The sequence below is a fragment of the Stutzerimonas sp. NM35 genome (assembly GCF_054604355.1).
In genome coordinates this window covers 1-56,630 of sequence record NZ_CM137728.1, presented here as the reverse complement: position 1 = coordinate 56,630, position 56,630 = coordinate 1, and the positions used below count along the sequence as shown (strand labels likewise).

Here is a 56,630-nt window from a genome sequence, read left to right as displayed (position 1 = left end):
GCGTTGGCGAGCATTCGACCCACGGCATAGGCCCGCACCAACTGCTGTGGATGCCCGATGGCGAAACCCTGGTGATCGCCAATGGCGGCATCCGTACCGAAGCCGACAGTCGCGAAATGATGAACCTCGACGCCATGGAACCGAGCCTGGTGCTGCTGCAGCGAGACGGCACCCTGGTCAGCAAGGAGCAACTGCCCGAGCGAATGAACAGCGTACGCCACCTCGCAGTCGCCGCCGATGGCACCGTGGTGTCCGGGCAACAATATGAAGGCGACCCTCTGGATCAGGTGCCGCTGCTGGCGATCAAGCGCCCTGGCCAGGCTTTCCAGCCCTTCCCGCTGGGCGAGGTACAGCGCCAGACGATGAACCAGTACACCGCCAGCCTGGCGATCAACGATGAGCTACGCCTGCTGGCAGTCACAGCGCCACGCGGCAATAAAGTCCTGCTCTGGGATCTGGACAATGCCGAGCTGCGTCAGGAGATCCACCTGCCCGATTGCGCAGGGGTCTCGGCGACGGAACAGGGCTTTGTGGTGAGCGCCGGTCAGGGACGCTGCAGACTGCTCGATTGCAGTGGCAAACGCGTTGTCAGTACGCCGCTTGAGCTGCCTGCGGGCCTCTGGGACAACCATCTGCGCCTGGTCTGAGAACCTGTTCAAAGTCTGCTGCGCGTCGGCACTGCTGCGTTAAAAACAGGCTCGGACTACTCATTTACAGCTGTAAACTCCGTGTCCTCACCTGTTTTTGCCTTGCATTGCTCTAGCTCGCGAGACTTTGAACAGGTTCTGAGGGGCGGCCCCCGCCGATTCGTCACGCCCGCCTCAGCCTCGTCCCACCAGGCTTTGCGACATCCCGTAGAGGAACAGCAGCAGATCCTGGTCGGGCCGCGTTTCAACCGCCGAAGCCTGGACCAGACGCGGTACCGGGCAGTAATCGGCTAACGCACTGCGCGCCACGACCTTGGCATTGGGCTCGCTCCAGGCTGCCGCACACAGCGAGGCGATACCCAGCGCGCCGATCAGAAACAGTCCTCGTGCCATTTCAAGCTTCATCGCGCAAGCCTTTGTTATTGGGTGAGTTGAGAGCTCACCTTAGTTCAAGGATTGCACAGTTGCCGAAAAAGTGACCGGCGGTCATCCCGCACACTGAAAAGCATCGGCCAGCCGCTCGCAGACCAGGTGAATGCGCATCACGCACGCATAAAAAAGTCTATGCACCCATTACGGGTTGTTCGCGGCTGCGCTCTGAAAGTCCGTAGGAGCGGGCCCTGCCCGCGAATATTCAGCGCAACAGCTTCGCGGGCATGGCCCGCTCCACGGGAGACGTCCATCCGCAACAACCTGCCAGACAAAAAAAAGCAGCCCGAAGACTAATGCCAGTCAGTTAAGCTGACTGGCATTTTTATTTCTGGTCGGATACTTGGACGGCTTGGGTTTGACCGCTCGCGGATAACTGCGATCCTCACGACGATGAGGTAGGACGTAGTGCATGGCTGAGGCCTGTAGTTCAGCCAGGTAGCGAGGGATGTTGCCTGGATGATTCAAAGAGACCCCGTTCAAGAAGCCCAGAATCGCCCAGGTGCAAGCGGTGAAACTCATTTCGCAGGGGTAGATGCCAGGGCAGTGGCGACTCATTTCCAGCATTTGATAACGCAGCAGGTTGTACCCCAGTAGTACGCCCCACAGTTCTTGTTCAATCATCTCCGGCGTTTTACTACGCAGTGTGTAGTGACCCGCGAGCATGCCTTGCTTCATTTCTCGATAGCCCAGTTCGATTTCCCAACGCTGGCTGTACAGATCCACGATTTCGTCTGGAGGGAAGCGCAGAGGATCGATCATTGAGGTCAGTACCTGCCGCACTTTGCCCTTGATGGTCTTGCTTAATAACCGAGCCTGTAGCGTGTCTGGCAGGTCGGGCCATTGTTTACGCGCCTGCGGCGAGGTCTTTAGTGAGACGATGGCATCGTGGCGCCCTAACTTACGCAGCACCTCGTATTGAGCATCCTTTCGCAGCGGCAGTAACCAATGGCGCTGAGTGCCTGTCTGTTGCCAGCGATGAAGTAACCCCAGTGAATAGAAGCCACGGTCGAACAAGGTCAGCGAGTGATCGGGTGTGCTGTCGATCAGTTGTTCGGCCAGTTTCATCTCGTTGCTGTGGTAGCCGGCAAAAGCACTATTCACCAGCATGTGGCTGGTCAGCTCCATCTGGCAGACCATGCGAACTTGGGGATAGCCGGTATCGCCATGCTGATTACTGGCGCTGCCATAGTGCTTGCGGTTGTCGGCCGTATCCGGTGTGCGCCAGACCACGCCATCGACACTGAGCAGGCGCAAACCGGCCCAAGTGGGGTGATTGGCGCTGGCATGCCAGCGTTGTTGAGTCAGGGAAAAGACCTCTCGCACCGCAGCGCTGCCCAAACGCTGGCGACCTTGCACGATTGCACTGGGTGCTACCAATGGCTTCTGCCCAGGCAGCATGATGCCCATACGGCTCGCGGCATCCCAGGCCGACATCCGGCGAAACAACGCCATGGCGATCACGCACCAGATCATGGCTTCAAGAGGGAGACGTCGCTTACGCAGGGTCGCCACTCCCGCCGTTTCCAGTGCGGTGCTAACTAGGTCTGGATCAAGCAGCGCCCCTAGTTCGTCAAGGGAGTAAGTAGCAGATGCCACTTCGTGAGTCAGTGCCAAAGCGCGGGAAAGTCGCATAAAAAATCCGATGCTCAAAACAAGCATCGGATTTTCGTTTCAGCGCGCAGAAGGTCAAGCTGTAGCGCTTAACTGACTGGCATTAGCCCGAAGACTGCTTTTTCTTGCAAGGGAAGCAGTCCTCAGGACAGCTTTTCCTTGATACGGGCTGCCTTGCCGGACAGCGCGCGGAGGTAGTACAGCTTGGCCTTGCGCACGTCGCCGCGGCGCTTGACGCTGAGGCTGTCGACCATCGGACTGAAGGTCTGGAAGGTACGCTCAACACCGACGCCGTTGGAGATCTTGCGCACGGTAAAGGCGCTGTTCAGTCCACGGTTGCGCTTGCCGATCACGACGCCTTCGAAAGCCTGCAGACGCTCACGGTCGCCTTCCTTTACCTTGACCTGAACGATCACGGTGTCGCCGGGGGCGAACGGAGGCAGTTGCTTGGTCATCTGCTCGGCTTCGAGCGCCTGGATAATCTTGTTGGTCATGCTGTGTGCTCCTGAGACAAGCCCTTCCGGCCTGCCATCGATACGTTAACTATCGTCCCGCTGATGGATGTATTCCTTCAGCAGCTTCTGTTCTTCCCCAGAAAGCGAGCGGCTATCCAGAAGATCGGCACGGCGTTCCCAGGTCCTTCCGAGGGATTGCTGCAAACGCCAGCGCCGGATGTGTTCGTGATTGCCGCTGAGCAGCACCTCAGGAACACGCTTATCCGCATACACTTCCGGTCGCGTGTAATGCGGGCAGTCGAGCAGGCCGTCGGTAAACGAATCCTCCTCGGCAGAATCAGCATGACCCAGTGCTCCGGGGAGCAGTCGGGTCACCGCATCGATCAGCACCATGGCCGGCAGTTCACCGCCGGACAACACGTAATCGCCAATCGACCATTCTTCATCGACATGCGCCTGAATGAAGCGCTCGTCGATGCCTTCGTAACGCCCGGCGATGAGGATCAAACTCTCTTCCTTCGCCAGCTCACGGACATCGGCCTGTTTCAGCTGACGCCCCTGTGGCGACAGGTAGATCACCTTCGCCTTCTCGCCAGCGGCCTGCCGGGCATCCGCCAGTGCAAGCTCCAGCGGCCTGATCTTCATCACCATGCCTGGACCGCCACCGAAGGGGCGATCATCCACCGTCTGGTGGCGATCTTCGGTATAGGCTCGCGGATTCCAGCATCGCAGCTGGAGCAGCCCCTGCTTCACCGCGCGACTGGTAATACCATAGTCACACACGGCAGCGAACATGTCCGGGAACAGACTGATGACTTCTACACGCAGACTGGACATATCGCTCAGAAGTCCGCGTCCCATTCGACCTGCATCTCGCCTGCCGCCAGATCGACCTTCAATACACAGGGGTCGGTATAGGGCAGCAGACGTTCACGATCATCCAGGCTGCCTTCGCACGGCTTGACCACCAGGACATCGTTGGCACCGGTTTCAAGCAGATGGTCGACCTTTCCGAGCGTTTGCCCGAGCTGGTTGATGACCGTCAAACCCTGAAGCTGATACCAGTAATACTCATCGCCGGCCAATGACGGCAGTTCGCTGCGGGGAATGCAGATCTCGAAGTCCGCGTAGGTACGCGCCTCTTCCCGATCACTTAGCCCCTTGAGCGTAGCCACCAGTATCTTGCCCTGGAGGCGCCCCTTGACCAGCTCGACCTGCTTGACCTCGCCACCTCGCCTGAGCGTCCAGTTGCGATAACCCAGCAGATTGTCGATGGGATCGGTAAAGGAATAGACCTTCACGTCACCCCGCACGCCATGCACCGAAACGATCTTGCCGATTACGATCAAATCCTCGACCGGGGCTGGCGTCGTGTTCATGCGGTTCAGGCAGCAGCCTTGGCAGCTTCCTTCAGCAGCTGAGCAACACGCTCAGACGGCTGTGCACCCTGGCTCAACCAGTAGGTGGCACGTTCCTGATTGACGGACAGCTTGACTTCAGCACCCGAAGCAACCGGATTGAAGAAGCCGATACGCTCAACGAAGCGGCCATCGCGCGGGTTGCGGCTGTTGGTCACGGTCAGGTGGTAGAAAGGGCGCTTCTTGGAGCCGCCACGGGCGAGACGAATAGTTACCATGTGAACATCGTTCCTGTAGTCGGTGCGAACTTTAGGCACACACTTAAAATGGGCCTATGGCCCGAAAGGCCGCGCATTTTACGAGTAAAAGGAAAAAGCTGCAAGCTGGAAGCCAGCGTAGGGTGGATGTCGCTTTTTACATCCACCGAGGCTCCGCTCGTCGGGTCGATGAAGCGTGACCCGACCTACAGCTGCAAGCGAATCAGTGTGGCGGCTGGCGCCGAAACAACCTCAAGCGCTTTCCCGCTTTTCCTTGAAGCTTATGGCTTGCAGCTTGCCGCTGCTTTTTAGAATTTCGGCATTCCGCCACCGGGGAACATGCCGCCCATGCCACGCATCATCTTGGCCATGCCGCCCTTGCCGGTGACCTTCTTCATCATCTTCTGCATCTGCTTGTGCTGCTTGATCAGCCGTCCGATGTCCTGCACCTGGGTGCCTGAACCCAGGGCGATGCGGCGCTTGCGCGAGCCGCTGATGATGTCCGGGTTGCGTCGCTCGACGGGCGTCATCGAGTTGATGATGGCCTCCATCTGCTTGAACTGCTTCTCGGCCACGCCTTGGGCGTTACCCATCTGGGACAGGTTCATGCCGCCGATCGAGGGCAGCTTGTCCATCAACCCGCCGAGACCACCCATGCTCTTCATCTGCTGAAGTTGATCGCGGAAGTCTTCGAGGTCGAAGCCCTTGCCCTTCTTCAGCTTCTTGGTGAGCTTCTCGGCCTTTTCCCGATCCAGCGTCTGTTCGGCCTGCTCGATCAGGCTGAGCACGTCGCCCATGCCGAGGATGCGCGAGGCGATACGGTCCGGATGGAAGGGTTCGAGCGCATCGCTCTTCTCGCCCATGCCGAGGAACTTGATCGGCTTGCCGGTAACCTGCCGCACCGAAAGCGCCGCACCACCACGCGCATCGCCGTCGACCTTGGTCAGCACCACGCCGGTCAGCGGCAGCGCCTCGCCGAAGGCCCTGGCGGTGCTGGCGGCATCCTGACCGGTCATGGCATCGACCACGAACAGAGTTTCAGCCGGGTTGATCGCCGCATGCACGGCCTGGATCTCGGCCATCATCTCGGCATCGATGGCCAGACGACCGGCGGTATCGACCAGCACCACGTCGATGAACTTCAGCCTGGCTTCACGGATCGCCGCCTGGGCGATCTCTACCGGTTTCTGGCTGATATCGGAGGGGAAGAAGGTCGCGCCGACTTCAGCCGCCAGCGTTTCCAGCTGCTTGATCGCCGCCGGACGATAGACATCCGCCGACACCACCAGCACGGACTTCTTCTTGCGCTCCTGCAGGAAGCGCGCGAGCTTGCCGACCGTGGTGGTCTTGCCCGCGCCCTGCAAACCGGCCATCAGCACCACCGCCGGCGGCACCACGCTCAGATCGAGGTCTTCGTTGGCCGCGCCCATCAACTCTTCCAGCTCGGCGCGGACGATCTTCACGAATGCCTGGCCTGGCGTCAGGCTCTTGGAAACCTCCGTCCCCACGGCCCGGTCCTTGACCCTGGCCACGAAATCCTTGACCACCGGCAACGCGACGTCCGCTTCGAGCAGCGCCATCCGCACTTCGCGCAGGGTGTCCTTGATATTGTCCTCAGTCAGCTTGGCCTTGCCGGTGACATGGCGAAGCGTTTGCGAGAGACGATCGGTTAGGTTTTCAAACATGAGCCATTTCCACGCTGAATGTGGTTAAGGGAAGCGATTATAGAAGCTGCAAGCCCTGTGCCGGTACCCCATCATCACCGCTATTGCCGCAGATAGCCAAACGACCCTCGACAGCCACGTCGAAGGCCGGCACACAGCCACCATCCCCATGAAACCGCCTTCGCCCGGCACAGCGACCACTCGCCCCCGCTCCCATGCTTTTGCACGCCAGGGGTTTGTGCCACACTCAGCAACTTTCGAGCCCGTTGAAAGACTATGCACCCTTTGCTACCGAGCCTGGCTGCCGCCTGTCTCTACGCTGGCGTAACCGGATATCAAGGCCTGCGCCTGGCACAACGCTCCGCGCCGGACAAGCGCTTGCTGGCTGTTCTGGGCGTGCTGGCACTGATCGCCCACAGCGCGAGCCTCTTTATCCAGCTGCTCTCGCCCAGCGGCCTGCATCTGGATTTCTTCACTGCTTCGAGCCTGATCGCCGCAGCGGTAACGCTGCTGATCCTGCTCGCCCTGTATCACATGCCGGTCGAGAACCTGCTGCTGCTGCTATTCCCGCTGAGCTGCCTAACAGTGCTTTTCGCCCAGTTCGCACCCTCCGGCACGGCACCCGCGATCAGCGAAGAGCCAGGCATTCTCGCGCATATCCTGTTTTCCATCCTGGCCTACGGCATGCTGACCATCGCCGTCTTCCAGTCCTTGCTGCTGCTCCTGCAGGATCACCATCTCAGGCACAAGCATCCATCAGGCGTGATCAGGAATTTCCCACCGCTGCAAACCATGGAAAGCCTGCTGTTCGGCTTTCTGCTGGCCGGCTGGCTGCTGCTGTCGGCTTCACTGATCACCGGCTGGCTGTTTCTAGACAATCTGTTCGCGCAGCATCTGGTGCACAAGACACTGCTGTCGGTCATCGCCTGGGTTGTCTTCGGTCTGCTGTTGTGGGGGCGCCACCGACTCGGCTGGCGCGGCTACAAAGCCATTCGCTGGACGCTCGCCGGCTTCTGTCTGCTGATGCTGGCCTACTTCGGCAGCAAGCTGGTCCGCGAATTCATCCTGCATATCTGAAGGCAGTCTTGTGGATAGTCTACACCCCGGCTTTTTGGTCGGCTTACTGATCTTCCTGCTTCTGTGCTCTGCATTTTTTTCCAGCTCGGAAACCGGAATGCTCAGCCTCAACCGCTATCGCCTCCGGCATCAGGCCAGAGAGGGCCATCGCGGAGCCAGACGCGCCATCGACCTGTTGTCCAGGCCGGACCGCCTGCTCGGCACCATTCTGGTGGGCAACAACTTCGTCAACATCCTCGCTTCCTCGATTGCAACGGTGCTGGCGATGCAGCTCTGGGGCGAAGCCGGGATCGCCATTGCGACCATCGGCCTGACTATCATTCTTCTGATCTTTGGCGAAATCACGCCCAAGACGCTGGCAGCGCTGCGTCCCGAAGCCATCGCCTATCCGGTCAGCCTGCCGCTGCTGATGCTGCAGAAAGTGCTGTATCCGCTGGTAGCACTGCTTGGCTGGATCAGCAACGGCCTGCTCAGACTGCTTGGCGTGGACCCCTCCAAGAAAGGCACCGACAGCCTGTCAACCGAAGAGCTGCGCAGTGTGGTGCGCGAGTCCGGCAGTGATCTGCCGATGAATCGCCAGAGCATGCTGCTCGGCATCCTCGATCTGGAGCGCGTCACCGTCGACGACATCATGATTCCGCGCAACGAGGTCACCGGCATCGATCTCGAAGACGACCTTGAAACCATTGTCGGCCAGCTGCGCACCACACCGCACACACGCCTGCCGGTGTTCCACAAGGACATCAACCAGGTCCAGGGCATCGTCCACATGCGGCAGATCGCCCGCCTGCTCAGCCACGACCAGCTGACCAAGGACAATCTGCTCGAAGCCTGCACCGACCCCTACTTCATACCCGAGAACACTCCGCTCTCGACCCAGCTGCTCAACTTCCAGAAGCAGAAAAGGCGCATCGGCATCGTCGTCGACGAGTACGGCGACGTACTGGGCATCGTCACCCTGGAAGACATCCTCGAAGAGATCGTTGGCGAATTCAGTAACCAGGACGCCCTGCGCAGCCCCGACATCCACCCGCAGGATGACGGCACACTGGTCATCGATGGTGCCGCCTACCTGCGCGAAATCAACCGCGCCCTCGGCTGGCAATTGCCCTGCGACGGCCCCAAGACACTCAACGGCCTGATCACCGAAGCCCTCGAACAGATTCCCGACAGCGGCATCTGCCTGCAGATCGGGTCATATCGGCTGGAAATCCTCCAGGCCGCCGACAATCGGGTGAAAAGCGTGCGGGCCTGGGTCGCCGGAGACGCCACAGCGGCATCCGACGACACCGAACAGCTATAGCAGCTGCGTATCGATTGCCGTTGCGACCTGCAACGCCTTCGCCCGTGCCGCCTCGATGGATTCATCCCGCGCCAGGGCCACACCCATTCGCCGCTGACCGTTGACCTCCGGCTTGCCGAACAGGCGCAGCGCGGTATCCGGCTCGGCCAGTGCGGCGGCCAGATTGCCGAAGCTGACCTGTTCGCTCTCGCCCTCCACCAGCACCACGGCAGACGCCGACGGACCGAACTGGCGAATGGTCGGGATCGGCAGACCGAGAATGGCCCGCGCATGCAGGGCGAATTCGGACAGATCCTGGGAAACCAGCGTCACCAGCCCGGTATCGTGAGGCCGTGGCGAAATCTCGCAGAACCAGACCTGATCGCCCTTGACGAACAATTCCACACCAAACACGCCACGCCCACCAAGCGCTTCGGTGACTGCCAACGCGATGCGTTCGGCCTCGGCCATGGCAGCCGCACTCATCGATTGCGGCTGCCAGGATTCCTGGTAATCGCCCCTTTCCTGGCGGTGCCCCACCGGCTGACAGAATGTGGTCCCGCCGACATGGCGCACCGTCAGCAGGGTGATTTCGTAATCGAAATCGATAAAGCCCTCGACGATCACCCGGCCCTTGCCGGCGCGCCCGCCCGCCTGGGCGTAGTCCCAGGCGGGGTCGATATCCGCTTCACTGCGCAGCACTGACTGTCCTTTGCCGGAGGAGCTCATGACCGGCTTGATCAGGCATGGAAAGCCGATGGCCAGCGCGGCGCTGCGGCAGTCTTCCAGTGAGTCGGCAAAGCGATACGGCGAAGTCGGCAGCTCCAACTCTTCGGCGGCCAGGCGGCGAATGCCCTCGCGGTTCATGGTCAGCTGCGCAGCCCGCGCGGTAGGAATCACCGTAAAGCCTTCGGCTTCCAGCTCGACCAGTGTCGCAGTGGCGATGGCCTCGATCTCGGGGACGATATAGTGCGGTTTTTCCTGCTCGATGATCGCTCGCAGCGCTGCGCCGTCGAGCATATCGACGACATGATGACGGTGCGCGACCTGCATGGCCGGCGCGTTGGCGTAGCGATCCACGGCGATGACTTCGACGCCCAGACGCTGCAGCTCGATCACCAGCTCCTTGCCCAGCTCGCCGGAACCACACAGCAGGACGCGAACAGCGCTGGCAGACAGCGGAGTGCCGATTCGTGGCATGATTTTCCTCATTTACGGATGTGAATGGTTACAACAGCTGACCGCGCTCGCGGGCCCGCTCATGGCAACGCAGCAGCACTTCACGCCGCTCGCTGTTATTCAGCCGACTCCAGCGAATGATCTCGTCGACGTGGCGCTGGCAACCGATACAGACATCCGTCTCATCCAGCGCGCAGATGCTTACACAGGGCGAAGCGACCGGTTTCTCGACGGGGGACGACATCAATCGCCCTGCTCTACCAGATCGCGCGCATAGCGCTGGGCATTCTGCACGTAATGCGCGGCGCTGGCTTCGAGCATTTTCTTCTGCTCTTCAGTCAGCTCGCGCACCACCTTGCCGGGCGAGCCAACCACCAGCGAGCCATCGGGAATGACCTTGCCTTCGGGAATCAGGGTGTTGGCGCCGATAATGCAGTACTTGCCGATCCGTGCCCCGTTGAGGATCACCGCATTGATGCCGATCAGGCTGTAATCGCCGACGCTGCAGCCATGCAGCATGGCGTTGTGGCCCACGGTGACGCCAGTACCCAGCGTCAGCGGATGGCCCATGTCGGTATGCAGCACACTGCCGTCCTGAACGTTGCTGTTCTCGCCGATATGGATCAGCTCGTTGTCGCCACGCAGCACCGCGCCGAACCAGACGCTGGCGCCGGCATCCAGGCGAATCTTGCCGATCAGCGTGGCGCCTGGCGCCGCCCAGCTTTGCGGATGCGTTTCAACACGGGACTCGCCCAGACGATATTTCACAGCCATCACCTCTTCTTGTTGGTCAGGTCGATATAGGAAGCCGGCGCCCGACGCATCTCGATCCCGGCGTCGTACACCAGGTTGACCAGCTCGACGACCATGATCGCCGTCAGCCCCCAGATTTGATATTCGCCATAACGGTAAGACGGGATATACCAGGCGCTGCCCTGGTAATCGATACGATGAGTGACCTCACGCGGGTCCTGGCAGAAAAAATCCAGGGGCACGGAAAACACCGAGGCGATTTCGGCATCATTGGCGCGGTACTCGACATAGTCCGGCACGATGCCGACATAGGGAGTGACATGGATGCCATGCAGCGAAATCAGGCTACTGAGCGGCCCGACGATCTCCACCATGCCTGGCGCCAGCCCCACTTCCTCCTCGGCCTCGCGCAACGCGGTATGCGCCAGATCATGGTCTTCGGGATCGCGGCGACCGCCGGGGAACGCCACTTCACCTCCGTGGGTGGACAGCCCGCTGGCACGCAACGTGAGCACCAGTTCGGGCGATTCACTGCGGGTAACCGGCATCAGCACTGCTGCTTCGGGCAGCCGGCCTTCCGGCTCCAGAAGGTGCGGAGAGTAGTCGCGCACTCGTCGGAGAATAGTGTCCAGCATGAAAAATCTCTTTGCGTATTTGACCGGCATCATGGCATGGATCACCGAGGCGCCCAAGACAGGAAAAGCCAAAATACACAGCGGCAGCAACCGCTTGCCGAAAGCAGACAGGCCTTGTCTAGTTCAGCACAACGCGGCTCGCAGCAAAGCGGGAAAAGCCCCTAGAATACGCCCTAGTCGACCGGCTGCAGCCGTCCTGCCCGCGTCGGACAAAGGCCTGATGCAATACCAATACCGGGGAAAATACCGAATGCGCTGGCTGTTAGCGATTTCCTGCCTCACCTTTGCCGTGCTGTCACATGCGACAGCTGTACCGGCTCTGGACGGCGCCTTCATCGACAAGGTCCTGGTGGTCAAATCGGAACGCCAGCTGCATCTGATCAGCCGTGGCGTCACGCTGAAAAGCTATCGCGTCTCGCTGGGCAAGCAACCCGGTCCCAAGCAACGCGAAGGCGATCAGCGCACCCCTGAGGGACTCTACTGGATCGACTGGCGCAAGACCTCGGACAAGTTCAACCTGGCGATGCACATCTCCTACCCGAACGCCAAAGACCTGGCCCGCGCCCGCGCCGAAGGCGCATCGCCAGGCAGCATGATCATGCTCCACGGCACGCCACTGGATGAGGAATATCCCGAGTGGTTCTTCCATACCCTCGACTGGACCGAAGGCTGCATCGCCTTGAAGAACGATGATATGCGTGAGGTGTGGAACCTGGTGAAAGACGGCACGCTGATCGAAATCAGACCGTAGGGCTGAATTCATTCGGCCAGGCATTGGTAAACGACCGAACAGGTTCGGCCCTCCAGAGCCAGGCCGTACGAGCCGAAGGCGCAATCCGGCAATCGATGCACGGAAGGGCCAAACGGAGTGGGCGCTGCGCCTAAAAGACCATATCCGACAAACGCCAGACATCGAATGCCGGCGTTTCATAGGGGTGCGCCTGCTTGAGCGCCTTGACGCAGTCATGGATCAGTTCGTCGGCGACCACCAGCTCCACCCTCCATTCCGAAACCAACTGCACCTGGTCCTCCTGGCCAAGAAACGGCTGGCTGCCTTCCAGAGGCCGATACTGGCCACGCCCGAGCACCTGCCAGCTGCAGCGATCATAGTCGCCAATACGCCCGCCACCCGCGGCGAACACTGCATCCTTGACCTCTTCCAGATGGCTCTCCGGCACGTAGAAACAGAGCTTGTACATCAGTATCTCCACAAGAAACTTCGACGAGACGAAGCAGGCAGATCGCTCAAAAAAGCGCAAGTGTCCCAAAAGCAGACCCGGCATTTTCTGCCGGGGGTCAATGTTCGACGCTGCCGCAATCGCCGGGTTCAGCAACTGCAAGCTACCCGCTCGCAACCATGAAAAAGCCCGGAGCGCTTGCACGCTGCCGGGCTTTGTTTTCAGCGGGCGTCGATGTCAGTCCACCCAGACCCGCGCATTGCGGAACATGCGCATCCAGCCGCCGTCCTCCTGCCACTCATCAGGGCGCCAGGAGTTGGTCACGGCGCGGAATACCCGCTCCGGGTGCGGCATCATGATGGTCACGCGACCGTCACGGTTGGTCAGACCGGTAATCCCCAGCGGCGAGCCATTGGGGTTGGCCGGATAACGCTCGGTGACCTTGCCGTGGTTATCCACGTAGCGCAGGGCCACGGTGCCGGAGCGATCAGCGGCCTGCAGCGCCACGGCGCTGGAGAACTCGGCATGCCCTTCGCCATGGGCGATGGCGATCGGCAGGCGCGAACCGGCCATGCCCTGGAGGAAGATCGACGGCGATTCCTGCACCTGGACCATCGCCACACGCGCCTCGAACTGCTCCGAGCGGTTGCGCACGAAGTGCGGCCAGGAGTCGCTGCCGGGCACCAGCTCGTGCAGGTTGCTCATCATCTGGCAGCCGTTGCACACGCCGAGGGCGAAGCTGTCGCTGCGCTCGAAGAATGCCTGGAAGCCATCCCGCGCACGGGTATTGAACAGGATCGACTTGGCCCAGCCCTCACCGGCACCGAGCACGTCGCCGTAGGAGAAACCGCCGCAGGCCACCAGGCCCTTGAAGTCTTCCAGGTTGATGCGTCCGGAGAGGATGTCGCTCATGTGTACGTCCACGGCAGCGAAGCCGGCGCGGTCGAACGCCGCCGCCATTTCCACCTGACCATTGACGCCCTGCTCGCGCAGCACCGCCACCTGCGGGCGCACGCCACGCTTGATGTAGGGCGCGGCGATGTCCTGGTTGACGTCGAAGCTGAGCTTCGCGCCGAGACCGGGATTGTCCTCTTCCAGCAGGGCATCGAACTCCTGGTCGGCACAGTCGACGTTGTCGCGCAGACGCTGGATGCGGTAGCTGGTTTCGCTCCACTGCTGCTGCAGCAGGCGGCGGTCGCCACTGAAGACCTCGTTGCCGGCGAGCCGGATCGAGATGTAGCCGTTGTTGACCGGCTGGCCGATCACCGCGACACAATCGCCAAGGCCGGCGGCGCTGAACTGCGCGAGGACGATTTCGGTGTCGTCCTGACGCACCTGGATCACCGCGCCCAGCTCTTCGTTGAACAGCACGGCGGGCACTTCATCAGCATCGTCCAGCAGACCGTCGAGATTCAGGTTCAGCCCGCAGTGGCCGGCAAAAGCCATTTCCAGCACGGTGGTCAGCAGACCGCCGTCGGAGCGGTCGTGGTAGGCCTGCAGCAGGCCATCGGCGTTCAAGCCCTGGATCACCGCGAAGAACGCCTGCAGGTCTTCGGCATCGTCGACGTCCGGCGCCTGCCGCCCGAGCTTGCCGTACACCTGGGCCAGGATCGAGCCGCCCATGCGGTTCTGGCCGCGGCCCAGGTCGATCAGGATCAGGTCGGTGGCGCCCTTGTCCAGGCGCAGCTGCGGGGTCAGGGTCTGGCGCACGTCGAGCACCGGCGCGAAGCCGGAGACGACCAGCGACATCGGCGAGGTGACGCTCTTCTCGGCGCCCCCCTCGTCCCAGCGAGTCTTCATCGACATCGAGTCCTTGCCCACCGGAATGGTCAGGCCCAGCTGCGGGCAGAGCTCCATGCCGACGGCTCTGACCGTGTCGTACAGCCGCGCATCTTCGCCCGGGTGGCCGGCGGCGGCCATCCAGTTGGCGGACAGTTTGATGTCGGAGAGTTTTTCGATACGTGCGGCGGCAAGGTTGGTCAGCGTCTCGCCGATGGCCATGCGCCCGGAGGCCGGGGCATCGAGCAGCGCCAGCGGTGTGCGCTCGCCCATGGCCATGGCTTCGCCGGTGTTGACGTCGTAGCTGGTGGTGGTCACGGCGCAGTCGGCCACCGGCACCTGCCAGGGGCCGACCATCTGGTCACGCGCCACCATGCCGGTGATGCTGCGGTCGCCGATGGTGATCAGGAAGCTCTTGCTGGCCACCGCCGGATGGCGCAGCACGCGGCCAACGGCCTCGTCGAGGTAGACCGCCGCGGCATTGAAATCATCGCCCAGCTCGGTTTCGCGGCTGGCGCTGCGGTGCATGCGCGGCGTCTTGCCGAGCAGCACGTTGAGCGGCATGTCCACCGGCGTGTTGCCGAAATGGCTGTCGGCGACGGTCAGATGCAACTCTTCGGTGGCCTCACCAACCACCGCGAACGGGCAGCGCTCGCGCTCGCAGATGGCCTTGAAACGTTCGAAATCGCCGGCGTCCACCGAGAGCACGTAGCGCTCCTGGGACTCGTTGCACCAGATCTCGTGCGGCGCCATGCCGGGTTCGTCGTTGGGAATGTTGCGCAAATCGAAGCGACCACCGCGACCGCCGTCGTTGACCAGTTCCGGGAAGGCGTTGGAAAGGCCGCCGGCTCCGACGTCATGGATGAACTTGATCGGGTTCTGTTCGCCCAGCTGCCAGCAGCGGTCGATGACTTCCTGGCAACGACGCTCCATTTCCGGGTTGTCGCGCTGCACCGAGGCGAAATCCAGGTCCGCCGAGCTGGCGCCGGTGGCCATGGAGGACGCCGCGCCGCCACCCAGGCCGATCAGCATGGCCGGGCCGCCGAGTACGATCAGCTTGGCACCGACGCTGATCTCGCCTTTCTGCACGTGATCTTCGCGGATGTTGCCCATGCCACCGGCGAGCATGATCGGCTTGTGGTAGCCCCGCACTTCCTCGCCGCGCGGAGTTTCGACGCGCTGTTCGAAAGTCCGGAAATAGCCGGCCAGCGCTGGACGACCGAATTCGTTGTTGAACGCCGCGCCGCCCAGCGGGCCTTCGATCATGATGTCCAGCGGGGTGACGATGCGCTCGGGCTTGCCGTAGGGCTTTTCCCAGGGCTGCACGAAATCCGGAATGTTCAGGTTGGAGACGGTGAAACCGGTCAGCCCGGCCTTAGGCTTGGAGCCGCGACCGGTGGCACCTTCGTCGCGGATCTCGCCGCCCGAACCAGTGGCCGCGCCGGGGAACGGCGCGATGGCGGTCGGATGGTTGTGGGTTTCCACCTTCATCAGGATGTGTACCGGCTGGCGGGTCGCCGCGTACTCGCCGGTCTCGGGATTGGGGTAGAAGCGCCCGGCCTCGTGGCCGACGATCACCGAGGCGTTGTCCTTGTAGGCCGAGAGCACGCCTTCGGAGTGCATCTGGTAGGTGTTCTTGATCATGCCGAACAGGGACTTGTCCTGGCTCTCGCCGTCTATGTCCCAGCTGGCGTTGAAAATCTTGTGCCGGCAATGCTCGGAGTTGGCCTGGGCGAACATCATCAGTTCGATGTCGTGGGGGTTGCGCCCCAGGCCGGTGAAGCTGGTCACCAGATAGTCGATCTCGTCATCGGCCAGCGCCAGGCCCAGCTCGATGTTGGCCTGCTCCAGCGCGGCGCGGCCGCCGCCCAGTACGTCCACCGCGGTCAGCGGCTTGGGCTGGGCGTGGCTGAACAGGTTGGCGGCGTCTTCGAAGCGTTCGAGCACCAGTTGGGTCATGCGGTCATGCAGCGCGGCGGCGATCAGTTGCGCATCGCCTTCGGACAGTTCGCCCTGCACGTAGAAGGCGATGCCGCGCTCCAGGCGCTGGATCTTGTCCAGACCGCAGTTATGGGCGATATCGCTGGCCTTGCTCGACCAGGGCGAGATGGTGCCGAAACGCGGCACCACCAGGAACAGCCGGCCCATCGGCTCCTGCACGGGTACGCTCGGGCCGTATTTCAGCAATCGGTCAAGAACCTGCTGCTCATCTGCGTCCAGCGTGTCGGTTACTTCGGCGAAATGGGCAAACTCGGCATACAACCCGCTCACGGCGGAGACCTTCTCGGTCAGTTGTGCCAGGAGCTTGCCGTGACGGAAGGCGGAAAGAGCGGGAGCGCCGCGCAGAATCAACATCGTCGGAACAGCCTCGAAGAGGGGAGCAGTCGGGGCGCGTATTCTAGCCCATGACGGCGGTCAAGGGGCAGCCAGCGAGTTGCCGCCCACCTCAATGCAATATCTGGCTCAAGAACAGTTTCGTCCGCTCATTGACCGGATTGCTGAAGAACACGTGCGGGTCGGCCTGCTCGACGATCTCGCCCTTGTCCATGAAGATCACCCGGTCGGCGACGGTGCGGGCAAAACCCATCTCGTGGGTTACGCAGAGCATGGTCATGCCGCTTTCGGCCAGTCGGATCATGGTATCCAGCACCTCCTTGACCATTTCCGGGTCGAGCGCCGAGGTGGGCTCGTCGAACAGCATGATCTTCGGCTTCATGCACAGCGCACGGGCGATGGCCACGCGCTGCTGCTGGCCGCCGGACAGTTGCCCTGGAAACTTGTCGGCCTGCTCGGGAATACGCACCTTCGCCAGGTAATCCATGGCAATTTCCTCGGCCTGCCGCCTGGGCAGCTTGCGCACCCACATGGGCGCCAGCGTGCAGTTCTGCAGCACGGTGAGATGCGGAAACAGGTTGAAGTGCTGGAAAACCATGCCGACTTCGCTGCGAACCGCCTCGATGTGCTTGAGATCGTTGGTCAGCTCCACACCGTTGATCACGATGCGACCCTTCTGATGTTCCTCAAGACGGTTGAGGCAGCGAATGGTGGTCGATTTGCCCGAGCCCGAGGGACCGCAGAGCACGATGCGCTCACCCTGGCTGACGTTCAGGTCGATGTCCTTGAGTACATGGAACTGGCCGAACCATTTGTTCACGCCCTGCATCTGAATGACCGGTTCAGCGGCCTGTTCCTGCCGAGATATATCGCTCATGTACTTCTCCTAATGCCGATGGCCGGTGTCGAGCTTGCGCTCCAGATGCATGGAATAGCGCGACATGCCGAAACAGAACATCCAGTAGACCAGTGCTGCGAACACATAGCCTTCCGTGGACATGCCAAGCCAGGCCGGGTCGGCGGTAGCGCGCTTGATGCTGTTGAGGAAGTCGAACAGGCCGATGATGATCACCAGGCTGGTGTCCTTGAACAGCGCGATGAAGGTGTTGACGATGCCGGGAATGACCATCTTCAGCGCCTGCGGCAGGATCACCAGGATCATGCTCCGCCAGTAGCCCAGCCCCATCGCCGCAGCCGCTTCGTACTGACCCCTGGGTATCGCCTGCAGGCCACCGCGCACCACTTCGGCGATATAGGCGGCCTCGAAGAAGATCACCATCAGCATGGCCCGCATCAGCTTGTCGAGGTTCATCTGCTCGGGCAGGAACAGCGGCAGCATCACCGAGGACATGAACAGCACGGTGATCAGCGGCACGCCACGCCAGAACTCGATGAAGGTGACGCACAGCACGCGGATCGCCGGCATGTCCGAACGTCGCCCCAGCGCCAGCAGGATGCCCAGTGGCAAGGCACCGGCTATGCCCACGGCGGCGATCACGATGGTCAGCATCAGTCCGCCCCAGCGGGAGGTCGGCACCGTTTCCAGACCGAGGAAGCCGCCGTGCAGCAACCAGTAGGCCACGAGCGGATAGAGCAGCAGGTAGACGATGCCGTAACGCACCTTGTGCGGCATCCGCCGGAAGAACAGCGGCGCTGCGCCGAGTACCGCCAGCCAGGCGGCGGCGTCCACGCGCCAGCGCAATTCAGTCGGGTAAAAGCCGTACATGAACTGGCTGAAGCGCGTCTGCACGAACACCCAGCATGCGCCCTCCCGGCTGCAATCGGCCCGCGTTTCGCCGGTCCAGTCGGCCTTGATGATGGCCCAGTCGATGATCGGCGGCACGATCAGCCAGATCAGGTAGAGCCCCAGCAGAGTGAGCAGCGTGTTGAACCAGCTGGAGAACAGATTGCTGCGCAGCCAGCCGACCACGCCGATATTGCGTGACGGTGCCGGCAGGTCCGGTTTGAAGGTATGAGTCGTCATGCGTTCGCCCTCACCGTTCGATCAGCGCGATGCGCTTGTTGTACCCGTTCATCAGCAGCGAAATGCTGATGCTGATGGCCAGGTACACGCTCATGGTGATGGCCATGGTTTCGATCGCCTGGCCGGTCTGGTTGAGTACCGTGCCGGCGAACAGCGAGACCATGTCCGGGTAGCCGATGGCAGCGGCCAGCGAAGAGTTCTTCGCCAGATTGAGGTACTGGCTGGTCAGTGGCGGAATGATCACGCGCAGCGCCTGCGGCACGATCACCAGCCGCAGCACCCGTCCCGGTCGCAACCCCAGGGATGCCGCCGCCTCGGTCTGGCCATGGCTTACCGACTGGATGCCGGCGCGTACGGTTTCGCCGATAAAGGCCGCCGTATAGATGGAAAGCGCCAGCACGATGGACACCAGCTCGGGAATCACCACCCAGCCGCCGCGAATATTGAAGCGCTGCAGTTCGGGAACCTCCCAGAGGAACGGCCCGCCGAACAGCAGCGAACCCAGCCAGGGAAGCCCGATAAACAGAGCGAGGCTGATCCAGAACACCGGAAAGGGCTGCCCGGTGGCATGCCGTCGGGCGCGCGCCCAGCGGTTGAGCAGGACGATGGCCGCCAGCGCCAGGAACAGCGCCATCCAGAACGGCCAGAAGCCCTCGCCCGCACTGGGCGCGGGCATCTGCACGCCGCGATTGTTGATGAAAATGACGTCCCACAGGCTCAGGCTGTTGCGCGGGCCGGGCAAGGGGCTGAGCACGGCGAAGTAGACGAAGAAGATCAGCAGCAGCGGCGGGATGTTGCGGAAGATCTCGATATAGACGGTGGCGATCTGACGGATCAGCCAGTTCGGCGACAGCCGTGCCACCCCCAGGGTGAAGCCGATAAGGGTCGCCAGGATGATGCCGATCACGCTGACCAGCAGCGTATTGAGCAGGCCGACCCAGAACACCCGACCGTACGTGTCGCTTTCGCTGTAGTCGATCAGGTGCTGCGGAATGCCGAAGCCGGCGGCATTATTGAGAAAGCCGAAGCCCGAATTGATGCCCCGGTGGGCCAGATTGGCCTGGGTGTTGTGGAACAGGAACCAGCCGATTGCGACGACGGTAATGACGGCGATGACCTGGAACAGCCAGGCACGCGCCTGCGGGTCCCTGAGCAGCGAACCACGCGCTGCTCCCGATTTGGCGATGGTTCGCATCAGGAAACCTCATACGGAGACGCCGGCACACACTTACCGGCGTCGCTCGTCCTTGAAACAGGGCCGACTGCATACCGGCCCTGCTCGATCAACGCACCGGCGGTGCGTACTGCAAACCTCCGTTGTTCCAGAGTGCATTCAACCCGCGTTCGATTTTCAGCTCGCTGCCGGCACCGACGTTGCGCTCGAAGATCTCTCCATAGTTGCCGACCTGCTTGACGATCTGCACCGCCCAGTCCTTCGGCAGCTTCAGATCCTTACCGTATTCGCCCTCAGCGCCGAGCAGGCGCGCGACATCCGGGTTCTTGGTGTTTTTCGCGGTTTCCTCGACGTTCGCCGACGTCACGCCAAGTTCCTCGGCGTTGATCATGGCGAACAGCGACCAGCGCACGATATCGAACCACTCCTCGTCGCCCTGGCGCACCGCCGGGCCGAGCGGCTCCTTGGAGATGACTTCCGGCAGCACCACGTAGTCGTCCGGCTTGGCCAGCTTGATGCGCTGGGCGTAGAGCTGGGACTGGTCGGAGGTGAGCACGTCGCAACGACCGGACTCCAGCGACTTGGCGCTCTCGTCCGAGGTGTCGTAGGTGATGGGCGTGTACTTGAGGCTGTTGCTGCGGAAGTAGTCGGAAAGATTCAGCTCGGTGGTGGTACCGGCCTGGATGCAGACAGTGGCGCCATCGAGCTCCTTGGCACTGGACACGCCAAGCTCCTTGTTCACCAAAAAACCCTGGCCGTCGTAGTAGGTCACGCCGGTGAAATTGAGTCCCATCGCTGCGTCACGCGAGCTGGTCCAGGTGGTGTTGCGCGACAGCACATCGATCTCGCCGGACTGCAGCGCGGTAAAGCGCTCCTTGGCGGTCAGGGGACTGAACCTGACCTTGTCGGCATCACCGAATACCGCAGCCGCAACCGCGCGGCAGACGTCCACGTCGATTCCCTTGTACTGCCCCTTGGCATCGGCGTAGGAAAAGCCCGGTAGCCCGTCGCTGATGCCGCACTGCACGAAACCCTTGCTCTTCACCGCATCCAGAGTCGCCCCAGCCTGCGCCTGACCGCCAACACTCAACAGCATCGCGGCGCCCAGCACGGTCAGTGTGGATTTAGCCCTGATCATCGAAACCTCCAGTTTGTTTTTATTCTGCGGGGTCGGGTCTTCCGGGGTGTCAGTCAACTGAGTGACAGAAGAGCCTGACCTGAGTCTAGTCGCCGATGGCTGATCGGCAACCCTCCCGATACGCAAGTTCGCAGACGTGCGGTGGTATCGGCGCAGCAGCCGGAAAGGCATGAAGCAAGCGGCGTACCAGCCATGCCAAACACCCGGAATGCGGGCGCAGACTTCAGGGAAAGGCCAACAAGGGGTAATCTCGCCGCCTGCCACTGCAACCTCTTATTGCAACCTGCGAGCAACTTTTCCCACCGTTCGCACCAGGCCGGTGCAGGCCATCAGACGGAGCCCCACATGAGCGACCCCTTGATCATCGAACCGGCACAGGCTGCCGACGCCTGCGTTATCTGGCTGCACGGCCTGGGCGCCGACCGCTATGACTTCCTGCCGGTGGCCGAAGCCCTGCAGCAGCGCCTGCTGCGCACGTGCTTCGTGCTGCCCCAGGCGCCGACCCGCGCGGTGACCATCAATGGCGGCTGGGCCATGCCGAGCTGGTACGACATCCAGGCCATGAGCCCCGCGCGCGCCATCGACCAGGCACAGCTGGAGCAGTCGGCGCAGAGCGTCATCGAGCTGATCGAGGCGCAGCGTGACAGCGGTATCGATCCCCGGCGCATCTTCCTCGCCGGCTTCTCCCAGGGCGGCGCCGTGGTCTATCACACCGCCTTCCTGCGCTGGGCCGGGCCGCTGGGCGGCGTACTGGCGCTGTCCACCTATGCGCCCACGTTCAGCGACGACCTCAGGCTCTCGCCCCTGCAGGCGGACCTGCCCGTGCTCTGCCTGCACGGCAGCCGGGATGACGTGGTGCCTCCCTTCATGGGCCGTGCCGCTTATGAATGCCTGCTGCAGAACCGCGTGCAGGCGCAGTGGAAGGAATACCCGATGGCCCATGAAGTGCTGCCGGGCGAGATCCACGATATCGGCGACTGGCTGGCCGCCCGGCTGGGCTGAAGCCCTTCGACAAGTGCCGCTTCACGCAATAAGTGCCGCTTCACGCAATAATTCCCGCTGCTCGGCTATCCGAACAGCGGATTGCGGCTACGCTTGAAACGGGGAGTAGAAAAAACTCGATGCGCCTGCCCGGACAGCGCTCATCGCGGCCAGAAGAAGCCGGCCCATCTGCCGTTACCAGGCGTGCGAGATAGCCATGGCGAAAATCTCATCCAGACGCATGTGGTCGTCATGATAACCGCCGAGTGGCGGGCCGAATGGAAGCACCTGCAGCAGGTGCGCCTGTTCGATCATCTCGACGATTGCTGCCTGCTCATGCTGCAGGAGACTTGCGAGCCCTGCCTGGCCGAAGCGGGCGAGGTGCTGCTGTCGCCACTCAAACCCAACCACTATCTTTATCTGCTGCTGGACGGCGAACTGGCGGTTCATCTGGATTCGCTCGACAGTCAGCCAGTGCGGGTCATCGGCCCCGGCGACTGCGCCGGCGAAATCAGTTTCATCGACAACCTGCCGCCCTCCGCCTGGGTCATCAGCCTTGAGTCTTCATTGATGCTGCGCCTGCACAGTCGTTCGATGTCCCTGCTGTCGCGTTCGCCACAACTGATGCAGAATCTGGTCGAACTCTTCTGCCAGCGTGTTCGGCTGAGCGACCGACTGATCATCAACAGCGAGCAGAACGCCAACATCGACACCCTCACCGGGGCCTTCAACCGGCGCCGGCTGGAACATATCTACAACCGCGAAAGCACCCGCTGCGCCTTCAACGACCGCCCCCTGTCGCTCATCATGCTCGATGTCGACCATTTCAAGGATTACAACGATCTGTATGGCCATCTGGCCGGCGACCATGCGCTCTGTCTTGTCGTCGATACACTGGGCAAACTGCTGCGCCCGGCTGACAGCCTGGTGCGCTATGGCGGCGAAGAATTCGTGATCCTGCTTCCCGGCATGCCCCTGCCACAGGCCCGCAAGGTAGGGGAGCGATTGCGCCTGAGCCTGGCGCGACGCGCCTCGTTCCGCTCGCCGCTGGGCACGCTGCCGGGCGTGACGATTTCCCTCGGCATTGCCCTCATGCAGCCCCAGGACAACCTGGAAGCCCTTATCGACAGGGCCGATCAGGCGCTTTATCAGGCCAAGCAGAGCGGACGAAACCGTGTTTGCGGCTGATTCCAGCGGCCTGCCGCCAGCAAACCCCGTGCAACCGCACGAACCGTTGCGCCCGACAGGCGCAGCTCTTCGCCCTGCCTGCTTCTTGCATTACACTGGCGGGCGAACCTTGACAACCAGACGAGAAGACCGTGCTCAAAGCACTCAAGAAAATATTTGGTAAAAGCCCGGCTGAACTGTCCGCCGCGCAACCTGCCAGCGACACCCGGAATGATGCCGCCCCCCGTTACAGTGAGCCGCGCGAAACACCAACGGTCGAACACGCCGAGAAGCCGGTGACAGTCACCAAGCCACGCCGCGACCGCACACGCAAACCCGCCGCGCCACCCGCTCCGGCCTGGAAGCTGGAAGACTTCGTGGTCGAGCCTGCGGAAGGCAAGACCCGTTTCCATGACTTCAAGCTTTCCCCCGAACTGATGCATGCGATACAGGATCTGGGCTTCCCCTACTGCACCCCGATCCAGGCGCAGGTGCTGGGCTTCACCCTCAAGGGTCGCGACGCCATCGGTCGCGCACAGACCGGCACCGGCAAGACCGCCGCCTTCCTGATTTCCACCATTACCCAGCTGCTGGAAACGCCACCGCCGAAGGAACGCTACATGGGCGAGCCGCGCGCGCTGATCATCGCGCCGACCCGCGAACTGGTAGTGCAGATCGCCAACGATGCGCTGGACCTGACCAAGTACACCGGCCTGAACGTGATGAGTTTCGTCGGCGGCATGGACTTCGACAAGCAGCTCAAGGCGCTGGAATCACGCTATTGCGACATCCTGGTGGCAACGCCGGGACGCCTGCTGGACTTCAACCAGCGCGGCGAGGCGCATCTGGACATGGTCGAGGTGCTGGTGCTCGACGAGGCGGATCGCATGCTCGACATGGGTTTCATTCCGCAGGTCCGGCAGATCATCCGCCAGACCCCGCCCAAGAGCGAACGCCAGACCCTGCTGTTCTCCGCGACCTTCACCGAGGACGTGATGAACCTGGCCAAGCAGTGGACCACCGACCCGGCCATCGTCGAGATCGAGGCGGTCAACGTCGCCAGCGAAACCGTCGAGCAGCACGTCTATGCCGTGGCGGGAAGCGACAAGTACAAGCTGCTCTACAACCTCATCACCCAGAACGACTGGAGCCGGGTGATGGTCTTCGCCAACCGCAAGGACGAAGTGCGGCGCATCGAGGAACGCCTGACCCGCGACGGTATCAGCGCCGTGCAGATGTCCGGCGACGTGCCGCAGCACAAGCGCATCCGCGCGCTGGAAGGCTTCCGCGAAGGCAAGATTCGCGTGATGGTGGCCACCGATGTGGCCGGTCGCGGCATCCACGTCGATGGCATCAGCCACGTGATCAACTTCACTCTGCCGGAAGTACCGGACGATTATGTACACCGTATCGGGCGTACCGGTCGCGCGGGCGCCAGCGGCACCTCCATCAGCTTCGCCGGTGAGGACGACGCCTTCGCCCTGCCCGCCATCGAGGCGCTGCTCGGACGCAAGATCAGTTGCGAAATGCCACCCGCCGAACTTCTGACTCCTGTCCCCCGCTCTCGCTGACGACACAAATGCAGGAATGCGCATTCGCCTTCCTGCATCCATCCGCCTGGCCGGCTTCACGCTGACAGAGGTCATCACTTCGAAAGCCAAAAGCCTTACATTCGGCACATCCTAGGAAGAAACGGAGTTTGCCCATGCAACATATCGACTGGCTGATCATCCTGATCGGAACGGGCTTCGCTCTGTTGGGCCTCGGCTACAACTACCGTGACAAGAACTGGGGCATCGCTCTGCTGGCCGTTGGCGTGCTGCTGATGTTCTCCACCATCAGCTTCAAGCTGTACATCACGCTCAATTATTGATCGGCCCGAACGGGTACTCAGCTGTCCCAGCGGCGGGCGGCACTCTTGTCGCTTTCACGGCCTTCGACCCAGCGCGGGCCTTGCGCCGTGGCTTCCTTTTTCCAGAACGGCGCTCGCGTCTTCAGGTAGTCCATGACGAAGCGGCAGGCATCGAACGCGGCCTCGCGATGGGCACTGGCGGCGCCGACGAAGACGATGGGTTCGCCCGGTTCCAGCGCCCCGACCCGGTGCAACACGTCCAGCCGCAGCAGCGGCCAGCGCTGTTCGGCCTCTTCGACGATCTTCGCCAGGGCCTTCTCGGTCATGCCCGGCGCATGTTCGAGGAACATCCCGGCGACCTCCTGCCCGTCGTTGAAATCCCTTACGTAGCCGACGAACCCGGCCACCGCGCCGATACCCAGGTTGGCCGCATGCAGGGCATTGAGTTCGGCGCCAGGATCGAAGGCTGCCTGCTGAACACGAACACCCATGCTCAACCTCCGGTCACGGTCGGGAAGAAGGCCACCTCATCGCCGTCGCTCACGGGCTCGTCGAGGCCGCACAGCTCCTGGTTGCGGGCGCACATCAGGCTCTGCTCGCCGAGCACGGCCCAATCATCCCCACGCGCCAGCAGATGCCGGCGCACGTCATCCACACTGGCAAAAGTCGTATCCCACGGCAGACGCTCGCCATCGGTGCCAAGTGTTTCCCGATAACGGGCGTAATACTGGATCGAAATCATGCCTGCACCTGCCAATCACCACTCTTGCCGCCGCGCTTTTCCAGCAGCCGTACAGCTTCGATAATCATGCCCTTGTCCACCGCCTTGCACATGTCGTAGATGGTCAGCGCAGCCACGCTGGCGGCGGTCAGCGCCTCCATTTCCACCCCCGTCTGCCCGGCCAACTTGCAGGTGGCGCGAATCAGGACAGCGTCTGTGCCGTCCGCCTGCAACTCGACCTTGATGCTGGTCAGCAGCAGCGGATGGCAGAGCGGAATCAGTTCATGGGTCTTCTTCGCCGCCTGGATGCCGGCAATGCGCGCCACGGCGAACACATCGCCCTTGGGATGGCCACCCTGTTCGATCATCTGCAAGGTCTGCGGCAGCATCCGCACCCGCGCCTGCGCCACCGCCTCCCGTGCGGTAACAGCCTTGTCGGTAACGTCGACCATACTGGCACGACCTTGGGAATCGAGATGGGTGAGCATGGTCACTCCTGCGTTTTTACGAAGGCCCGCAGTGTAGCTCAGCTGCAAGCCAGCGTAGGGTGGATGTCGCTTTTTACATCCACCGAGGCTCCGCTCGTCGGGTCGATGAAGCGTGACCCGACCTACAGCCGCAAGCGAATCAGTGTGGCGGCTGGCGCCGAAACAACGTCAAGCGCTTTTCCGCTTTCACTTGAAGCTTATGGCTTGCAGCTTGAAGCTGCTTCCTTACATATTCGCCTCCGCATATTCGGCCAGCACCGAACGCGGTACGCCCTGCAACGTCACGTGAACGCCGTGAGGGAAATCCTTGAAGCGCTCGGTGAGATAGGTCAGCCCGGAACTGGTGGCTGAAAGGTAGGGCGTATCGATCTGCGCCAGGTTGCCCAGGCAGACCACCTTGGAACCGGCGCCGGCGCGGGTGATGATGGTTTTCATCTGGTGCGGCGTGAGGTTCTGGCATTCGTCGATCAGGATCAGGCTCTGCTGGAAGCTGCGCCCGCGGATGTAGTTGAGCGATTTGAACTGCAGCGGCACCTTCTGCAGGATGTAGTCGACGCTGCCGTGGGTGTTCTCGTCGTCCATGTGCAGGGCTTCGAGGTTATCGGTGATCGCGCCGAGCCAAGGCTCCATCTTTTCTGCCTCGGTGCCCGGCAGGAAGCCGATGTCCTCGTCCAGCCCCTGTACGCTGCGCGTGGCGATGATGCGCCGGTAGCGCTTGCTGACCACCGTCTGTTCGATGGCCGCGGCCAGCGCCAGGATAGTCTTGCCGGAACCCGCGGCGCCGGACAGATTGACCAGATGAATGTCCGGGTCGAGCAGGGCGAACAACGCCAGCGCCTGGTGGATGTCGCGCGGGCGCAGGCCCCAGGCTTCCTGATGCAGCAGGGGTTCCTGATGCATGTCCAGCAACAGCAGCTCGTCGGACTTGATGCCCTTGATCCAGCCGACGAAGCCCTGCTCGTCGAGAATGAATTCGTTGAGATGAACCGCAGGCAGGTTGTCGATCAGCTGCACCCGGTGCCAGGTCCGACCATGATCCTGCTGGGTTTCCACCTTGCTGACGCGATCCCAGAAGGAGCCGCTCAGGCTGTGATAACCGCGTGACAACTGGCCGACGTCATCAACCAGCTTGTCGGTGTGGTAATCCTCGGATGCCACACCGCAGGCGCGTGCCTTCAGGCGCATGTTGATATCGTTGGTCACCAGCACCACCGGCACGCCGGCATTGCGCTGCTGCAGCTCCACCACCTGGTTGATGATCTTGTTGTCGTTGAGATCTTCGGGCAGCCCTTTGGCGTCGGCGCTCCTGCTCATCAGTATCGAGAGGCTGCCGCAGTAGTCGCCCGTCGTATCGCGATGGATGGGCACGCCGAGTTCAACCTGCTCTGGCGTCGCCTTACCCAGTACCTTGTCGATCAGCCGGATGACCTGCCGGCATTCGGCGGCCACGCTGTGCTTGCCGCTCTTGAGCTTGTCCAGCTCTTCCAGCACGGTCATGGGGATGGCGACCTGGTGTTCTTCGAAGTTCAGCAGCGCGTTGGGGTCGTGGAGCAGGACGTTGGTGTCCAGAACGTAGAGGGTGGGCTGAGTAGCGCGGGGTCTGCCGTAATCATCCATTCGCAGTCACCTTTTCCGTAGAGCCGGTCGACGGAGCGTCTAAGCGCACCGCCACTAGGGACCACCGATTGCGAGGTCAGCAGACGTGGGCAGCAGGGGCCTGGGGCCACCCATCGGCCGCCACCTGTGTTGCAGGGCTCGGCGGTCTGTTACAGCTAATACCGCAAAAAAGATGACAAGAAAAAGTCTTTTCCGATTTGCGGAGGTTTTTTTGTCAACCGGACGGACAGCGCTTGGCGACCGATTCAGGGCGAGCTAGGCTCACGAATCAACCCCGTGCGCTTTTGCCGCAGTGATTGGCCTCCTTAGTCACCCAGGCCGCTCAGCACTACGATCCAAGCCCGTCATTGCGTACCGCGTCAGCGTTCGATAGTCATGGGTTGGTTGCAGCGTGCAGGATATCAATCGGGGCCATAGCTGGAGCCTTGACTGGGATAGCGCCTAGAATCGTCCCATATCAAAGGAGACCTCCAGATGCTGATGGTGATTTCACCGGCCAAGACCCTCGACTACGACACCCCGCCGACAACCGCACGCTTCACTCAACCCCAACACCTCGACCAGGCACAACTGCTGATAGGGATTCTGCGCGACTTCTCGCCCCAGCAGATCAGCCAGCTGATGCACCTGTCGGATAAGCTCGCAGCCCTGAACGTGGCCCGCTATGGCAGCTGGACGCCCAGCTTCACCCCGGAGAATGCCAAGCAGGCGCTGCTTGCTTTCAAGGGCGACGTCTACACGGGATTGAACGCCGAGGACTTTTCCGAAGAAGACTTCGACTTCGCCCAGCGCCACCTGCGCATGCTATCCGGGCTCTACGGCCTGCTGCGCCCCCTCGACCTGATGCAACCCTACCGCCTGGAAATGGGCACGAAACTGCAGAACCCGCGCGGCAAGGACCTTTATGCCTTCTGGGACGAACGCATCAGCCACTGGCTCAACGAAGCCCTGGCCGAACAAGGCGATGATGTGCTGCTCAACCTGGCTTCGAACGAATATTTCGGCGCGGTCAAACGCAAGGCGCTGAACGCACGGGTCATCAATGTAGATTTCAAGGACCTGAAGAACGGCCAGTACAAGATCATCAGTTTCTACGCCAAGAAAGCGCGCGGGCTGATGGCACGCCACGTGATCCGCGAACGCATCGACAATCCCGAACAGCTGAAGGCCTTCGACTGCGAAGGCTACCGCTACAGCCCCGACGACTCATCGATCGATCATCTGGTATTTCTACGCGACACACCGGCCTGACCGCGGCCTTCACAGCTGAAGCCGCTTCCACAGAAAGCGCACACCGAACCCATGGGCACGGCTTCAGCCGCGGAGCTTTCAGCCACCCGCCCCTCCTCCCCAAGCCACCGCAATAGCCCTCCGATCAGCGGCTGTCCGTCGGGGAACTAACCCGAGCCCCCCACAATCATAAGCCCGTGCCGGCAATGCCAGACGCACCTCGGCAGGCAGTCGCGCGTCCACATGGAACAAGAAGAACCCACCCTTCTCAACGATTCAGGAGATACACCATGATTCCGGTCATCCTCTCTGGCGGCAGCGGCTCTCGGCTCTGGCCACTTTCACGCAAGCTGTTTCCCAAGCAGTTTCTTGCCCTGACCAGTGAGCAGACCCTGTTCCAGCAGACCATTGAGCGACTGGCCTTCGAAGGCATGCAACCGCCGCTGCTGGTATGCAACAAGGAACACCGCTTTATCGTCAAGGAGCAACTGGCCGCCCGCAAGCTGAGCATCCAGAGCCTTCTCCTCGAGCCCTTCGGTCGCAACACCGCACCGGCCATTGCCCTCGCGGCGATGAAGCTGGTCGAGGATGGTCGTGACGAACTGCTGCTGGTCCTGCCGGCGGACCATGTCATCAAGGACCAGAAAGCCTTTCAGCGCTCCCTTGCGCTGGCCACCAACGCGGCGGAGAACGGCGAAATGGTGCTGTTCGGCATCCCGGCGACCAGCCCGGAAACCGGCTACGGCTACATCAAGTGTGACCTTGCCGAGCGCAACGGGCTGCCCGAAGGCATCAGCCGCGTCACCCGTTTCGTGGAAAAGCCGGACGAAACCAGCGCACAGCAATATGTCGATTCGGGCGATTACTACTGGAACAGCGGCATGTTTCTGTTCCGCGCCAGCGTTTTCCTCGAAGAGCTGAAAAAGCACGATCCGGACATCTATGACACTTGCAAGCTCGCGCTCGAACGTAGCGTCCATGACGGTGACGAAGTACTGATCGACTCTGCGACCTTCGCCTGCTGCCCGGACAATTCCATCGACTACGCCGTGATGGAGAAAACCGAACTGGCCTGCGTGGTGCCCATGTCCGCCGAGTGGAGCGATGTCGGCTCATGGTCCTCGATCTGGGAGGTTCTGGAGAAAGATGCCAACGGCAACGTCATCAAGGGCGACGTGATTGCCGAGGACAGCCGCAACTGCCTGGTGCATGGCAACGGCAAGCTGGTGACCGTGCTGGGCCTGGACGACATCGTCGTGGTGGAGACCAAGGACGCCATGATGGTCGCCCACAAGGACAAGGTACAGGACGTCAAGAAACTGGTCTCCAAACTGGACGGGCAAAACCGCACCGAGACCCGCAACCACTGCGCCGTCTACCGGCCTTGGGGCTGGTACGACTCCGTCGACATGGGAGGCCGCTTCCAGGTCAAGCGCATCTGCGTCAACCCCGGCGCCGCGCTGTCGCTGCAAATGCATCACCACCGTGCCGAACACTGGATCGTGGTATCCGGCACCGCCCAGGTAACCTGCAACGACAAGACCTTCCTGCTCACCGAGAACCAGTCGACCTACATTCCGGTGACCTCCATTCACCGCCTCGCCAATCCGGGCAAGATTCCGCTGGAAATCATCGAGGTACAGTCGGGAAGCTATCTGGGCGAAGACGACATCGAGCGGCTGGAAGATGTCTATGGCCGCGCTCAGGAAGACAAGGCAAAACAGTCCGTGCGCTGATGGCGCAACCCCCTGAAAAAGAACCGCGCCTGAAGGTGCGGTTTTTCATTTGGGCGAGGCAAGGAAAGCCATTACACGACGCAACACAATTATTGGCATTTTTTTCAGGCAGTTGGCTTGCAATAGCGGCGATCACCCTCATTAAATAGAAGGCATCTGAAAAGCAGCCTGCCCTCGAATGCAGGCGCAAAGCAGCTGTTTTTATCTACTTGCACTGCCGCAACATCACCGGGAAAAATCATTACGTGACAAAAGAGCAACTACGCGCCGAACTGGAACGCCAGGCTAGCCGCTTCCAGAACATATATGGCGGAGAAATAACCACTTACGCAGCCCAACCCGATCCCGAACGCAAACCCTGGCGCAAGAAGCCGACCGTTCACGATCAGGTATTCGAAGCGGAGCTGCAGAAGATGGAAAAGGAACTGTCTCAACAGACATCCCAGAACGATTGAGTTGACCGCTAGCGTTTACCGCCCAGCAACGACCCCATCAAGCCACGCGCCAACTGCCTGCCGAGCTGACTCGCAGCCTGGCGTATGGCGCTCTTGAATGCCCGACTGGCCAGATCACCGAGCATATCGCTCTCTTTGCTGCTCGCCTTCGGCGTCTTCGCCGCTTCGGACTCGGCCGCCAGCCTGGCGCGCTCCAGCAGAATCTCGTAGGCCGACTCGCGGTCGATGGCCTTGTCGTAACGTCCCCGCAACGCGGAACGGACGATCAGCTCACGCCGAGCCTGCTCATCAATCGGGCCCACTTGCGATTGCGGCGGCGCTATCGCCACACGCTGCACCATGGCCGGCGTGCCGTTGTCTTCCAGGCCACCCACCAGCGCCTCGCCGATACCCAGATCAACCAGGGTTTCCAACGTGGGGAAGTCAGGATTGGCCCGAAAACCCTCCGCCACCGCACGCAGCGCCTTCTGCTCCCTGACCGTATAGGCCCGCAGGCCATGCTGAATCCGCAACCCCAGCTGGGCCAGGACTTCGTCCGGCAGATCCGAGGGTGACTGGGTGACGAAATAGACGCCAACGCCCTTGGAACGAATCAGCCGCACAACCTGTATCAGCCGCTCCTGCAAGGCGCGCGGCGTACCGCGAAACAGCAGATGAGCTTCGTCGAAAAACAGCGCCAGCAGCGGACGATCCGCATCACCACGCTCGGGCAGTTGCTCGAACAGCTCGGCCAGCAACCAGAGCAGGAAGGTCGCATAGACCTTGGGCGCCTGATGCACCAGTTGACTGGCATCGAGCAGGTGAATCTGCCCGCGCTCGCCATGTTTCTGCAGTAGGTCCTCGATGGCCAGTGCCGGCTCGCCGAACAGGGCTTCGGCACCCTGTTGCTCCAGCGTCGCCAACCGCCGCAACAGCGCCTGGGCCGACGCACCGGTCAGCAACGCGGCATCCTCACCCAGCACTTCGGGATTCTGCCGCAGGTGATTGAGCAGCGCCTTCAGGTCCTTGATGTCCAGCAGCAGGAGCGCATCGCGATCGGCAATCTTGAACGCCGCATAGAGCGCCGCCTGCTGGCTGTCGGTCAATTCCAGCAGGTTGCCCAGCAGCAGCGGCCCCATTTCGGTCAATGTCGTGCGCAAGGGGTGCCCGCTCTGCCCCTGCACATCCCATAGCGTCAGCGGGCAGGCCCGCGGCTGATAGTCGAGCCAGGGCATGCTGGCGATACGCTCGGCAATCTTGCCCTTCGGCGCGGCTGGAGCGCCCAGACCGCACAGGTCGCCCTTGATATCCACGGCGAACACCGCAACGCCGGCATCGCTGAATTGCTCGGCAAGGCGCTGCAAGGTAACCGTCTTGCCCGTGCCTGTAGCACCGGCAATCAGCCCATGGCGATTGGCCAGGCGCAATGAGTGAGTATTGGCGGCGCCCGTAGCGTCCGCACCCAACACCAGGCAATCGCTGTATGACATTCGGCCTCCGATATGGCAGCGGCGAATCGGCTGGCAGGCCAACCGGTTTTACCAATGGATCTACCCTACCTCGTCCGTGCGCGGCTCAGTTGAAAACCATCGTCTTGTTGCTGTGAACCAGCACACGGTCCTGCAAGTGATAGCGCAGACCGCGAGAGAGCACCATTTTTTCCACATCCTTGCCCAGACGCACCATGTCTTCGATGCTGTCACGGTGGCTGACGCGCACCACGTCCTGCTCGATGATGGGACCGGCATCGAGCTCTTCGGTGACGTAGTGGCAGGTCGCGCCAATCAGCTTCACGCCCCGCATCGACGCCTGATGATAGGGCTTGGCGCCGACGAATGACGGCAGGAAGCTGTGATGGATATTGATCACCCGCTGGGCAAACTCTTCGCAGAGCTCGGACGGCAGAATCTGCATATAACGCGCCAGCACGATGACATCGGCACGGTGCTCGCGAACCAGGCGCGATACCTCGGCAAAGGCCTCATCCTTGCGGCCCGGCTCGACCGGCACATGGAAATAGGGAATGCCATGCCATTCGACCATGCTGCGCAGGTCGTCGTGATTGGAGATCACGCAGGGAATATCGCAATCCAGCTCGCCACTGTGCCAGCGGTGCAGCAGATCGGCCAGGCAGTGAGACTCCCGGCTGGCCATCAACACCACGCGCTTGCGCTCCTGCGAGTCGGTGATGCGCCACTCCATGGAGAACTGTCGGGCAATGGGCGCGAACGCCTGACGAAAGCCCTCCAGATCGAAGGGCAGCGAATCCGCGCGGATTTCATGGCGCATGAAGAACCAACCACTCTGATGATCGGAGTGGTGATTGGCTTCGGTGATCCAGCCATTGTAGGTCGCCAGAAAATTACTGACCTTGGCAACGATACCGACACCATCGGGGCAGGCAATGACCAGCCTGAATGTGCGCATTGAAGATAACTCCGGCTTGCAAAAAAGACGCGGCATTCTATCCCAGCGGATAAAAGCACAACCAGTTGATTGAAAGAACGAGCTGCCCATTCGAGGCAGCGCAAGCATGCCTGCGGGCAGACAGCACGCCGGCCTATCCCCTGCAGCGCCTGAACTGCAACAGCCTCATGCAAGCGGCCAGGCGAAGAGTGCCGGAGGCGCCGATCATCATGCCGCGGCTTTATTGCCCCTGCCTGACAAGATGCGCATGCGTGCCGATGAAAAACTGAGGGAGTTATCCGGATCACAAACAGCGGCAATTAATAAAAAATGCTCATTCTTTCAATCCCTACTATATTTACTTGTGCATTGCAGCTGTCTATGATTGCCAACACTTGCGTTCAAACCTATACCAAGGAAGTGACATGTCGCTGATCAATGAATACCGCGCCACCGAAGAAGCCATCAAGGAACTTCAGGAACGCCTGAAGTCTCTTTCCGCAGACGACAAGCTGAAAAAGGAGCTGGAGTTCGAAGGCAAACTGCGCGAACTCATGGGCGAATATCAGAAGTCGCTGCGAGACATTATCGCCCTGCTTGATCCGGATGCTCGTAACATCAAGACACAACGCATGAGCCGCGCACCGGCAACGGCCAAGCGTGCTCGTCGCGTCAAGCAATACAAGAATCCGCACAATGGTGATGTGATTGAAACCAAAGGCGGCAATCACAAGACACTGAAAGAATGGAAAGCAAAATGGGGCTCTGCGGAAGTTGAAGGCTGGGCCACTCTGCTCGACTGATTCTTCCCGCATCACCCAAAGCCATCTGGCGCAGCACTTGGCGCCAGATGGCTTTTTTTTGTTTCCGCTTTTGTGGGTTTCAGTCCATCAGGGTGCTGAAAACGCAGGCGATGGCAACGCAAGGATTTTTCAGCGGCTTGGCATATAGCACTCACGCAACCCTTGCGCATGCTCCGCCCACTGGCGCAGCAACTTGGCCTGGGCGGGGCTTGCCGTCGCCATTATTTCCTGCAGGCTTCTGTCGAACTGCTCCAGCGTATTGGGAGCCCCGTATTGAGGATCGCTCAGACGTTGCCTGCAAAACGTCTGCCACTGCTCTTTTTCCGCTACCGACAGGCACTCAGGAAAATTGCGCGCGCGATATCGGGAATAGAGTTCCGGCAGGCGCTCATCATCAAAGGCAAACATCTCCTGCGAAGACGCCAGGTTTCGAACCTGATCACAGAGCCTGCGATCCCGTTCGCCGAGAAAGCCATCATAAAGTTGCTGCTCCGGATCTGTCGTTTCCTCAAACGCTTCCTGCTGATAGATGACAGCCAGCTTTTCACGCCACTGCGCCTGTTGCCCCTGAAGTTCGCTGGCTCTGGACTGGCAAGACTGCATATCCAGCCCCAGTCGTTCGATATCCGCTGCACGCAAGACCTTCATCGGTGCAAGTACCGGGCAGCGATTGACCTGCACAAGTTTCAGCGGAACCGGAAGTTTTCCATCCAGATCTTCCCGGCGCGTATATAGCCGCTCACGCAACTCCTCGGCAGATGCTTGCAACAGGGGCGAGCAGTCGGCATTCAAATCGCACACGATCAGTGCATTACGATTGCGCGGATGCCAGGTCAGCGGCAATACCACCGACAGATAATGACGGGCCGCCGAGAAGCGCCCGGAAACATGTACCAGCGGTTTCAGCAATTCGATCTGCTCGATTACCGCGTTCTTGCGACGCAACCGGTAGAGATAGTCATAGAGCTTGGGTTGTCGCTCGCGTATCAACCGGGCCAGAGCGATGGTGGCCCGCACATCGGACAAGGCATCGTGCGCCTGCAGGTGCTCCAGCCCATTAGCCTGACTCAGGCACTCCAGTTTGAGGGTCACGCGCCCTTCTTCCTGCGGCCAGACCAACCCCTCCGGGCGCAGCGCATAGGCGGTGCGCACCAGATCGATCAGGTCCCAACGGCTGTTGCCGCCCTGCCATTCCCGCGCATAGGGATCATGGAAGTTGCGGTACAAGCTATGCCGCAGCACTTCATCATCGAAACGCAGGCTGTTGTAGCCAGCTCCACAGGTGCCCGGCTGTGCCAGTTCGCGGTGCAGTCGCTCGATGAACTCCGCCTCGCACAGTCCCTTCTCGGCCAGGATCGCCGGTGTGATGCCGGTGACCAGGCAGGCCGCCGGATGCGGCAGAATGTCGTCGGCGGGTCGGCAATAGATGTTCAACGGTTCGCCGATTTCCTCCAGCGCCTCGTTGGTGCGAATACCCGCGACCTGCAAGGGCCGGTCTCGGCGCGTCGAGATGCCGGTTGTTTCGAAGTCGTACCAGAAGATGCTGGATGTCACGGCAGATTCCTTCAGAGAGCAAGTGCGGCGCATGTATGTCCGTCGCCGCATCGCGGCATTGTGCCCAAAAATGCCTGCAGGTTCTGGTCGAACGCCGCATTCAATGCTTACATGCGCGCTTGCGAACCGGAACGGGCCCGCATCACGCCATTAGTTCGACGGACACAGTCATTGTCTTCTGCTTCGAATCGCACAGCGCTGCTGGACAACACTCACCGGGTCGAGACGCCGGAAGGCATCGACCTGCTGCTGCGCCCGGCGGGGCTGGTGCCGCGCGCGCTGGCATTCGCGCTGGACCTGCTGATTCGCGGTGCACTGCTGGTGGTGCTGGGGCTTGGCCTGAAGCTGCTGGGCCAGTTCGGATTGGGTACCGGCGCGCTGCTGCTGTTTCTCGTGCAGTGGTGGTACATGGTGCTGTTCGAGGTGTTCAACCAGGGACGGACGCCCGGCAAGCGCTGGCTGGGGCTGAAGGTCGTGCATGACGACGGCACCCCGGTTGACTGGGCCTCCTCGCTGACGCGCAACCTGCTGCGCTTCGTCGATATCCTGCCGTTCGGTTATTTTCTCGGTGCGCTGTGCTGCCTGTGGAATCCCTCGTTCAAGCGCCTGGGCGATCTTGCCGGCGGTACCCTGGTGATCTACGACACGCGAGGCTTTCAGCAGCCGCAGTTGCCGGAAGCCGAGCCGCAGCCAGCACCCTTCGCGCTGGATCTGGAGGAGCAGCGCGCGCTGATCGCCTTTGCCGAACGCCAGACCACCCTCTCGCCTGAGCGCCGCCAGGAGCTGGCCGCGATCCTCGCGGAGCCGCTGAAGGTCACACCCGAACAGGCGCAGGCGCGTCTCAACGGCATTGCCCGCAGCCTGGTGGGCTCGGCATGAAGCAGAGCCACTTCGAAGCTCGCCATCAGGCCGAGTGGCATGCCTTCGGCGACACCCTCGACGCCCTCGAAAAAGGACGGAAAGGCCCACCCGCCACCATCAGCGACTTTCCGGCAGCCTACCGGCGCCTCTGCCAGCACCTCGCCCTGGCCCGCTCGCGCGGCTACAGCAGCCATTCGGTCGATTACCTGCAGCAACTGGCCCAGCGCGGACATCAGCAACTGTACCGCCACCGCAGCCCGCTGGGCGGTCGCCTGCTGGGCTTCATGCTGGGCGGCTTTCCCCGGCTGGTGCGCGAAGAATGGCGCCATGTACTGGCCGCCAGCCTGTTCTTTTACCTGAGCCTGCTGGGCATGGCCGCGCTGGTTCTGGCCTTCCCCGAACTGGTATACAGCCTCGTCAGCTCCGACCAGGTCGCGCAGATGGAAGCCATGTATGACCCCGCAGCTCGCCGCCTGGGCGAATTCGGCACCCGTGGTTCTGGCGAAGACTGGGTGATGTTCGGCTATTACGTGATGAATAACATCGGCATCGCCTTCCAGACTTTCGCCGGCGGCCTGCTGTTCGGGCTTGGCACCCTGTTCTACCTGCTGTTCAACGGTTTGATGATTGGCGCAATCGCCGGCCACCTCACCGGCATTGGCTACCACCAGCCGTTCTGGTCGTTCGTCATCGGCCATGGCGCCTTCGAGCTGACCGCCATCACCCTGGCCGGCGCCGCCGGGCTGAAGCTGGGCGCGGCGCTCATTGCGCCTGGCCACCTGGGTCATGGCGAGGCACTGCGGCTGGCGGCGGCCCGCGCGGTGCGGCTGATCGCCGGGGCCACGCTGATGTTGCTGATCGCCGCCTTCATCGAGGCCTACTGGTCCTCGATGACCTTCACTTCGGCGCCGGTCAAATATGCCGTGGGAGCGCTGTTGTGGCTGCTGGTTGGCCTGTATTTCACCCTGGGTGGCAGGAGCCGGTATGCATCTGAATGATGCCAGCGTAGCCATCCGCCCACGCAGTGCCTGGGAAGCACTGGATCTCGGCATCCTGCTGGCGCGCCGCCATGCCGGCCTGCTGATGCTCTCCTGGGCGCTGCTGACGTTGCCGGTTTTCGTCCTGCTGAGCCTGATGCTCTGGCAGCACCCGAGTCTCGCCGTATTGCTGTTCTGGTGGCTCAAGCCGCTCTACGAACGCCTGCCGCTGTTTATTCTGTCGTGCGCCCTGTTCGGCAACACGCCCTCGCTGGGCGAAAGCTTCCGCGCATTACCCGGCCTGCTGCGCTCGCAATGGCTGGCCAGCCTGACCTGGCGCCGGCTGAGCCTGACCCGCAGTTTCGACCTGCCGGTGCTACAGCTTGAACAATTGTCCGGTTCCGTCCGCCGCCAACGCCTGATCGTGCTGGGGCAGCGCGATACCGGCGTCGCAACCTGGCTGACCATCGTCGGCATGCATCTGGAGCTTGCCTTGTGGCTGGGCGCGCTGGCGCTGCTCTACCTGCTGATTCCCGCCGAGTTGCTCAGCGACTGGAAATGGCAGGATCTGCTGCACGCCAGCGACGACCTGCTCTGGCTCGAACACCTGTCCAACCTGCTCTATGTGCTGGTGCTGATGGTCTGGGAGCCGATCTACGTGGCCAGCGGCTTCAGCCTCTATCTGAACCGCCGCACCCAGCTGGAAGCCTGGGATCTGGAGCTGAGTTTCCGGCGCCTGGGCGAACGCTTGAAAAGCCTGCTGCCGGTCATGCTGATCGGTGCCGGACTGCTGTTCGCCACGCCACCAGAGGCGGTTTGGGCGGACACACCCGAGCCAGCACCTGAGCACGAGCGATTACTCAACCAGCCCCTGACCAGCCAGGACGCCAGCACAGCGATTGCCGAACTGCTGGCCCAGCCGCCATTCAGGAACGACGAAACGGTGACGCGCTGGCGCTTTGGCGAAGAACAGAAGGACGATGAGCCCGGCTGGCTGGCGCGTTTGCTTGAAAGCCTGTCAGGGTTCGACAGCCTCCGCCGCATACTGGACAACCTCGCCAGCGCGCTTGAAATCCTGCTCTGGGCCGGCCTGTTCGGACTGATCGGCCTGGCGCTGTGGCGTTACCGGGAATGGATCAGGCTGCATGTGGGGCGCTTGCGCAATCCGCGAATCACCCGCCGACCAGCCCCGGACCTGCTGTTCGGCCTCGACGTGGTGCCGGAAAGCCTGCCGGCGGACATCACCGGCGAAGTGGCACGGCTCTGGGACGCAGAACCGCGCGCGGCGCTGGGGCTGCTCTACCGGGCATTCCTCAGCCGGCTGCTGCATCAGCACGGATTGCCGCTGACAGGCGCCCATACCGAAGGTGAAATTCTGCACCTGGTACGCGCAACGACCCAGGCGGACCTCACCCGCTATGCCGAAAGTCTGACCGAACACTGGCTCAATCTCGCCTATGGCCATCGCCTGCCACCGGATGCCGCACGGGACGAACTCTGCAGCCAGTGGCACGTGCTGTTCGAGCCACAGGTGAGCGCATGAACCGGCGTCATGCGGTCTATCTGGCAGCGGCGCTGCTGCTCGGCGCCCTGCTGCTGTTCGCCGCCAGCAGGCTGCAGCCTTATGAAGAGGTGATCGAGCACGGTCCAGCCCCCGAAGTGCAGCGCAATTCCTATCTGGCGGCCAGACTGTTTCTCTCCGCTCAGGGCCGGGCGATCAGCCACGACGAAGGCCTTGTCGACCTGTTCAATACGCAACCTCAGAATCAGGTTCTGCTGTTTCTGGGCCAACGCGAGTCGATGACGCCACAGCAGGTCCAGCGCCTGCTGGCCTGGACCGCAAAAGGCGCACATCTAGTCTTCGTTGCCGAACGGCTCTGGGATGAGCAGGCCAGGGCCAGCGGCGATCTGCTGCTCGATGCGCTGAATCTGCAACAGTACGAGGCCAGCGAAGATGACAAAGCGGTCACGGCGGTTGCCAATGGAGAAAAGCAGCCGCAACTGACCCGCCTGTATCTGGAAAACGAAGAAGCACCAGCCTATCTGGCCTTCGATACGCGCTTTCATCTCTACGATGCCGACAGCAAGGCCCACGCCTGGGCTAACAGCCCCGGCGCCACACATATGCTGCAACTGCGCCACGGCGACGGCCTGATCACGGCGCTCACCGACAGCTGGATCTGGCAGAACGACAACATCGACCAATACGACCATGCCTGGCTGCTCTGGTATCTCACCCAGGATCGCGACGTGACCCTGGTCTACAACGCCCGGCACGACAACCTGCTGCAACTGTTGCTGCGCCATTTCCCCGAGGCACTGGCCGCCCTGCTGCTGACCCTGCTACTGGCGACCTGGCATCTGGCCCAACGCCACGGGCCGCGACAGCAGCCGGCGGCGCCCGGCCAGCGCCAACTGCAGGAACATCTGCGTGGCAGCGCGGACTTCCTCTACCGGCATGCGGGTCAGCAGCACCTGCTGACCCGTCTGCAACACGATATCCGGCGGCAAGCCCGTCGACGGCATGGTACGTTTGACTGCCTGTCGCATACCGAGCAGTGCCAGCTGCTGGCGAAACTCAGCCACCTGCCTGGCGAAACCATTGACGAGGCGCTGCGCCCACCCGCGGCCAAGCCCGTCAGCGCCGCCGAATTCACCCGTCAGGTTTCGTGCCTGCAACGCCTCAGGAATGCTCTATGAACGACACCCCCAGTGAATCCAGTCATGCCGATCTCCAGCGCCAGCGCGCCAGCCAGCTGGCACAGGCGTTGCGTCAGGAGCTGCACAAGGCGGTCATCGGCCAACAGGAAATCGTCGATGGCGTACTCACCGCGCTCATCGCCGGCGGCCACGTATTGGTCGAAGGCGTGCCGGGGCTGGGCAAGACCCTGCTGGTGCGTGCGCTGGCGCGCTGTTTTGGCGGTGAGTTCTCACGGATTCAGTTCACCCCGGACCTGATGCCCAGCGACATCACCGGCCACGCGGTCTATGACCTCGCCAGCGAGCAGTTCAGGCTGCGCAAGGGACCGGTGTTCACCAACCTGCTGCTGGCCGACGAAATCAACCGCGCGCCAGCGAAAACCCAGGCCGCGCTGCTGGAAGTCATGCAGGAGCGCCAGGTCACGCTCGAAGGCCGAGCGCTGGCCGCGCCACAGCCTTTCCTGGTAATGGCCACGCAGAATCCCATTGAGCAGGAAGGTACCTATCCACTGCCCGAGGCCGAACTCGACCGTTTCATGCTGATGCTGCGCATGGATTATCCGCAGGCCGACGAAGAGCTGGAACTGGTCCGCCAGGTCACCCGCTCGGCACGCACCGACATCCTCGATATCAGCGGGCTGCGTGTTCTATTGCAAGCGAAGGACGTCCAGGCCCTGCAGAAGATTGCCAGCGACATGCCCCTCGACGAACAGGTGCTCGATTATGCCGTGCGTCTGGCCCGCGCGACGCGCAACTGGCCCGGCCTGAGCCTGGGCGCCGGGCCGCGCGCTTCCATCGCCCTGGTGCGCTGCGCGCGTGCGAGAGCGCTGCTGCGCGGCGGTGAGTTCGTCACCCCGGACGACGTCAAGGGCTGCGCACTGGCCGTACTACGCCATCGTGTCCGGCTCTCGCCGGAACTGGAGATGGAGGGCATGTCGGTGGACCAACTGTTGCTGCAGCTGCTTGACCAGATCACGGCGCCACGCCTTTGAGCCGACCGCACAAACGAGACATCCGATGAACCCGACCCGGCGTCTGCTCCACGCACTGCTCCTGCTGCTCGGCCTGGCCGTGCCGCTGGGAGCGCTGTCGGCTCTGGGCCAGCCCGCGCATCCGGCCATCCACAGCGCCTGGTGGGGACTGCTGCTTTGCCTGGGCCTCGCAGCCCTGTTCGATGCCCTGGGCCTGCGCCGCCTGCCTTCACCCGAGCTGCAACGCAACCTGTCCGGCAACCTGGCACTGGGGCACTGGCATGAGGTACGTCTGCAGATACGGCACGCGCTGCCCCGGCTATTGCGCCTGGATATCTTCGATCACCCGCCGACCGCTATGGTATTCGAGCATCTGCCGCGCAGCCTGCAACTGGCGCCCGGCAAGCAGGCCGAACTTACCTATCGGGTGCGTCCACAGCGTCGCGGCCACTTCAGCGCCAGCCATTGCGAGGTCCGCCTGTACGGCCCGCTGGGCTTGTGGCGCCAGCGGCGGTTGTTGCCACTGGAATCGCAGACGCGGGTCTATCCGGATTTCACCCGCCTGCATGGCGCACCGCTGATGGCCGTGGACAGTTGGCTGAGCCGGCTGGGCGTCAGTCAGCAACCCCGCCGCGGGCTTGGCCTGGAGTTTCACCAACTGCGCGACTTTCGCGAGGGCGACACCCTGCGCCAGATCGACTGGAAGGCCACGGCCCGCAAACGCACCCCCATCGCCCGCGAATATCAGGACGAACGTGACCAGCAGATCCTGCTGATGCTCGACTGTGGCCGGCGCATGCGCAGCCAGGGCGGCGCCCTGTCACATTTCGACCATGCGCTCAACGCGAGCCTGCTGCTGGGCTATGTCGCCCTGCGCCAGGGCGATGCGCTGGGCCTGTGCAGCTTCGCCACCGAACAGCGCCGCTTCATCGCGCCCGCCAAGGGCCAAGAACAGCTCACTACCCTGCTCAACGGCGTGTATGACCTTAGCGAAACCCTGCAACCCGCCGACTTCGCCCGCGCGGCCAGCGATGTCCTCGAACGACAGAAGCGCCGTGCGCTGGTGATCATCCTCAGCAACCTGCGCGACGAGGACGATGAAGAACTGCTCGATGCGGTGCGCCGCCTTTCAGGTCGGCATCGGATACTGGTGGTGAGCTTGCGCGAACCCATCCTCGACGCCCTGCGCCAGCAGTCGATAAGCGGCTTTCAGGATGCGTTGAGCTATTGCGGCGCCCTGGACTACCTGAGCACCCGTGACAGGCTGCATGAGCGATTGCTGGCCCAGGGCGTTCCGGTGCTCGAAGCCCTGCCCCATGAGCTTGGCCCGCAGTTGATCAGCCGCTATCTGGCCTGGAAAAGAGGCGGCGTGATCTAGCGCCTCGTAGGGGCGGCCACGGAAATGCGAAACGGTCGGCTAGGGTCTGTTGATGTTTCGGCGCAAGCCGCGTTGCAGCGTCAAATGTCGCCAGGCAAGGCGCGGGACGCAGGTAATGGTCGCTCCCTTGCCAAGTCCCGCAACGCCGCATGGCGACATTTGACGCGCAACCCAAAGGGACGGGCCAGTTTTTGCGCGGAGCGTTGTTGCTCAACGGCTCATTTGGACGACCAAACTTCGCGTCTCGCGCCTAGCCCCGCGCAAAAACTGGCTCCGTCGCGGTCGCGACGAAACGTCAACAGACCCTAGGTCCCGTGGCAGCGATCCTCATCCTCTGCCCTGCTGGGCGACGAGCCGGAACGCGGCAGGCGAGCAGGAGGAATCTGCAGTGCAGGGCGGAAACTGAAGTACCGCTGCAATGCGTCAATCATGACCCGAATGTCAGCGGGCGGTGAAATCAGGGCAAAGCCGGAATCAAAACTGCCTGGCGTGACATCCTCGCGGGACCAGAGGCAGGTCGCGCTGATATCGACATAGCGCAACTCACCATGCTGAGCGGGAATTTTCAGGCGCATCTCGAAACGCACATCGGTCATCATCGGATAACGACTGATCAGCATCAGCCCGGTTTCCGAAAGATTGCCAATGAAACCCAGCGGCTTATCGGTGAATCGGTTGAATACGTTGAGGTAATACGGCAACTGGTGCCGCTGGATACTTCGCTGATTGAGCATGTTCATGGGTTCCTGCCCTGCCGCGAAGGTGACTGCTGCCGGCCTCAGCTGCAGCCTGCATTGATGCGGTCGATCAACTGCTGTCGCGCCGCGCTTATTTCTTTTTCACTGTAGTAGACCCGTTCGCCCTTTGCATCGCTGCGAAAGTAGCGACCACCACGGGACAGGCTCGCCAGCTCCTCGCGCCACTGTCGACATGCCTGTTCACGCAGTGCCTGCTGCTCGCGCATCGCCTGTTCGGCTCGCTGCTGCTCCTGCCGGCGTGCATCGAAGAAGCGTTCGGCACGCGCCTCGCGGTTGCGGGTCGCCTCATCACGCTCGATGACCTGAGGCCTGACTTCGACCTGCTCGGCTCCCGGCCTCGGGCGCGCCTCGAAATGCACGTTTCCCTGGGAATCGACCCAGCGGTAAATCTGCGCCATCGTCAGCGATGGCAGAAACAGGACGAGCAGCAATAACAGTGTGTTCCGCATGGGCTCCTTCCCGTTCCACCAGTTTCAAGGCCGCTCAGGGCCTGGCCGCATGGGTCGCCGCCTGTTCAGCCGGCTGGTAGTGCCCCAACTGGCGCAGGGTCTCCAGCCGGGCACGCCCACGGAAGGCATATTCGCTGGCCGGGTAGCGGGACTGGATAAAGCGATAGGTTTCCACCGCATCGACGAACAGTCCCTGGCGCTCCAGACACTGACCGCGCAGCAGAGAGATCTCCGGCTGCAGGTTGTCACGCGGGCGGCTACGCCGCTCGGCCTGGGACAGTTCGAGTGCCACCTTGCCGCAATCGCCCTGCTCGTAGTGCCGGTAGGCATTGTCGAGATGACGATCGAGTGCGCTTCTGCTGCTGCAGCCTACGCTGAGGGTGGCCAGAAAAAGAATCAAAAAGGTGCGCATGGGTAAATCCTCCGATTCCGGCTTATCGACCACAATGGCAAAAACTGCAATCCGTTCGGCTATCGAAGCGGCATTTCGAGCCCGTTTCAGCCACCCGCAAAGAGTAGTGCTGACCAACAATGACTACAGCCACGGGGCGTAGTAGCCTCCGGCCCACTCTGTGAAGAAGAAGGAAGAATCGGATGATCCCGCGTCGCACCAAAATCGTTGCCACCCTTGGTCCTGCCAGCAGCTCGCCGCAGGTGCTGGAAAAAATGATCCTGGCCGGCCTGGATGTCGCCCGGCTGAATTTTTCCCACGGCACGCCGGACGAACACCGCGCACGGGCACAGCTGGTACGTGACATCGCCGCGCGCCATGGTCGCTTCATTGCCATTCTGGGCGACCTGCAAGGGCCGAAGATCCGTATCGCAAAATTCACCGACAAGCGTATCGAGCTGGCCGAAGGCGATCACTTCCGTTTCTCCGTCACGCATCCACGTGATGCCGGCACACAGGAAGTCGTGGGCATCGACTACCCCGACCTGATCAAGGATTGCAGCGTGGGCGATGAGCTGCTGCTCGACGATGGCCGCGTGGTCATGCGCGTCGACAACGCCACTGCCGACGAGCTGCATTGCACCGTATTGATCGGCGGCCCGCTGTCGGACAACAAGGGCATCAACCGTCGCGGCGGTGGCCTGACCGCACCAGCGCTGACCGCCAAGGACAAGGCCGATATCAAGCTCGCCGCCGAGATGGAGCTGGACTATCTGGCCGTCTCCTTCCCCCGTGACGCCGCCGACATGGAGCTGGCACGCCGCCTGCGCGACGAAGCCGGCTCCAGCGCCTGGCTGATCGCCAAGATCGAGCGCGCCGAAGCGGTGGCCGACGACGAAGCCCTGAACGGGTTGATTCTCGCCAGCGATGGGGTGATGGTGGCGCGCGGCGATCTGGGCGTGGAAATCGGCGATGCCGAACTGGTGGGCATCCAGAAGAAGATCATTCTGCATGCACGCCGCTACAACAAGGTGGTGATCACCGCGACGCAGATGATGGAGTCGATGATCCAGAGTCCGATGCCAACCCGCGCCGAAGTGTCCGATGTAGCCAACGCCGTTCTCGACTACACCGATGCAGTCATGCTCTCGGCGGAAAGCGCGGCGGGCGACTATCCGGTCGAGGCGATCACCGCCATGGCCCGGGTCTGCGTAGGCGCGGAAAAACACCCGACCAGCACTCGCTCCGGCCACCGCCTCGGCCAGCGCTTCGAGCGCAGCGACGAAAGCACGGCGCTGGCGACGATGTACACCGCCAACCATTTCCCGGGGGTCAAGGCCATCATCGCCCTGACGGAAAGCGGCTACACCCCGCTGATCATGTCGCGCATTCGCTCTTCGGTACCTATTTTCGCCTTCTCCCCCTATCGAGAAACTCAGGCACGGGTAGCGATGTTCCGAGGCGTGCAGACCATCCCCTTCGACCCTGCCGCACTACCGGCGGACAAGGTCAGTCAGGCGGCTGTGGATGAGTTGCTCAAGCGCGACATCATCAAGCTCGGCGACTGGGTCATCCTGACCAAGGGTGACACCTATCACGGTACTGGCGGGACCAACACCATGAAGATCCTGCGAGCGGGCGATTCGCTGAGCTGATACCTCTTGCAGAAGGCGGGGCGAATCCAGCCCCGCCATTACCCCGCCCGGACGCATATCCCTTCGCCTTTGGTCCGTCTGTGTATGCGCTTGCACAGCGGGTTATACTGCCGCGCATTTTTCCAACCTGAGCGCGTCGGTTGCCTTCTCGGCGCGCCTCGTCTCCGCCCCGCCAAGAGGACGCGCTGCATGACCGTGATCAAGCAAGACGACCTGATACAAAGCGTTGCAGACGCTTTGCAGTTCATCTCCTATTACCACCCCGTCGACTTCATCCAGGCGATGCACGAAGCCTACCTGCGTGAAGAGTCGCCGGCGGCGCGCGACTCCATGGCGCAGATTCTGATCAACTCGCGCATGTGCGCCACCGGTCATCGACCGATCTGCCAGGACACCGGCATCGTCACCGTCTTCATCCGCGTCGGCATGGACGTGCGCTGGGACGGCGCCACCATGAGCGTCGACGACATGATCAACGAAGGCGTTCGCCGCGCCTACAACCTGCCGGAAAACGTCCTGCGCGCCTCGATCCTGGCCGACCCGGCAGGCGCGCGCAAGAACACCAAGGACAACACCCCGGCGGTGATCCACTACTCCATCGTCCCCGGCGACAAGGTGGAAGTGGACGTCGCGGCCAAGGGCGGCGGCTCCGAGAACAAGTCGAAGATGGCCATGCTCAACCCGTCCGACTCCATCGTCGACTGGGTGCTCAAGACCGTCCCGGAAATGGGCGCCGGCTGGTGCCCGCCGGGCATGCTCGGCATCGGCATCGGCGGCACCGCCGAGAAGGCCGCGGTGATGGCCAAGGAAGTGCTGATGGAGCACATCGACATCCATGAGCTGAAGGCCCGCGGCCCGCAGAACAAGATCGAGGAAATGCGTCTTGAGCTGTTCGACAAGGTCAACCAGCTGGGCATCGGCGCCCAGGGCCTGGGCGGCCTGACTACCGTGCTCGACGTGAAGATCATGGACTACCCGACCCACGCCGCATCCTTGCCGGTGTGCATGATCCCCAACTGCGCCGCCACCCGCCACGCACACTTCGTGCTGGATGGCTCCGGCCCCGCCGCCCTGGAAGCCCCATCGCTGGACGCCTACCCGGAAATCGTCTGGGAAGCAGGCCCGTCGGCACGCCGCGTCAACCTCGACACCCTCACCCCGGAAGAGGTACAGAGCTGGAAACCGGGCGAAACCGTCCTGCTCAACGGCAAGATGCTCACCGGTCGCGACGCCGCGCACAAGCGCATCGTCGACATGCTCAACAAGGGCGAAGAGCTGCCGGTGGACCTCAAGGGTCGCTTCATCTATTACGTCGGCCCGGTCGACCCGGTGGGTGACGAAGTGGTTGGCCCGGCCGGCCCGACCACTGCCACGCGCATGGACAAGTTCACCCGTCAGATCCTAGAAAGCACAGGCCTGCTGGGTATGATCGGCAAGTCCGAGCGCGGCCCCATCGCCATCGACGCGATTCGTGACAACAAGGCCGTGTACCTGATGGCCGTCGGCGGCGCAGCCTACCTCGTCGCCCAGGCGATCAAGAAATCCCAAGTGCTGGCCTTCGCCGAGCTGGGCATGGAAGCCATCTACGAGTTCGAGGTGAAGGACATGCCAGTGACCGTCGCCGTCGACACCAAGGGCGAATCGGTGCACATCACCGGTCCCGCGATCTGGCAGCAGAAGATCGCCGAGAACCTGGCCGTGGAAGTGCAGTAACGACCTTCGCGCGCTGAACGGAGAGCCCGGCCTTGTGCCGGGCTTTCTGCTTTCTGGCGGCCCTCAGCCTCGCCCGTTGCGCAACCTGACGAACAGCTTCTCGACCTTCTCCCGCGCCCAGGGCGTGCGGCGCAGAAAGGTCAGACTCGACTTGATGCTCGGCTCACTCTTGAAGCAGCGAATGTCGACTCGCTCGGCCAGGCCCTCCCAACCATAGCGAGCGTGCAACTCGATCAGCATGGCTTCGAGGGTGACGCCATGCAACGGATTGTTCGGGACTGCGCTCACGGATGGCTCTCTCGGAATGTGATTGAAGACGGATGGGGCAAACGGGGCGGCTATCCTACAGCTTTATCTCGGTGCCCAGCAGCTTGAGAAAGCCTGCCAGCCAGGCCGGATGCGCCGGCCATGCTGGCGCCGTCACCAGATTGCCTTCGCTGTGCGCCTGATCGACCGGAATCTCCACGTAATTGCCGCCAGCCAGCCGTACCTCGGGCGCACACGCCGGATAGGCACTGCAATCACGATCCTGCAATACGCCGGCAGCCGCCAGCAATTGCGCCCCGTGACAGACTGCGGCAATCGGCTTGTGCGCCTCATCGAAGGCGCGAACCAGAACCAGTACCTGCTCGTTCAAACGCAGGTACTCGGGCGCACGACCACCCGGAATCACCAGTGCGTCATAGTCCTCGGCGCGTACGGCTGCGAAATCGAAATTCAGGGAGAAATTATGACCCGGCTTCTCACTGTAGGTCTGATCGCCCTCGAAATCGTGAATTGCAGTACGTACGGTTTCACCGGCTTTCTTCTCCGGGCACACCGCATGAACGCTGTGACCCACCATTTGCAGCGCCTGGAACGGCACCATGGTTTCGTAATCCTCGACGTAATCGCCAACCAGCATCAGAATCTTCTTCGCAGCCATCGGGTCGTTCTCCTGTCGGGTTAATGATCAGTAGCCTGTCAAGTCAGCCACTTCGGTTGAAAATATTGATCGCCAGACGATCCAGCATCCCCCACATTCTCTGGTAGAGGCGCATGCGCAAGGGGCGCGCATGCCATTTGCACAAATCGATCTCGATACTGCGCGAAAAGTCCTGCTCGAAACTCTCCGCGACACTGGCACTGAGGCGGGCATCGACCGCTTCAAGATTGGCTTCCAGGTTCCAACGCAGATTCCAGTGATCGAAGTTGCACGAGCCGATACTCACCCAGTCGTCGATCAATACCATCTTCAAGTGCAGGAAGTGTGGCTGATATTCATAAATACGCACGCCGGCGCGCAACAAGCGGGGATAGTAACGCTGGCCCGCATAGCGAATGGGAGGATGGTCGGTGTTGCGGCTGGTCAGCAACAGGCGTACTTCGACCCCGCGGCGCGCCGCACGCAGCAATTCGCGTCGCACCCTGCCGGTCGGCAGGAAGTAAGGCGTAGCGAACCAGATTCGCGTCCGTGCGTGCTGCAGGTTCCGGATCAGGCTGTGAAGGATGTCGCGATGCTGACGCGCCGCCGAGTAGGCCACCCGCCCCATGCCATCCCCAGGCTCGGGATTCACTGGAATCTTCGGCAACCGCTGCGGCAGCGGGAATTGCCAGATTCTGCGCCTCATGCACAAAGCCCACTGCGCATCGAACAAGCGACGCCAGTCATTCAGCAATGGCCCGCGGATCTCCACCATGGTTTCATGCCAATGCTCTTGCGGCTTTTCCGGGTTCCAGAACTCGTCAGTCGCACCTGTGCCTCCGACAAAGCAGCAGGTATCGTCGACCAGGATCAGCTTGCGATGATCACGGTGCAGGTTGCGGAACTTCAGACGCCACTTCAACGGATTGTACTGGCGCAGATCGACGCTACCATCGGCTAGGCGCTGACGCGCGCCCTGTCCAAGCTTGAGGCAGCCAAAAGCATCGAACAGACAGCGTACCCGCACGCCCCGAGCGGCGGCAGCGACCAGCGCATCAACAAGACGCTCCGCACACTGGCCATCCTCCACCAGATACAACTCGACGTCCACACGCCGCTCGGCAGCATCGATGCACTGCAGGAGACGCGGAAAGAAGCGGGGGCCATCGATCAGCAACCGAAACCGATTGCCTTCGCGCCAGGGAAAGACTTCCCCGGCGAGCATCATGCCCGAGGCCTTCAAGGAAGCGCTGCCTTGTGGTTGTTGCCCGATAACGCTGAAAGACATTGAAATCCTTGTCCATTGAGTACCACGCAGGCTGACTAATCGTCAGGGCTCCGGAACCTTCTATAGGTATGCGGCGAGCCACGGAGTTCCGAAACTGCCCACACGTCAGACCTGCGCCTTGTTGATATGTCCGCTGCCGAATGCACAGGCTGCGGCAGGCGTCCTGACGGGTCAAGCGCAAGCCCTCACGGACACTGGCGTCATACAAGCATCATCGTCCCGTAACCACTGTGACACTGCGCCTGCCTAGCCTGAGCCAACATCATCGCTCGACGAAGAATCGTCGCTACGGTAACCACTCCACATGCATTACACCGCCAGGGCTGATCAGGAAGGGTATGGGACACCTGCAGGCCGAGCGTCTGCAGGCCGAAGAGTCCCTGCGTGAAGCGCAGACCCCGTGTTATCGAGTGTTCAGCAGTGAATATAATGCGCAGTTGCAAGAGGCTGAAGCCAAGCTCGACAACGACGACTTGGATAGTCATTGCAGCCATATTGCTGTGCGTGATTGGCAGCGGCGAGCTCGTCGCCACAAGGCGCTGGGGTTGAGCGTCACGGAATGGAACGCGCGACGCATGGATCCCAGGCGGTTGCGCGTCGATGACATCGGAGCGCGACCCGACATCATCCAGACTACCCGCCTCAGCATTCCACGAGGTCGCGATGAGCACCTACCTTACCGCTTTGTCGATGCCGGCTTCGCCCCGCATTGCACCCGCAACCCGCTACGCCGAAGCCAATGTGAAGGCAAGGACTACGTTTTGCTGCAGCGCGACAAGCTATCGAGCTAGCGCTGTTGCTGCTGGGACTTCGGCGAAAGTGACCCTTTTTTCTTTTGCGCAAAGACAAACCCCCGATCATCTTTCGATGGTCGGGGGTTTGGTGTAGAAGCTTGACGATGACCTACTCTCACATGGGGAGACCCCACACTACCATCGGCGATGCGTCGTTTCACTGCTGAGTTCGGGATGGGATCAGGTGGTTCCAACGCTCTATGGTCGTCAAGCAATTCGGTTGGGGAGTCGGTGTTGAGTCGCTTCCCCTAATTGGGCATGTGATGTGTTGTGTTGCGCTGTTGCTTTGTCTTGGTTCGCTTTGCGAGCGATGCGTCTTTTCGGTTTGTTTGTCGACTTCAACCGTCTGACACGCAAACATCAAATTGTTTGGGTGTTATATGGTCAAGCCTCACGGGCAATTAGTATGGGTTAGCTCAACGCCTCACAGCGCTTACACACCCCACCTATCAACGTCGTAGTCTTCGACGGCCCTTCAGGGAGCTCAAGGCTCCAGTGAGATCTCATCTTGAGGCAAGTTTCCCGCTTAGATGCTTTCAGCGGTTATCTCTTCCGAACATAGCTACCCGGCAATGCCACTGGCGTGACAACCGGAACACCAGAGGTTCGTCCACTCCGGTCCTCTCGTACTAGGAGCAGCCCCTCTCAAATCTCAAACGTCCACGGCAGATAGGGACCGAACTGTCTCACGACGTTCTAAACCCAGCTCGCGTACCACTTTAAATGGCGAACAGCCATACCCTTGGGACCGGCTTCAGCCCCAGGATGTGATGAGCCGACATCGAGGTGCCAAACACCGCCGTCGATATGAACTCTTGGGCGGTATCAGCCTGTTATCCCCGGAGTACCTTTTATCCGTTGAGCGATGGCCCTTCCATACAGAACCACCGGATCACTAAGACCTACTTTCGTACCTGCTCGACGTGTCTGTCTCGCAGTCAAGCGCGCTTTTGCCTTTATACTCTACGACCGATTTCCGACCGGTCTGAGCGCACCTTCGTACTCCTCCGTTACTCTTTAGGAGGAGACCGCCCCAGTCAAACTACCCACCATACACTGTCCTCGATCCGGATAACGGACCAGAGTTAGAACCTCAAAGTTGCCAGGGTGGTATTTCAAGGATGGCTCCACGCGAACTGGCGTCCACGCTTCAAAGCCTCCCACCTATCCTACACAAGCAAATTCAAAGTCCAGTGCAAAGCTATAGTAAAGGTTCACGGGGTCTTTCCGTCTAGCCGCGGATACACTGCATCTTCACAGCGATTTCAATTTCACTGAGTCTCGGGTGGAGACAGCGCCGCCATCGTTACGCCATTCGTGCAGGTCGGAACTTACCCGACAAGGAATTTCGCTACCTTAGGACCGTTATAGTTACGGCCGCCGTTTACCGGGGCTTCGATCAAGAGCTTCGCTTGCGCTAACCCCATCAATTAACCTTCCGGCACCGGGCAGGCGTCACACCCTATACGTCCACTTTCGTGTTTGCAGAGTGCTGTGTTTTTAATAAACAGTCGCAGCGGCCTGGTATCTTCGACCGGCATGGGCTTACGCAGTAAATGCTTCACCCTCACCGGCGCACCTTCTCCCGAAGTTACGGTGCCATTTTGCCTAGTTCCTTCACCCGAGTTCTCTCAAGCGCCTTGGTATTCTCTACCCAACCACCTGTGTCGGTTTGGGGTACGGTTCCTGATTACCTGAAGCTTAGAGGCTTTTCCTGGAAGCATGGCATCAACCACTTCGCTTTCTAAAAGAAAGCTCGTCATCAGTTCTCGGCATTAAGATCCCGGATTTACCTAAGATCTCTGCCTACCACCTTAAACTTGGACAACCAACGCCAAGCTGGCCTAGCCTTCTCCGTCCCCCCATCGCAGTAACCAGAAGTACGGGAATATTAACCCGTTTCCCATCGACTACGCTCTTCAGCCTCGCCTTAGGGACCGACTCACCCTGCGTCGATTAACGTTGCGCAGGAACCCTTGGTCTTTCGGCGTGCGAGTTTTTCACTCGCATTGTCGTTACTCATGTCAGCATTCGCACTTCTGATACCTCCAGCCAACTTCTCAATTGACCTTCACAGGCTTACAGAACGCTCCTCTACCGCTCATCTTACGATGAACCCGTAGCTTCGGTACCTGGTTTGAGCCCCGTTACATCTTCCGCGCAGGCCGACTCGACTAGTGAGCTATTACGCTTTCTTTAAAGGATGGCTGCTTCTAAGCCAACCTCCTAGCTGTCTGAGCCTTCCCACATCGTTTCCCACTTAACCAGGATTTTGGGACCTTAGCTGACGGTCTGGGTTGTTTCCCTTTTCACGACGGACGTTAGCACCCGCCGTGTGTCTCCCGTGCTGACACTTGCTGGTATTCGGAGTTTGCATCGGTTTGGTAAGTCGGGATGACCCCCTAGCCGAAACAGTGCTCTACCCCCAGCAGTGATACACGAGGCGCTACCTAAATAGCTTTCGAGGAGAACCAGCTATCTCCGAGCTTGATTAGCCTTTCACTCCGATCCACAGGTCATCCGCTAACTTTTCAACGGTAGTCGGTTCGGTCCTCCAGTCAGTGTTACCTAACCTTCAACCTGCCCATGGATAGATCGCCCGGTTTCGGGTCTATTCCCAGCGACTAGACGCCCTATTAAGACTCGCTTTCGCTACGCCTCCCCTATTCGGTTAAGCTCGCCACTGAAAATAAGTCGCTGACCCATTATACAAAAGGTACGCAGTCACCTAACAAAGTAGGCTCCCACTGCTTGTACGCATACGGTTTCAGGTTCTATTTCACTCCCCTCTCCGGGGTTCTTTTCGCCTTTCCCTCACGGTACTGGTTCACTATCGGTCAGTCAGTAGTATTTAGCCTTGGAGGATGGTCCCCCCATATTCAGACAAAGTTTCTCGTGCTCCGTCCTACTCGATTTCATGACTAAGAGATTTTCGCGTACAGGGCTATCACCCACTATGGCCGCACTTTCCAGAGCGTTCCGCTAATCTCAAAGCCACTTAAGGGCTAGTCCCCGTTCGCTCGCCACTACTAAGGGAATCTCGGTTGATTTCTTTTCCTCAGGGTACTTAGATGTTTCAGTTCCCCTGGTTCGCCTCACACACCTATGGATTCAGTGTGTGATAACCATCTTATGATGGCTGGGTTCCCCCATTCAGAGATCTCCGGATCAAAGTCTGTTTGCCGACTCCCCGAAGCTTTTCGCAGGCTACCACGTCTTTCATCGCCTCTGACTGCCAAGGCATCCACCGTATGCGCTTCTTCACTTGACCATATAACCCCAAGCAATCTGGTTACTGTCTATAACGTGAAGACGACATTCGCCGAAAATCCGCATTTCGCTCTCTCGAGCAACTCGCAAATTTTACCTTAGCCTGAACAACCACCAGTGAAAGTGATCACTCAGTCTATTTCTATCACATACCCAAATTTTTAAAGAACGATACTGGTAAAGACCAGAAATCAACATTCAACTGCCTACGCAGAAATGTTCATTTCTGAACCCTATCCCGACGAGTGGTGGTGGAGCCAAGCGGGATCGAACCGCTGACCTCCTGCGTGCAAGGCAGGCGCTCTCCCAGCTGAGCTATGGCCCCAATGTCTTGAAGCCTGCGCCCCACACAACATTGGTGGGTCTGGGCAGATTCGAACTGCCGACCTCACCCTTATCAGGGGTGCGCTCTAACCAACTGAGCTACAGACCCAATCGTCTTCGCAATGAATCAAGCAATTCGTGTGGGTACTTATGAAGAAGCTGATGTCTTCGATTAAGGAGGTGATCCAGCCGCAGGTTCCCCTACGGCTACCTTGTTACGACTTCACCCCAGTCATGAATCACTCCGTGGTAACCGTCCCCCCGAAGGTTAGACTAGCTACTTCTGGAGCAACCCACTCCCATGGTGTGACGGGCGGTGTGTACAAGGCCCGGGAACGTATTCACCGTGACATTCTGATTCACGATTACTAGCGATTCCGACTTCACGCAGTCGAGTTGCAGACTGCGATCCGGACTACGATCGGTTTTATGGGATTAGCTCCACCTCGCGGCTTGGCAACCCTTTGTACCGACCATTGTAGCACGTGTGTAGCCCAGGCCGTAAGGGCCATGATGACTTGACGTCATCCCCACCTTCCTCCGGTTTGTCACCGGCAGTCTCCTTAGAGTGCCCACCTTAACGTGCTGGTAACTAAGGACAAGGGTTGCGCTCGTTACGGGACTTAACCCAACATCTCACGACACGAGCTGACGACAGCCATGCAGCACCTGTGTCAGAGTTCCCGAAGGCACCTATCCATCTCTGGAAAGTTCTCTGCATGTCAAGGCCTGGTAAGGTTCTTCGCGTTGCTTCGAATTAAACCACATGCTCCACCGCTTGTGCGGGCCCCCGTCAATTCATTTGAGTTTTAACCTTGCGGCCGTACTCCCCAGGCGGTCAACTTAATGCGTTAGCTGCGCCACTAAGCTCTCAAGGAGCCCAACGGCTAGTTGACATCGTTTACGGCGTGGACTACCAGGGTATCTAATCCTGTTTGCTCCCCACGCTTTCGCACCTCAGTGTCAGTATTAGCCCAGGTGGTCGCCTTCGCCACTGGTGTTCCTTCCTATATCTACGCATTTCACCGCTACACAGGAAATTCCACCACCCTCTGCCATACTCTAGCTTGCCAGTTTTGAAAGCAGTTCCCAGGTTGAGCCCGGGGCTTTCACTTCCAACTTAACAAACCACCTACGCGCGCTTTACGCCCAGTAATTCCGATTAACGCTTGCACCCTTCGTATTACCGCGGCTGCTGGCACGAAGTTAGCCGGTGCTTATTCTGTCGGTAACGTCAAAACAGCAAGGTATTAACTTACTGCCCTTCCTCCCAACTTAAAGTGCTTTACAATCCGAAGACCTTCTTCACACACGCGGCATGGCTGGATCAGGCTTTCGCCCATTGTCCAATATTCCCCACTGCTGCCTCCCGTAGGAGTCTGGACCGTGTCTCAGTTCCAGTGTGACTGATCATCCTCTCAGACCAGTTACGGATCGCAGCCTTGGTGAGCTTTTACCTCACCAACAAGCTAATCCGACCTAGGCTCATCTGATAGCGCAAGGCCCGAAGGTCCCCTGCTTTCTCCCGTAGGACGTATGCGGTATTAGCGCCCGTTTCCGGACGTTATCCCCCACTACCAGGCAGATTCCTAGGCATTACTCACCCGTCCGCCGCTAAATCAGGGAGCAAGCTCCCCTCATCCGCTCGACTTGCATGTGTTAGGCCTGCCGCCAGCGTTCAATCTGAGCCATGATCAAACTCTTCAGTTCAATACTGCTTGGGTTTTGAGAAAACCCTAAACTTGGCTCAGCAATCGCAATCTCTTCTTAAGAAAACTCAAGAAGAGCACTCAATGATTTCTCGTTGAGTACATTGTGATGCTGATAATCTTGCTGACTACCAGTCTTACCTCACAAGCACCCACACGAATTGCTTGATTCAGTTGTTAAAGAGCGTTTCGATCAAGCCTTTCGTCTCAACCGAGGCCGCGCATTCTACAGCAGCCTTGTATCTCGTCAAGCTGTTTTTGAAGAATTTTTCTTTCTTCTCAACCGCTTATGCTGTCGATCGACTCAGCGTCTCTCGTCAGCGGGAGGCGAATTCTACAGCGTTCAAAACCGCTGTCAACCACCTCTTTCAACCGCTTGCGATCGAACCGACCGAAGCACCAACAGAACTCAACCACCGCCCTGTCAGCCCGGCGCATTCTACTTGAATTTGCCGTCCGTGCAAGCCCTTATTTTTAGCTAACTTCTTGATTTACAAGAGGTTTTACCAAGGGCCTGCGCCGGAGAAGGTGCGCATTATAGGCCCACAGAACGAGCCGTCAA

The 56,630-nt window shown here is 60.9% G+C and carries 52 protein-coding genes, 2 tRNA genes and 3 rRNA genes (1 of these 57 running past the window's edge); 22 read left to right on the top strand and 35 right to left on the bottom strand.

What is annotated here, in order from left to right:
• Positions 1-647 carry the 3' portion of a DUF1513 domain-containing protein gene (locus tag ACYCFC_RS00285; RefSeq protein WP_459652806.1) on the top strand. Its footprint begins 448 nt before the window's first position, so the window shows 647 of its 1,095 coding nt (coding positions 449-1,095); the start codon falls outside the window, past its left edge; it ends in the stop codon at positions 645-647.
• Positions 648-821: 174 nt separating this feature from the next.
• Here ACYCFC_RS00285 and ACYCFC_RS00280 read toward each other — a convergent pair whose 3' ends face one another.
• From ACYCFC_RS00280 to ffh, 7 genes are all read right to left on the bottom strand, one after another.
• Entirely contained in the window at positions 822-1,052 is a 231-nt protein-coding gene (locus tag ACYCFC_RS00280; RefSeq protein WP_181087144.1) for a hypothetical protein, read from the bottom strand.
• A 327-nt stretch (positions 1,053-1,379) separates the two neighbouring features.
• Positions 1,380-2,711 (bottom strand): IS4 family transposase, encoded by a 1,332-nt coding sequence (locus tag ACYCFC_RS00275; RefSeq protein WP_459652377.1) that lies wholly within the window; start codon positions 2,709-2,711, stop codon positions 1,380-1,382.
• A 122-nt stretch (positions 2,712-2,833) separates the two neighbouring features.
• Positions 2,834-3,184 carry a 50S ribosomal protein L19 gene (rplS, locus tag ACYCFC_RS00270; RefSeq protein ID WP_181086618.1) on the bottom strand — a complete coding sequence of 117 codons (351 nt, stop codon included), beginning with the start codon at positions 3,182-3,184 and terminating at the stop codon, positions 2,834-2,836.
• Positions 3,185-3,229: 45 nt separating this feature from the next.
• A complete protein-coding gene (gene trmD / locus ACYCFC_RS00265; protein ID WP_181086619.1) occupies positions 3,230-3,982 on the bottom strand; it encodes a tRNA (guanosine(37)-N1)-methyltransferase TrmD in 753 nt (250 codons plus the stop codon).
• Positions 3,983-3,987: 5 nt separating this feature from the next.
• Positions 3,988-4,524, bottom strand: coding sequence for a ribosome maturation factor RimM (gene rimM / locus ACYCFC_RS00260; protein ID WP_459652805.1), 537 nt, complete (start codon positions 4,522-4,524; stop codon positions 3,988-3,990).
• Between the two features lie 5 nt (positions 4,525-4,529).
• Positions 4,530-4,781 carry a 30S ribosomal protein S16 gene (gene rpsP / locus ACYCFC_RS00255; RefSeq protein ID WP_021208322.1) on the bottom strand — a complete coding sequence of 84 codons (252 nt, stop codon included), beginning with the start codon at positions 4,779-4,781 and terminating at the stop codon, positions 4,530-4,532.
• A 287-nt stretch (positions 4,782-5,068) separates the two neighbouring features.
• Positions 5,069-6,445 carry a signal recognition particle protein gene (gene ffh, locus ACYCFC_RS00250; RefSeq protein ID WP_181086621.1) on the bottom strand — a complete coding sequence of 459 codons (1,377 nt, stop codon included), beginning with the start codon at positions 6,443-6,445 and terminating at the stop codon, positions 5,069-5,071.
• Positions 6,446-6,700: 255 nt separating this feature from the next.
• On the opposite strand from ffh, the gene ACYCFC_RS00245 reads away from it, so the two are divergent.
• Together ACYCFC_RS00245 and ACYCFC_RS00240 are read left to right on the top strand one after the other, a co-directional pair.
• A complete protein-coding gene (locus ACYCFC_RS00245) occupies positions 6,701-7,501 on the top strand; it encodes a cytochrome C assembly family protein (RefSeq protein ID WP_181086622.1) in 801 nt (266 codons plus the stop codon).
• A gap of 10 nt (positions 7,502-7,511) precedes the next feature.
• Positions 7,512-8,804, top strand: coding sequence for an HlyC/CorC family transporter (locus ACYCFC_RS00240; protein WP_459652804.1), 1,293 nt, complete (start codon positions 7,512-7,514; stop codon positions 8,802-8,804).
• Here the strand turns inward: ACYCFC_RS00240 and purT are convergent.
• Genes purT through ACYCFC_RS00220 form a run of 4 tightly spaced genes read right to left on the bottom strand, consistent with a single transcriptional unit; the run spans position 8,799 to position 11,350 of the window.
• Positions 8,799-9,983 carry a formate-dependent phosphoribosylglycinamide formyltransferase gene (gene purT / locus ACYCFC_RS00235; RefSeq protein WP_459652803.1) on the bottom strand — a complete coding sequence of 395 codons (1,185 nt, stop codon included), beginning with the start codon at positions 9,981-9,983 and terminating at the stop codon, positions 8,799-8,801. The genes ACYCFC_RS00240 and purT overlap by 6 nt on opposite strands.
• 28 nt (positions 9,984-10,011) lie before the next feature.
• Entirely contained in the window at positions 10,012-10,206 is a 195-nt protein-coding gene (locus tag ACYCFC_RS00230) for a DUF1289 domain-containing protein (RefSeq protein WP_181086625.1), read from the bottom strand.
• On the bottom strand, positions 10,206-10,730 hold the full coding sequence (locus ACYCFC_RS00225; RefSeq protein WP_181086661.1) for a gamma carbonic anhydrase family protein: 525 nt from the start codon (positions 10,728-10,730) through the stop codon (positions 10,206-10,208). The genes ACYCFC_RS00230 and ACYCFC_RS00225 overlap by 1 nt, the downstream gene beginning before the upstream one ends.
• Before the next feature lie 5 nt (positions 10,731-10,735).
• Positions 10,736-11,350, bottom strand: a complete 615-nt coding sequence (locus tag ACYCFC_RS00220) for a CoA pyrophosphatase (RefSeq protein WP_181086626.1) — start codon at positions 11,348-11,350, stop codon at positions 10,736-10,738.
• Positions 11,351-11,600: 250 nt separating this feature from the next.
• Here ACYCFC_RS00220 and ACYCFC_RS00215 point away from each other — a divergent pair, with 250 nt between their 5' ends.
• Complete coding sequence (locus ACYCFC_RS00215; protein ID WP_181086662.1) at positions 11,601-12,101, top strand: L,D-transpeptidase family protein; 501 nt, start codon at positions 11,601-11,603, stop codon at positions 12,099-12,101.
• 130 nt (positions 12,102-12,231) lie between these two features.
• Here the strand turns inward: ACYCFC_RS00215 and ACYCFC_RS00210 are convergent, their stop codons facing one another.
• The 6 genes from ACYCFC_RS00210 to ACYCFC_RS00185 all read right to left on the bottom strand — a co-directional run bounded on the left by ACYCFC_RS00210 (position 12,232) and on the right by ACYCFC_RS00185 (position 20,937).
• Positions 12,232-12,549, bottom strand: a complete 318-nt coding sequence (locus ACYCFC_RS00210) for a YqfO family protein (RefSeq protein WP_181086627.1) — start codon at positions 12,547-12,549, stop codon at positions 12,232-12,234.
• A gap of 216 nt (positions 12,550-12,765) precedes the next feature.
• Positions 12,766-16,662: a phosphoribosylformylglycinamidine synthase gene (gene purL / locus ACYCFC_RS00205; protein WP_459652802.1), complete on the bottom strand. Its 3,897-nt coding sequence runs from the start codon at positions 16,660-16,662 to the stop codon at positions 12,766-12,768.
• Positions 16,663-16,753: 91 nt separating this feature from the next.
• Positions 16,754-17,518 (bottom strand): amino acid ABC transporter ATP-binding protein, encoded by a 765-nt coding sequence (locus ACYCFC_RS00200; protein ID WP_181086629.1) that lies wholly within the window; start codon positions 17,516-17,518, stop codon positions 16,754-16,756.
• Between the two features lie 9 nt (positions 17,519-17,527).
• Positions 17,528-18,625, bottom strand: a complete 1,098-nt coding sequence (locus ACYCFC_RS00195) for an amino acid ABC transporter permease (protein WP_181086630.1) — start codon at positions 18,623-18,625, stop codon at positions 17,528-17,530.
• Positions 18,626-18,635: 10 nt separating this feature from the next.
• Complete coding sequence (locus tag ACYCFC_RS00190) at positions 18,636-19,820, bottom strand: amino acid ABC transporter permease (protein ID WP_181086631.1); 1,185 nt, start codon at positions 19,818-19,820, stop codon at positions 18,636-18,638.
• Between the two features lie 88 nt (positions 19,821-19,908).
• Entirely contained in the window at positions 19,909-20,937 is a 1,029-nt protein-coding gene (locus ACYCFC_RS00185) for an amino acid ABC transporter substrate-binding protein (RefSeq protein ID WP_459652801.1), read from the bottom strand.
• Positions 20,938-21,282: 345 nt separating this feature from the next.
• On the opposite strand from ACYCFC_RS00185, the gene ACYCFC_RS00180 reads away from it, so the two are divergent.
• From ACYCFC_RS00180 to ACYCFC_RS00165, 4 genes are all read left to right on the top strand, one after another.
• Positions 21,283-21,939 carry an alpha/beta hydrolase gene (locus ACYCFC_RS00180; RefSeq protein ID WP_459652800.1) on the top strand — a complete coding sequence of 219 codons (657 nt, stop codon included), beginning with the start codon at positions 21,283-21,285 and terminating at the stop codon, positions 21,937-21,939.
• Between the two features lie 231 nt (positions 21,940-22,170).
• Complete coding sequence (locus ACYCFC_RS00175) at positions 22,171-23,106, top strand: GGDEF domain-containing protein (RefSeq protein WP_459652799.1); 936 nt, start codon at positions 22,171-22,173, stop codon at positions 23,104-23,106.
• A 131-nt stretch (positions 23,107-23,237) separates the two neighbouring features.
• Positions 23,238-24,656, top strand: coding sequence for an ATP-dependent RNA helicase RhlB (rhlB, locus tag ACYCFC_RS00170; protein ID WP_459652798.1), 1,419 nt, complete (start codon positions 23,238-23,240; stop codon positions 24,654-24,656).
• 134 nt (positions 24,657-24,790) lie between these two features.
• Positions 24,791-24,958 (top strand): hypothetical protein, encoded by a 168-nt coding sequence (locus tag ACYCFC_RS00165; protein WP_181086636.1) that lies wholly within the window; start codon positions 24,791-24,793, stop codon positions 24,956-24,958.
• Positions 24,959-24,975: 17 nt separating this feature from the next.
• Here ACYCFC_RS00165 and moaE read toward each other — a convergent pair whose 3' ends face one another.
• The 4 genes from moaE to ACYCFC_RS00145 form a co-directional block, all read right to left on the bottom strand.
• A complete protein-coding gene (gene moaE / locus ACYCFC_RS00160) occupies positions 24,976-25,428 on the bottom strand; it encodes a molybdopterin synthase catalytic subunit MoaE (protein ID WP_181086637.1) in 453 nt (150 codons plus the stop codon).
• A 2-nt stretch (positions 25,429-25,430) separates the two neighbouring features.
• Positions 25,431-25,679 carry a MoaD/ThiS family protein gene (locus ACYCFC_RS00155; RefSeq protein ID WP_181086638.1) on the bottom strand — a complete coding sequence of 83 codons (249 nt, stop codon included), beginning with the start codon at positions 25,677-25,679 and terminating at the stop codon, positions 25,431-25,433.
• The gene (gene moaC / locus ACYCFC_RS00150; RefSeq protein WP_459652797.1) at positions 25,676-26,146 is read right to left on the bottom strand and encodes a cyclic pyranopterin monophosphate synthase MoaC; all 471 of its coding nucleotides are present in this window, start codon (positions 26,144-26,146) and stop codon (positions 25,676-25,678) included. Before moaC ends, ACYCFC_RS00155 begins: the two co-directional genes overlap by 4 nt.
• A 225-nt stretch (positions 26,147-26,371) precedes the next feature.
• Entirely contained in the window at positions 26,372-27,763 is a 1,392-nt protein-coding gene (locus tag ACYCFC_RS00145; RefSeq protein WP_459652796.1) for a PhoH family protein, read from the bottom strand.
• 474 nt (positions 27,764-28,237) lie between these two features.
• Between ACYCFC_RS00145 and yaaA the strand changes: the two genes are divergently transcribed.
• From yaaA to ACYCFC_RS00130, 3 genes are all read left to right on the top strand, one after another.
• Positions 28,238-29,014 (top strand): peroxide stress protein YaaA, encoded by a 777-nt coding sequence (gene yaaA / locus ACYCFC_RS00140; RefSeq protein ID WP_181086641.1) that lies wholly within the window; start codon positions 28,238-28,240, stop codon positions 29,012-29,014.
• A 269-nt stretch (positions 29,015-29,283) separates the two neighbouring features.
• Positions 29,284-30,729, top strand: a complete 1,446-nt coding sequence (locus ACYCFC_RS00135; RefSeq protein WP_181086642.1) for a mannose-1-phosphate guanylyltransferase/mannose-6-phosphate isomerase — start codon at positions 29,284-29,286, stop codon at positions 30,727-30,729.
• Between the two features lie 245 nt (positions 30,730-30,974).
• Positions 30,975-31,184, top strand: a complete 210-nt coding sequence (locus tag ACYCFC_RS00130) for a hypothetical protein (RefSeq protein ID WP_181086643.1) — start codon at positions 30,975-30,977, stop codon at positions 31,182-31,184.
• A gap of 8 nt (positions 31,185-31,192) precedes the next feature.
• Here the strand turns inward: ACYCFC_RS00130 and ACYCFC_RS00125 are convergent, their stop codons facing one another.
• Complete coding sequence (locus ACYCFC_RS00125) at positions 31,193-32,653, bottom strand: helicase HerA-like domain-containing protein (RefSeq protein WP_459652795.1); 1,461 nt, start codon at positions 32,651-32,653, stop codon at positions 31,193-31,195.
• 85 nt (positions 32,654-32,738) lie between these two features.
• Positions 32,739-33,590 (bottom strand): formyltetrahydrofolate deformylase, encoded by an 852-nt coding sequence (gene purU, locus ACYCFC_RS00120; protein ID WP_181086645.1) that lies wholly within the window; start codon positions 33,588-33,590, stop codon positions 32,739-32,741.
• Positions 33,591-33,994: 404 nt separating this feature from the next.
• On the opposite strand from purU, the gene mvaT reads away from it, so the two are divergent.
• Positions 33,995-34,372 carry a histone-like nucleoid-structuring protein MvaT gene (gene mvaT, locus ACYCFC_RS00115; RefSeq protein WP_181086646.1) on the top strand — a complete coding sequence of 126 codons (378 nt, stop codon included), beginning with the start codon at positions 33,995-33,997 and terminating at the stop codon, positions 34,370-34,372.
• A gap of 129 nt (positions 34,373-34,501) precedes the next feature.
• On the opposite strand, the gene sbcB is transcribed toward mvaT, so the two are convergent.
• Entirely contained in the window at positions 34,502-35,926 is a 1,425-nt protein-coding gene (gene sbcB, locus ACYCFC_RS00110; protein ID WP_459652794.1) for an exodeoxyribonuclease I, read from the bottom strand.
• A gap of 171 nt (positions 35,927-36,097) precedes the next feature.
• Here sbcB and ACYCFC_RS00105 point away from each other — a divergent pair, with 171 nt between their 5' ends.
• From ACYCFC_RS00105 to ACYCFC_RS00080, 6 genes are read left to right on the top strand one after another with little or no spacing between them, the layout of a single operon-like run.
• Entirely contained in the window at positions 36,098-36,805 is a 708-nt protein-coding gene (locus tag ACYCFC_RS00105) for an RDD family protein (protein ID WP_181086648.1), read from the top strand.
• Positions 36,802-37,785, top strand: a complete 984-nt coding sequence (locus ACYCFC_RS00100) for a stage II sporulation protein M (RefSeq protein WP_459652793.1) — start codon at positions 36,802-36,804, stop codon at positions 37,783-37,785. The genes ACYCFC_RS00105 and ACYCFC_RS00100 overlap by 4 nt, the downstream gene beginning before the upstream one ends.
• Positions 37,772-39,307, top strand: coding sequence for a DUF4129 domain-containing protein (locus tag ACYCFC_RS00095; RefSeq protein WP_459652792.1), 1,536 nt, complete (start codon positions 37,772-37,774; stop codon positions 39,305-39,307). Before ACYCFC_RS00100 ends, ACYCFC_RS00095 begins: the two co-directional genes overlap by 14 nt.
• Positions 39,304-40,464: a DUF4350 domain-containing protein gene (locus ACYCFC_RS00090; protein WP_459652791.1), complete on the top strand. Its 1,161-nt coding sequence runs from the start codon at positions 39,304-39,306 to the stop codon at positions 40,462-40,464. The genes ACYCFC_RS00095 and ACYCFC_RS00090 overlap by 4 nt, the downstream gene beginning before the upstream one ends.
• Positions 40,461-41,456 carry an AAA family ATPase gene (locus ACYCFC_RS00085; RefSeq protein WP_181086652.1) on the top strand — a complete coding sequence of 332 codons (996 nt, stop codon included), beginning with the start codon at positions 40,461-40,463 and terminating at the stop codon, positions 41,454-41,456. The genes ACYCFC_RS00090 and ACYCFC_RS00085 overlap by 4 nt, the downstream gene beginning before the upstream one ends.
• A gap of 25 nt (positions 41,457-41,481) precedes the next feature.
• Positions 41,482-42,813: a DUF58 domain-containing protein gene (locus tag ACYCFC_RS00080; RefSeq protein ID WP_459652790.1), complete on the top strand. Its 1,332-nt coding sequence runs from the start codon at positions 41,482-41,484 to the stop codon at positions 42,811-42,813.
• Between the two features lie 305 nt (positions 42,814-43,118).
• On the opposite strand, the gene ACYCFC_RS00075 is transcribed toward ACYCFC_RS00080, so the two are convergent.
• The 3 genes from ACYCFC_RS00075 to ACYCFC_RS00065 are packed head-to-tail and all read right to left on the bottom strand — an operon-like array spanning position 43,119 to position 44,432.
• The gene (locus ACYCFC_RS00075; protein WP_181086654.1) at positions 43,119-43,553 is read right to left on the bottom strand and encodes a PilZ domain-containing protein; all 435 of its coding nucleotides are present in this window, start codon (positions 43,551-43,553) and stop codon (positions 43,119-43,121) included.
• A 38-nt stretch (positions 43,554-43,591) separates the two neighbouring features.
• On the bottom strand, positions 43,592-44,020 hold the full coding sequence (locus tag ACYCFC_RS00070) for a DUF4124 domain-containing protein (RefSeq protein ID WP_459652789.1): 429 nt from the start codon (positions 44,018-44,020) through the stop codon (positions 43,592-43,594).
• 34 nt (positions 44,021-44,054) lie between these two features.
• Positions 44,055-44,432: a tetratricopeptide repeat protein gene (locus ACYCFC_RS00065; protein ID WP_181086656.1), complete on the bottom strand. Its 378-nt coding sequence runs from the start codon at positions 44,430-44,432 to the stop codon at positions 44,055-44,057.
• 182 nt (positions 44,433-44,614) lie between these two features.
• Between ACYCFC_RS00065 and pyk the strand changes: the two genes are divergently transcribed.
• Complete coding sequence (pyk, locus tag ACYCFC_RS00060) at positions 44,615-46,066, top strand: pyruvate kinase (RefSeq protein WP_459652788.1); 1,452 nt, start codon at positions 44,615-44,617, stop codon at positions 46,064-46,066.
• Positions 46,067-46,255: 189 nt separating this feature from the next.
• Complete coding sequence (locus ACYCFC_RS00055) at positions 46,256-47,779, top strand: fumarate hydratase (RefSeq protein ID WP_459652787.1); 1,524 nt, start codon at positions 46,256-46,258, stop codon at positions 47,777-47,779.
• Positions 47,780-47,842: 63 nt separating this feature from the next.
• On the opposite strand, the gene ACYCFC_RS00050 is transcribed toward ACYCFC_RS00055, so the two are convergent.
• The 3 genes from ACYCFC_RS00050 to ACYCFC_RS00040 are packed head-to-tail and all read right to left on the bottom strand — an operon-like array spanning position 47,843 to position 49,908.
• The gene (locus ACYCFC_RS00050) at positions 47,843-48,067 is read right to left on the bottom strand and encodes a VF530 family protein (RefSeq protein WP_459652786.1); all 225 of its coding nucleotides are present in this window, start codon (positions 48,065-48,067) and stop codon (positions 47,843-47,845) included.
• A 55-nt stretch (positions 48,068-48,122) separates the two neighbouring features.
• Positions 48,123-48,704, bottom strand: coding sequence for a DJ-1/PfpI family protein (locus ACYCFC_RS00045; protein ID WP_459652785.1), 582 nt, complete (start codon positions 48,702-48,704; stop codon positions 48,123-48,125).
• A gap of 43 nt (positions 48,705-48,747) precedes the next feature.
• A complete protein-coding gene (locus ACYCFC_RS00040) occupies positions 48,748-49,908 on the bottom strand; it encodes a phospholipase D-like domain-containing protein (RefSeq protein ID WP_459653938.1) in 1,161 nt (386 codons plus the stop codon).
• Positions 49,909-50,309: 401 nt separating this feature from the next.
• On the opposite strand from ACYCFC_RS00040, the gene ACYCFC_RS00035 reads away from it, so the two are divergent.
• On the top strand, positions 50,310-50,762 hold the full coding sequence (locus tag ACYCFC_RS00035; RefSeq protein WP_459652784.1) for a GNAT family N-acyltransferase: 453 nt from the start codon (positions 50,310-50,312) through the stop codon (positions 50,760-50,762).
• A gap of 99 nt (positions 50,763-50,861) precedes the next feature.
• Here ACYCFC_RS00035 and rrf read toward each other — a convergent pair.
• The 5 genes from rrf to ACYCFC_RS00010 form a co-directional block, all read right to left on the bottom strand.
• Positions 50,862-50,977: ribosomal RNA gene (rrf, locus tag ACYCFC_RS00030) — 5S ribosomal RNA — on the bottom strand.
• 168 nt (positions 50,978-51,145) lie between these two features.
• Positions 51,146-54,036, bottom strand: a 23S ribosomal RNA gene (locus tag ACYCFC_RS00025).
• Positions 54,037-54,284: 248 nt separating this feature from the next.
• Positions 54,285-54,360, bottom strand: a tRNA-Ala gene (locus ACYCFC_RS00020).
• A 31-nt stretch (positions 54,361-54,391) separates the two neighbouring features.
• Positions 54,392-54,468, bottom strand: a tRNA-Ile gene (locus ACYCFC_RS00015).
• Between the two features lie 64 nt (positions 54,469-54,532).
• A 16S ribosomal RNA gene (locus ACYCFC_RS00010) occupies positions 54,533-56,069 on the bottom strand.
• Together the 16S, 23S and 5S rRNA genes with 2 tRNA genes alongside form the textbook arrangement of a ribosomal RNA operon.
• A gap of 164 nt (positions 56,070-56,233) precedes the next feature.
• Between ACYCFC_RS00010 and ACYCFC_RS00005 the strand changes: the two genes are divergently transcribed.
• Complete coding sequence (locus tag ACYCFC_RS00005) at positions 56,234-56,515, top strand: hypothetical protein (protein WP_459652783.1); 282 nt, start codon at positions 56,234-56,236, stop codon at positions 56,513-56,515.
• Positions 56,516-56,630: the final 115 nt, after the last annotated feature.

What these genes read in the sequence shown, in the direction of transcription:
- ACYCFC_RS00280 (WP_181087144.1), bottom strand. Translation starts at nt 1,052, where the DNA reads ATGAAGCTTGAAATGGCACGAGGACTGTTTCTGATCGGCGCGCTGGGT.
- ACYCFC_RS00275 (WP_459652377.1), bottom strand. Translation starts at nt 2,711, where the DNA reads ATGCGACTTTCCCGCGCTTTGGCACTGACTCACGAAGTGGCATCTGCT.
- rplS (WP_181086618.1), bottom strand. Translation starts at nt 3,184, where the DNA reads ATGACCAACAAGATTATCCAGGCGCTCGAAGCCGAGCAGATGACCAAG.
- trmD (WP_181086619.1), bottom strand. Translation starts at nt 3,982, where the DNA reads ATGTCCAGTCTGCGTGTAGAAGTCATCAGTCTGTTCCCGGACATGTTC.
- rimM (WP_459652805.1), bottom strand. Translation starts at nt 4,524, where the DNA reads ATGAACACGACGCCAGCCCCGGTCGAGGATTTGATCGTAATCGGCAAG.
- rpsP (WP_021208322.1), bottom strand. Translation starts at nt 4,781, where the DNA reads ATGGTAACTATTCGTCTCGCCCGTGGCGGCTCCAAGAAGCGCCCTTTC.
- ffh (WP_181086621.1), bottom strand. Translation starts at nt 6,445, where the DNA reads ATGTTTGAAAACCTAACCGATCGTCTCTCGCAAACGCTTCGCCATGTC.
- ACYCFC_RS00245 (WP_181086622.1), top strand. Translation starts at nt 6,701, where the DNA reads ATGCACCCTTTGCTACCGAGCCTGGCTGCCGCCTGTCTCTACGCTGGC.
- purT (WP_459652803.1), bottom strand. Translation starts at nt 9,983, where the DNA reads ATGCCACGAATCGGCACTCCGCTGTCTGCCAGCGCTGTTCGCGTCCTG.
- ACYCFC_RS00230 (WP_181086625.1), bottom strand. Translation starts at nt 10,206, where the DNA reads ATGTCGTCCCCCGTCGAGAAACCGGTCGCTTCGCCCTGTGTAAGCATC.
- ACYCFC_RS00220 (WP_181086626.1), bottom strand. Translation starts at nt 11,350, where the DNA reads ATGCTGGACACTATTCTCCGACGAGTGCGCGACTACTCTCCGCACCTT.
- ACYCFC_RS00215 (WP_181086662.1), top strand. Translation starts at nt 11,601, where the DNA reads ATGCGCTGGCTGTTAGCGATTTCCTGCCTCACCTTTGCCGTGCTGTCA.
- ACYCFC_RS00210 (WP_181086627.1), bottom strand. Translation starts at nt 12,549, where the DNA reads ATGTACAAGCTCTGTTTCTACGTGCCGGAGAGCCATCTGGAAGAGGTC.
- purL (WP_459652802.1), bottom strand. Translation starts at nt 16,662, where the DNA reads ATGTTGATTCTGCGCGGCGCTCCCGCTCTTTCCGCCTTCCGTCACGGC.
- ACYCFC_RS00200 (WP_181086629.1), bottom strand. Translation starts at nt 17,518, where the DNA reads ATGAGCGATATATCTCGGCAGGAACAGGCCGCTGAACCGGTCATTCAG.
- ACYCFC_RS00195 (WP_181086630.1), bottom strand. Translation starts at nt 18,625, where the DNA reads ATGACGACTCATACCTTCAAACCGGACCTGCCGGCACCGTCACGCAAT.
- ACYCFC_RS00190 (WP_181086631.1), bottom strand. Translation starts at nt 19,820, where the DNA reads ATGCGAACCATCGCCAAATCGGGAGCAGCGCGTGGTTCGCTGCTCAGG.
- ACYCFC_RS00185 (WP_459652801.1), bottom strand. Translation starts at nt 20,937, where the DNA reads ATGATCAGGGCTAAATCCACACTGACCGTGCTGGGCGCCGCGATGCTG.
- ACYCFC_RS00180 (WP_459652800.1), top strand. Translation starts at nt 21,283, where the DNA reads ATGAGCGACCCCTTGATCATCGAACCGGCACAGGCTGCCGACGCCTGC.
- ACYCFC_RS00175 (WP_459652799.1), top strand. Translation starts at nt 22,171, where the DNA reads ATGATAACCGCCGAGTGGCGGGCCGAATGGAAGCACCTGCAGCAGGTG.
- ACYCFC_RS00165 (WP_181086636.1), top strand. Translation starts at nt 24,791, where the DNA reads ATGCAACATATCGACTGGCTGATCATCCTGATCGGAACGGGCTTCGCT.
- moaE (WP_181086637.1), bottom strand. Translation starts at nt 25,428, where the DNA reads ATGGGTGTTCGTGTTCAGCAGGCAGCCTTCGATCCTGGCGCCGAACTC.
- ACYCFC_RS00155 (WP_181086638.1), bottom strand. Translation starts at nt 25,679, where the DNA reads ATGATTTCGATCCAGTATTACGCCCGTTATCGGGAAACACTTGGCACC.
- moaC (WP_459652797.1), bottom strand. Translation starts at nt 26,146, where the DNA reads ATGCTCACCCATCTCGATTCCCAAGGTCGTGCCAGTATGGTCGACGTT.
- ACYCFC_RS00145 (WP_459652796.1), bottom strand. Translation starts at nt 27,763, where the DNA reads ATGGATGATTACGGCAGACCCCGCGCTACTCAGCCCACCCTCTACGTT.
- yaaA (WP_181086641.1), top strand. Translation starts at nt 28,238, where the DNA reads ATGCTGATGGTGATTTCACCGGCCAAGACCCTCGACTACGACACCCCG.
- ACYCFC_RS00135 (WP_181086642.1), top strand. Translation starts at nt 29,284, where the DNA reads ATGATTCCGGTCATCCTCTCTGGCGGCAGCGGCTCTCGGCTCTGGCCA.
- ACYCFC_RS00125 (WP_459652795.1), bottom strand. Translation starts at nt 32,653, where the DNA reads ATGTCATACAGCGATTGCCTGGTGTTGGGTGCGGACGCTACGGGCGCC.
- purU (WP_181086645.1), bottom strand. Translation starts at nt 33,590, where the DNA reads ATGCGCACATTCAGGCTGGTCATTGCCTGCCCCGATGGTGTCGGTATC.
- mvaT (WP_181086646.1), top strand. Translation starts at nt 33,995, where the DNA reads ATGTCGCTGATCAATGAATACCGCGCCACCGAAGAAGCCATCAAGGAA.
- ACYCFC_RS00100 (WP_459652793.1), top strand. Translation starts at nt 36,802, where the DNA reads ATGAAGCAGAGCCACTTCGAAGCTCGCCATCAGGCCGAGTGGCATGCC.
- ACYCFC_RS00095 (WP_459652792.1), top strand. Translation starts at nt 37,772, where the DNA reads ATGCATCTGAATGATGCCAGCGTAGCCATCCGCCCACGCAGTGCCTGG.
- ACYCFC_RS00090 (WP_459652791.1), top strand. Translation starts at nt 39,304, where the DNA reads ATGAACCGGCGTCATGCGGTCTATCTGGCAGCGGCGCTGCTGCTCGGC.
- ACYCFC_RS00085 (WP_181086652.1), top strand. Translation starts at nt 40,461, where the DNA reads ATGAACGACACCCCCAGTGAATCCAGTCATGCCGATCTCCAGCGCCAG.
- ACYCFC_RS00080 (WP_459652790.1), top strand. Translation starts at nt 41,482, where the DNA reads ATGAACCCGACCCGGCGTCTGCTCCACGCACTGCTCCTGCTGCTCGGC.
- ACYCFC_RS00075 (WP_181086654.1), bottom strand. Translation starts at nt 43,553, where the DNA reads ATGAACATGCTCAATCAGCGAAGTATCCAGCGGCACCAGTTGCCGTAT.
- ACYCFC_RS00070 (WP_459652789.1), bottom strand. Translation starts at nt 44,020, where the DNA reads ATGCGGAACACACTGTTATTGCTGCTCGTCCTGTTTCTGCCATCGCTG.
- ACYCFC_RS00065 (WP_181086656.1), bottom strand. Translation starts at nt 44,432, where the DNA reads ATGCGCACCTTTTTGATTCTTTTTCTGGCCACCCTCAGCGTAGGCTGC.
- pyk (WP_459652788.1), top strand. Translation starts at nt 44,615, where the DNA reads ATGATCCCGCGTCGCACCAAAATCGTTGCCACCCTTGGTCCTGCCAGC.
- ACYCFC_RS00055 (WP_459652787.1), top strand. Translation starts at nt 46,256, where the DNA reads ATGACCGTGATCAAGCAAGACGACCTGATACAAAGCGTTGCAGACGCT.
- ACYCFC_RS00045 (WP_459652785.1), bottom strand. Translation starts at nt 48,704, where the DNA reads ATGGCTGCGAAGAAGATTCTGATGCTGGTTGGCGATTACGTCGAGGAT.
- ACYCFC_RS00040 (WP_459653938.1), bottom strand. Translation starts at nt 49,908, where the DNA reads ATGCTCGCCGGGGAAGTCTTTCCCTGGCGCGAAGGCAATCGGTTTCGG.
- ACYCFC_RS00035 (WP_459652784.1), top strand. Translation starts at nt 50,310, where the DNA reads ATGGGACACCTGCAGGCCGAGCGTCTGCAGGCCGAAGAGTCCCTGCGT.